At 70.6% G+C, this 55,316-nt stretch carries 55 protein-coding genes and 1 pseudogene (1 of these 56 running past the window's edge); 30 read left to right on the forward strand and 26 right to left on the reverse strand.

From position 1 onward, the window contains the following. The 3 genes from G4D86_RS49135 to G4D86_RS49145 all read left to right on the forward strand — a co-directional run. A partial coding sequence (locus G4D86_RS49135) for a type VI secretion system Vgr family protein (protein ID WP_240360922.1) occupies positions 1-1,106 on the forward strand: 1,106 nt, incomplete at its 5' end. A 44-nt stretch (positions 1,107-1,150) separates the two neighbouring features. After that, positions 1,151-3,406 carry a M23 family metallopeptidase gene (locus tag G4D86_RS49140; protein WP_164002586.1) on the forward strand — a complete coding sequence of 752 codons (2,256 nt, stop codon included), beginning with the start codon at positions 1,151-1,153 and terminating at the stop codon, positions 3,404-3,406. Further along, complete coding sequence (locus tag G4D86_RS49145; RefSeq protein WP_164002587.1) at positions 3,387-3,917, forward strand: hypothetical protein; 531 nt, start codon at positions 3,387-3,389, stop codon at positions 3,915-3,917. Before G4D86_RS49140 ends, G4D86_RS49145 begins: the two co-directional genes overlap by 20 nt. Positions 3,918-3,945: 28 nt before the next feature. Here G4D86_RS49145 and G4D86_RS49150 read toward each other — a convergent pair whose 3' ends face one another. The 4 genes from G4D86_RS49150 to G4D86_RS49165 form a co-directional block, all read right to left on the reverse strand. Continuing rightward, the gene (locus G4D86_RS49150; protein WP_164002589.1) at positions 3,946-5,061 is read right to left on the reverse strand and encodes a glycerate kinase; all 1,116 of its coding nucleotides are present in this window, start codon (positions 5,059-5,061) and stop codon (positions 3,946-3,948) included. Next, positions 5,058-5,396 carry a hypothetical protein gene (locus G4D86_RS49155; RefSeq protein WP_164002591.1) on the reverse strand — a complete coding sequence of 113 codons (339 nt, stop codon included), beginning with the start codon at positions 5,394-5,396 and terminating at the stop codon, positions 5,058-5,060. The genes G4D86_RS49150 and G4D86_RS49155 overlap by 4 nt, the downstream gene beginning before the upstream one ends. Before the next feature lie 163 nt (positions 5,397-5,559). After that, the gene (locus G4D86_RS49160; protein ID WP_164002593.1) at positions 5,560-6,054 is read right to left on the reverse strand and encodes a YkgJ family cysteine cluster protein; all 495 of its coding nucleotides are present in this window, start codon (positions 6,052-6,054) and stop codon (positions 5,560-5,562) included. Between the two features lie 59 nt (positions 6,055-6,113). Next, positions 6,114-7,433 (reverse strand): class I SAM-dependent rRNA methyltransferase, encoded by a 1,320-nt coding sequence (locus G4D86_RS49165; RefSeq protein ID WP_164002595.1) that lies wholly within the window; start codon positions 7,431-7,433, stop codon positions 6,114-6,116. Between the two features lie 29 nt (positions 7,434-7,462). Here G4D86_RS49165 and G4D86_RS49170 point away from each other — a divergent pair, with 29 nt between their 5' ends. Both G4D86_RS49170 and G4D86_RS49175 read left to right on the forward strand, forming a co-directional pair. Beyond that, entirely contained in the window at positions 7,463-7,993 is a 531-nt protein-coding gene (locus G4D86_RS49170) for a hypothetical protein (protein WP_164002597.1), read from the forward strand. A 55-nt stretch (positions 7,994-8,048) separates the two neighbouring features. Further along, positions 8,049-8,582, forward strand: coding sequence for an FxsA family protein (locus G4D86_RS49175; RefSeq protein ID WP_164002599.1), 534 nt, complete (start codon positions 8,049-8,051; stop codon positions 8,580-8,582). Positions 8,583-8,600: 18 nt separating this feature from the next. On the opposite strand, the gene G4D86_RS49180 is transcribed toward G4D86_RS49175, so the two are convergent. Further along, positions 8,601-9,752 (reverse strand): acyltransferase family protein, encoded by a 1,152-nt coding sequence (locus tag G4D86_RS49180; RefSeq protein ID WP_164002601.1) that lies wholly within the window; start codon positions 9,750-9,752, stop codon positions 8,601-8,603. An 80-nt stretch (positions 9,753-9,832) separates the two neighbouring features. Between G4D86_RS49180 and G4D86_RS49185 the strand changes: the two genes are divergently transcribed. The 11 genes from G4D86_RS49185 (at position 9,833) to G4D86_RS49235 (ending at position 21,514) form a co-directional block, all read left to right on the forward strand. Then, positions 9,833-10,648: a YfiM family protein gene (locus tag G4D86_RS49185; RefSeq protein WP_240360923.1), complete on the forward strand. Its 816-nt coding sequence runs from the start codon at positions 9,833-9,835 to the stop codon at positions 10,646-10,648. A 199-nt stretch (positions 10,649-10,847) separates the two neighbouring features. After that, a complete protein-coding gene (locus tag G4D86_RS49190) occupies positions 10,848-11,969 on the forward strand; it encodes a cytochrome-c peroxidase (protein ID WP_164002605.1) in 1,122 nt (373 codons plus the stop codon). Positions 11,970-12,010: 41 nt separating this feature from the next. Then, complete coding sequence (locus G4D86_RS49195) at positions 12,011-12,409, forward strand: hypothetical protein (RefSeq protein ID WP_164002607.1); 399 nt, start codon at positions 12,011-12,013, stop codon at positions 12,407-12,409. Positions 12,410-12,614: 205 nt separating this feature from the next. Next, positions 12,615-13,457 (forward strand): c-type cytochrome, encoded by an 843-nt coding sequence (locus G4D86_RS49200; RefSeq protein ID WP_164002609.1) that lies wholly within the window; start codon positions 12,615-12,617, stop codon positions 13,455-13,457. Positions 13,458-13,482: 25 nt separating this feature from the next. After that, positions 13,483-14,127 (forward strand): respiratory nitrate reductase subunit gamma, encoded by a 645-nt coding sequence (locus G4D86_RS49205; RefSeq protein WP_164002612.1) that lies wholly within the window; start codon positions 13,483-13,485, stop codon positions 14,125-14,127. A gap of 18 nt (positions 14,128-14,145) precedes the next feature. Further along, complete coding sequence (locus G4D86_RS49210; protein WP_164002613.1) at positions 14,146-14,787, forward strand: cytochrome c3 family protein; 642 nt, start codon at positions 14,146-14,148, stop codon at positions 14,785-14,787. Between the two features lie 11 nt (positions 14,788-14,798). Next, positions 14,799-17,774, forward strand: a complete 2,976-nt coding sequence (locus tag G4D86_RS49215; RefSeq protein WP_164002615.1) for a TAT-variant-translocated molybdopterin oxidoreductase — start codon at positions 14,799-14,801, stop codon at positions 17,772-17,774. After that, complete coding sequence (gene nrfD, locus G4D86_RS49220) at positions 17,771-19,237, forward strand: NrfD/PsrC family molybdoenzyme membrane anchor subunit (RefSeq protein ID WP_164002617.1); 1,467 nt, start codon at positions 17,771-17,773, stop codon at positions 19,235-19,237. Before G4D86_RS49215 ends, nrfD begins: the two co-directional genes overlap by 4 nt. Next, entirely contained in the window at positions 19,234-19,755 is a 522-nt protein-coding gene (locus G4D86_RS49225; RefSeq protein WP_164002619.1) for a DUF3341 domain-containing protein, read from the forward strand. Before nrfD ends, G4D86_RS49225 begins: the two co-directional genes overlap by 4 nt. Then, the gene (locus tag G4D86_RS49230) at positions 19,752-20,321 is read left to right on the forward strand and encodes a c-type cytochrome (RefSeq protein ID WP_240360924.1); all 570 of its coding nucleotides are present in this window, start codon (positions 19,752-19,754) and stop codon (positions 20,319-20,321) included. The genes G4D86_RS49225 and G4D86_RS49230 overlap by 4 nt, the downstream gene beginning before the upstream one ends. After that, entirely contained in the window at positions 20,318-21,514 is a 1,197-nt protein-coding gene (locus tag G4D86_RS49235) for a hypothetical protein (protein ID WP_164002621.1), read from the forward strand. Before G4D86_RS49230 ends, G4D86_RS49235 begins: the two co-directional genes overlap by 4 nt. Before the next feature lie 111 nt (positions 21,515-21,625). Here G4D86_RS49235 and G4D86_RS49240 read toward each other — a convergent pair whose 3' ends face one another. Continuing rightward, complete coding sequence (locus G4D86_RS49240) at positions 21,626-23,086, reverse strand: chondroitinase-B domain-containing protein (RefSeq protein ID WP_205520397.1); 1,461 nt, start codon at positions 23,084-23,086, stop codon at positions 21,626-21,628. 59 nt (positions 23,087-23,145) lie between these two features. Between G4D86_RS49240 and G4D86_RS49245 the strand changes: the two genes are divergently transcribed. Next, entirely contained in the window at positions 23,146-24,225 is a 1,080-nt protein-coding gene (locus G4D86_RS49245) for an oxidoreductase (RefSeq protein ID WP_164002623.1), read from the forward strand. A gap of 173 nt (positions 24,226-24,398) precedes the next feature. Then, positions 24,399-25,694, forward strand: coding sequence for a YecA family protein (locus G4D86_RS49250; protein WP_205520398.1), 1,296 nt, complete (start codon positions 24,399-24,401; stop codon positions 25,692-25,694). A gap of 29 nt (positions 25,695-25,723) precedes the next feature. On the opposite strand, the gene G4D86_RS49255 is transcribed toward G4D86_RS49250, so the two are convergent. Both G4D86_RS49255 and G4D86_RS49260 read right to left on the reverse strand, forming a co-directional pair. Beyond that, the gene (locus G4D86_RS49255; RefSeq protein ID WP_164002625.1) at positions 25,724-26,251 is read right to left on the reverse strand and encodes a DUF3592 domain-containing protein; all 528 of its coding nucleotides are present in this window, start codon (positions 26,249-26,251) and stop codon (positions 25,724-25,726) included. Positions 26,252-26,304: 53 nt separating this feature from the next. Next, complete coding sequence (locus G4D86_RS49260) at positions 26,305-26,901, reverse strand: TetR/AcrR family transcriptional regulator (RefSeq protein ID WP_164002628.1); 597 nt, start codon at positions 26,899-26,901, stop codon at positions 26,305-26,307. Between the two features lie 198 nt (positions 26,902-27,099). On the opposite strand from G4D86_RS49260, the gene G4D86_RS49265 reads away from it, so the two are divergent. From G4D86_RS49265 to G4D86_RS49275, 3 genes are all read left to right on the forward strand, one after another. After that, positions 27,100-28,332, forward strand: a complete 1,233-nt coding sequence (locus G4D86_RS49265; RefSeq protein WP_164002630.1) for an acetyl-CoA C-acyltransferase — start codon at positions 27,100-27,102, stop codon at positions 28,330-28,332. Positions 28,333-28,354: 22 nt separating this feature from the next. Then, positions 28,355-28,984 (forward strand): 2-hydroxychromene-2-carboxylate isomerase, encoded by a 630-nt coding sequence (locus G4D86_RS49270; RefSeq protein ID WP_164002632.1) that lies wholly within the window; start codon positions 28,355-28,357, stop codon positions 28,982-28,984. Positions 28,985-29,363: 379 nt separating this feature from the next. Then, the gene (locus G4D86_RS49275) at positions 29,364-29,516 is read left to right on the forward strand and encodes a hypothetical protein (protein ID WP_163991615.1); all 153 of its coding nucleotides are present in this window, start codon (positions 29,364-29,366) and stop codon (positions 29,514-29,516) included. A gap of 20 nt (positions 29,517-29,536) precedes the next feature. Here G4D86_RS49275 and G4D86_RS54465 read toward each other — a convergent pair. Continuing rightward, positions 29,537-29,692, reverse strand: a pseudogene (locus G4D86_RS54465) (helix-turn-helix domain-containing protein); the annotation flags it as partial. Positions 29,693-29,781: 89 nt separating this feature from the next. On the opposite strand from G4D86_RS54465, the gene G4D86_RS49285 reads away from it, so the two are divergent. Further along, positions 29,782-30,021, forward strand: a complete 240-nt coding sequence (locus tag G4D86_RS49285) for a hypothetical protein (protein ID WP_164002634.1) — start codon at positions 29,782-29,784, stop codon at positions 30,019-30,021. Positions 30,022-30,198: 177 nt separating this feature from the next. Here the strand turns inward: G4D86_RS49285 and G4D86_RS49290 are convergent, their stop codons facing one another. The 3 genes from G4D86_RS49290 to G4D86_RS49300 all read right to left on the reverse strand — a co-directional run bounded on the left by G4D86_RS49290 (position 30,199) and on the right by G4D86_RS49300 (position 33,595). Beyond that, positions 30,199-30,819 (reverse strand): TetR/AcrR family transcriptional regulator, encoded by a 621-nt coding sequence (locus G4D86_RS49290; protein WP_164002636.1) that lies wholly within the window; start codon positions 30,817-30,819, stop codon positions 30,199-30,201. Positions 30,820-30,950: 131 nt separating this feature from the next. Beyond that, the gene (locus G4D86_RS49295; RefSeq protein WP_164002639.1) at positions 30,951-32,747 is read right to left on the reverse strand and encodes a DUF885 domain-containing protein; all 1,797 of its coding nucleotides are present in this window, start codon (positions 32,745-32,747) and stop codon (positions 30,951-30,953) included. 140 nt (positions 32,748-32,887) lie between these two features. After that, positions 32,888-33,595 carry a sulfite exporter TauE/SafE family protein gene (locus G4D86_RS49300; protein ID WP_164002640.1) on the reverse strand — a complete coding sequence of 236 codons (708 nt, stop codon included), beginning with the start codon at positions 33,593-33,595 and terminating at the stop codon, positions 32,888-32,890. Positions 33,596-33,643: 48 nt separating this feature from the next. Here G4D86_RS49300 and G4D86_RS49305 point away from each other — a divergent pair, with 48 nt between their 5' ends. From G4D86_RS49305 to ccoG, 6 genes are read left to right on the forward strand one after another with little or no spacing between them, the layout of a single operon-like run. After that, entirely contained in the window at positions 33,644-36,061 is a 2,418-nt protein-coding gene (locus G4D86_RS49305) for a heavy metal translocating P-type ATPase (RefSeq protein ID WP_164002642.1), read from the forward strand. Further along, the gene (locus G4D86_RS49310) at positions 36,058-36,246 is read left to right on the forward strand and encodes a cytochrome oxidase (RefSeq protein WP_164002643.1); all 189 of its coding nucleotides are present in this window, start codon (positions 36,058-36,060) and stop codon (positions 36,244-36,246) included. Before G4D86_RS49305 ends, G4D86_RS49310 begins: the two co-directional genes overlap by 4 nt. Before the next feature lie 4 nt (positions 36,247-36,250). Next, positions 36,251-38,617, forward strand: coding sequence for a cytochrome-c oxidase, cbb3-type subunit I (ccoN, locus tag G4D86_RS49315; RefSeq protein WP_240360925.1), 2,367 nt, complete (start codon positions 36,251-36,253; stop codon positions 38,615-38,617). Next, the gene (locus tag G4D86_RS49320; protein WP_164002645.1) at positions 38,617-38,796 is read left to right on the forward strand and encodes a CcoQ/FixQ family Cbb3-type cytochrome c oxidase assembly chaperone; all 180 of its coding nucleotides are present in this window, start codon (positions 38,617-38,619) and stop codon (positions 38,794-38,796) included. The genes ccoN and G4D86_RS49320 overlap by 1 nt, the downstream gene beginning before the upstream one ends. After that, complete coding sequence (locus tag G4D86_RS49325) at positions 38,789-39,337, forward strand: c-type cytochrome (protein ID WP_164002648.1); 549 nt, start codon at positions 38,789-38,791, stop codon at positions 39,335-39,337. Before G4D86_RS49320 ends, G4D86_RS49325 begins: the two co-directional genes overlap by 8 nt. A gap of 28 nt (positions 39,338-39,365) precedes the next feature. Continuing rightward, positions 39,366-40,778, forward strand: coding sequence for a cytochrome c oxidase accessory protein CcoG (gene ccoG, locus G4D86_RS49330; RefSeq protein ID WP_164002650.1), 1,413 nt, complete (start codon positions 39,366-39,368; stop codon positions 40,776-40,778). 99 nt (positions 40,779-40,877) lie between these two features. On the opposite strand, the gene G4D86_RS49335 is transcribed toward ccoG, so the two are convergent. Further along, on the reverse strand, positions 40,878-41,297 hold the full coding sequence (locus G4D86_RS49335; protein WP_164002652.1) for a hypothetical protein: 420 nt from the start codon (positions 41,295-41,297) through the stop codon (positions 40,878-40,880). 335 nt (positions 41,298-41,632) lie between these two features. Between G4D86_RS49335 and G4D86_RS49340 the strand changes: the two genes are divergently transcribed. Continuing rightward, entirely contained in the window at positions 41,633-43,111 is a 1,479-nt protein-coding gene (locus tag G4D86_RS49340; RefSeq protein WP_205520399.1) for a thrombospondin type 3 repeat-containing protein, read from the forward strand. A 123-nt stretch (positions 43,112-43,234) separates the two neighbouring features. Here G4D86_RS49340 and G4D86_RS49345 read toward each other — a convergent pair whose 3' ends face one another. Then, complete coding sequence (locus G4D86_RS49345; protein WP_164002656.1) at positions 43,235-43,624, reverse strand: hypothetical protein; 390 nt, start codon at positions 43,622-43,624, stop codon at positions 43,235-43,237. Positions 43,625-43,937: 313 nt separating this feature from the next. On the opposite strand from G4D86_RS49345, the gene G4D86_RS49350 reads away from it, so the two are divergent. After that, entirely contained in the window at positions 43,938-44,531 is a 594-nt protein-coding gene (locus G4D86_RS49350) for a tetratricopeptide repeat protein (protein WP_164002658.1), read from the forward strand. A gap of 33 nt (positions 44,532-44,564) precedes the next feature. Here the strand turns inward: G4D86_RS49350 and G4D86_RS49355 are convergent, their stop codons facing one another. The 12 genes in view from G4D86_RS49355 to G4D86_RS49410 are tightly spaced (at most 58 nt apart) and all read right to left on the reverse strand, a layout consistent with a single transcriptional unit that may run on beyond the window. Beyond that, positions 44,565-45,323 (reverse strand): hypothetical protein, encoded by a 759-nt coding sequence (locus G4D86_RS49355; protein ID WP_164002660.1) that lies wholly within the window; start codon positions 45,321-45,323, stop codon positions 44,565-44,567. Between the two features lie 13 nt (positions 45,324-45,336). Then, positions 45,337-47,022, reverse strand: coding sequence for a hypothetical protein (locus G4D86_RS49360; protein ID WP_164002661.1), 1,686 nt, complete (start codon positions 47,020-47,022; stop codon positions 45,337-45,339). 3 nt (positions 47,023-47,025) lie between these two features. Then, positions 47,026-47,232, reverse strand: a complete 207-nt coding sequence (locus tag G4D86_RS49365; RefSeq protein WP_164002663.1) for a hypothetical protein — start codon at positions 47,230-47,232, stop codon at positions 47,026-47,028. Continuing rightward, a complete protein-coding gene (locus G4D86_RS49370; protein WP_164002665.1) occupies positions 47,229-48,956 on the reverse strand; it encodes a tail fiber domain-containing protein in 1,728 nt (575 codons plus the stop codon). Before G4D86_RS49370 ends, G4D86_RS49365 begins: the two co-directional genes overlap by 4 nt. Continuing rightward, positions 48,953-50,341, reverse strand: coding sequence for a hypothetical protein (locus G4D86_RS49375; protein ID WP_164002666.1), 1,389 nt, complete (start codon positions 50,339-50,341; stop codon positions 48,953-48,955). Before G4D86_RS49375 ends, G4D86_RS49370 begins: the two co-directional genes overlap by 4 nt. Beyond that, on the reverse strand, positions 50,338-51,858 hold the full coding sequence (locus G4D86_RS49380; protein ID WP_164002667.1) for a baseplate J/gp47 family protein: 1,521 nt from the start codon (positions 51,856-51,858) through the stop codon (positions 50,338-50,340). Before G4D86_RS49380 ends, G4D86_RS49375 begins: the two co-directional genes overlap by 4 nt. Then, entirely contained in the window at positions 51,855-52,337 is a 483-nt protein-coding gene (locus G4D86_RS49385; protein WP_164002668.1) for a hypothetical protein, read from the reverse strand. Before G4D86_RS49385 ends, G4D86_RS49380 begins: the two co-directional genes overlap by 4 nt. Positions 52,338-52,395: 58 nt before the next feature. Continuing rightward, positions 52,396-52,809 (reverse strand): contractile injection system sheath initiator, encoded by a 414-nt coding sequence (locus tag G4D86_RS49390; RefSeq protein WP_164002669.1) that lies wholly within the window; start codon positions 52,807-52,809, stop codon positions 52,396-52,398. After that, positions 52,809-53,459 (reverse strand): hypothetical protein, encoded by a 651-nt coding sequence (locus G4D86_RS49395; RefSeq protein WP_164002670.1) that lies wholly within the window; start codon positions 53,457-53,459, stop codon positions 52,809-52,811. The genes G4D86_RS49390 and G4D86_RS49395 overlap by 1 nt, the downstream gene beginning before the upstream one ends. 3 nt (positions 53,460-53,462) lie before the next feature. Next, positions 53,463-54,098 (reverse strand): phage baseplate assembly protein V, encoded by a 636-nt coding sequence (locus tag G4D86_RS49400; RefSeq protein WP_164002671.1) that lies wholly within the window; start codon positions 54,096-54,098, stop codon positions 53,463-53,465. Continuing rightward, positions 54,095-54,616: a hypothetical protein gene (locus tag G4D86_RS49405; protein WP_164002672.1), complete on the reverse strand. Its 522-nt coding sequence runs from the start codon at positions 54,614-54,616 to the stop codon at positions 54,095-54,097. The genes G4D86_RS49400 and G4D86_RS49405 overlap by 4 nt, the downstream gene beginning before the upstream one ends. Continuing rightward, positions 54,616-55,316, reverse strand: the 3' portion of a protein-coding gene (locus tag G4D86_RS49410; protein WP_164002673.1) for a hypothetical protein. Its footprint extends 181 nt past the window's final position; only the last 701 of its 882 coding nucleotides appear in the window; the start codon falls outside the window, past its right edge — the gene reads right to left on this strand; it ends in the stop codon at positions 54,616-54,618. Before G4D86_RS49410 ends, G4D86_RS49405 begins: the two co-directional genes overlap by 1 nt.

The following is a 55,316-nucleotide window of genomic DNA, read 5'->3' on the forward strand; positions in this document are numbered from 1 at the left end:
AGCCGTGGGGCGGGCCGGCGTGGGGCGACGTGTGGCTGCCGCGCATCGGCCAGGAGGTGATTGTCCGCTTCCTGGAGGGAGACCCGGACCGGCCGCTGGTGGCGGGGGCCGTCTACAACGGCACCAACACGGTGCCGTACGCACTGCCGGACGAGAAGACGAAGTCGACGCGCAAGAGCGCCTCCAGCCTGGGCAGCGACGGCTTCAACGAGGTCCGCATCGAGGACGCGGAGGGGGAAGAGGAGGTCTTCGCCCACGCGCAGAAGGATGAGGACCTGCTCACCGAGGACAACAAGAAGCAGCGGGTGGTCGGCTACGAAGACCTCCTGGTGAAGAAGGACCGCAAGCGCACGGTGGAAGGCAACCAGAAGCTGCACGTCGAGAAGGACGACGTGGGCGTGGTGGAGGGCAACCAGACGCTGCTCGTCCAGAAGAACCGCGACACCCGGACGGTGGGCAGCCACGACGAGGCGGTGGAGGGCAACCAGGCGATGACGGTGGGCAAGAACCTGACGGCCACCATCACCCAGGGGGCGATGGAGAACGTGGGGGCGGCGAAGGCCACCACCATCGGCGGCGGCTACAGCGTGAATGTCGCGCTGGTCTACAACGAGGCCACCGGCGGGCTGAAGTCGATGCAGGTGGGCGCGGCCCACACGGAGCTCGTGATGGGCTCCCGGCAGGAAACGGTCGCCAAGGACAAGCAGTCGAAGATGCTCGGCACCTTCCAGCTCGAGGTGAAGGGCATGATGTCGCTCACGACCGCCAAGGATGTGAAGGAGACGGTCAACGCGAAGTCCTACCTCCAGGTAGAGCTGCCCGTGGCCTTGCTGGCGAAGTCCTTCGAGCTCAAGGCCGACACGTTCTCCCTCATCGTCGGCGACAAGCTCTACCTCAGCGTCGAGAAGTCCGGGGACGTGAAGCTCTACGCGAGCAAGCTCACCCTGGACGGCTCGGAGATCAAGTTCAAGGGAGGGAAGATCAAGAAGCTTGGGGCGGGCTCTGTTCCCGGGAAGAGCGTCCCCAAACAGGATGTGGAGAAGCTGGAAGACTCGGAGCCTTCCGAGAGCGCTCCGAAGAAGGCCATCTACCGGGTCGGCATCTGAGGTCTCGAGCCGTTCCCTTCGGTTGTCATTGAAACCAGGCACCCATGATCATCAGTCCTCCCTTCCTCCCGGCGCGCGCGGCCGACCAGTCCGACAACGATTGGATCGACGTGGCCATGGCAGGTGGCCAACCCGGTGATGGCGCCTACCCGGTGAGCCACAACCTTGCCTGGCATGGCGGCATGCATCTCACCGCGCCCATGAATGCCACCGAGACCGCGCCACTGCCCGTTCGGGCCATCGCCAATGGCACGGTGGTCTATCTGCGGCAGCCCACGGCTCCCAGCAGCGACCCGGACCATGCCCTGAACTACGGTGGCGGCTGGACCAGTGACGGTGTGGTGGTACTCCGGCACGAGACGGAGATTGGTGAAGGCGCGACCGCGCAGGTCACCTTCTTCTCCGTCTACATGCACCTGTCGAGCGTCCACGCGGGAGTCACTCTCAACCGGCCGCTCTACCGCAAGGCGGAGATTGGCGCCGCCGGGCAGATCTACGGCAGCACCGAGCACAAGATTCATCTCGAAATCATCTGCGACGACACCCACCTGGCGCGGCTGGTGGGGCGTGCCTCGGGAGAGCTCGACACCACGGCCAATGGCCGCACCAATGCCCTCTTCGGCGAGGTCTACGTCAAGGTGCCCTCGGGCGCGAGCATCTACGCCACGCGGCCCGCCGCCAATATTACGCAACCGACCGCGGCCGCCGCCCATACCACCACCGAGGACCTCTTCATCGGCATCCGCTATGCGGGCGGTGTGGGCATCGCCGGCAACCGCGCCGACGCCTACGTCACCACGTACCGCGCGAACGGCACCAATGTCGGCAATACCCTCGAGGAGGATGCGGCCGAGTACCGCCTGTACACGGACTCCAGAGACATCAGTAACGCCCACCCCGTCACCGGCCGTCCGGCCATGAGCGCGGTCTATGAGTTGCTGCGGTTTGGCCGCACCATCTACACGACCACCACCCTTACCCCCGCCACGACACCGCACTGGCGGCGGGTCAACTACCCGGGCGGCGCGGGCTGGGTGAACCTCAACGCCACCGGAACGACGAAGTTCAGCGATGCGGACTTTCCACACTGGCGCGGCTGGGCGCTGGTGGATGACTCCACGGACCAGGACGGCCGTTGTGACTCGGCGACCATCCGCGGCTGGCTGGATACGGATGGCAACGGCGAGATTCCGCCCGCCGAGGCGACCGCCCGGCTCACCGACCAGGCCATTGCCGCGAAGATGGCCAGGACCATCTGCAAGTTCCCGACGGAGTGGGATGTCGGCACCTTCGATGCTCGCTGGGGCTGGCTGAAGACGCAGACGCCGGAGAACCCCACCGCGATGAGCGACGAGGACTTCGAGCTGCTGAGGGCACACTTCACCGCCCTGAGCTTCTGGCAGCTGGCCAACCTGCGCACGGGAAGCGATGCCAACGCGGCGGCCCTCCCCGCCACTCACTGGCGGTTCAGTCCGCGCGAGTTCGTGAAGTGGTTCAGGCATTGTGGATGGCTGAGCTCCCGGGAGCTCGCGCATTGCATTCCCAGGACGAGCCTGGGGAACGCGGGCACGAACAACGTCAACCTGACCTGGGCCCAGGCGCTGCAACGCGCCGGAAACCGTGCGGCGACCGTCAACATGCTCTTCATGAAGTACCTGGGGCCGGGCCGGCAGCGGCAGACGCATGCCCTGGCGCAGATCTACATCGAGACCGGCCTGCTCGGGGTGATGACCGAGGGTGGGCAGGGGCAGACGTATGCCTATGGGGCCTTCTACGGCCGCGGCTTGATGCAGCTCACCTGGCCGTTCAACTACGCGGGCTACGGGAGCTACCGGAAGCTTCCCGATCAGACGGGCACCGCCACGTACGTGGATTCACGTATCACCGCCACCTCCACCCATCTGTGGGAGAGCGGAGGCACCAACCAGCAATGGGGGCCCCGGTACGACCCTCACGTTGTGGGCACCCAGGTGCAACACTCCGCGGAGAGTGGCGGCTACTTCTGGGTCAGCAAGACCTTCCGGAGCACCCGCAACATCAACCGCGCCTGTGACCTGGGGCTTGGCGTCAACCACGTCGGCTTCATCTCATGGCTGGTCAACGGTGGAGGCAATGGCTACCGCCAGCGCCACCAGTACGCGCGATATGTCGCGAACATCTTGCTGGATGAGGTGCCCCGGACCGGAACCGAGGAATGGGCCTACCCGCCGCTGGTCCCGGCCCTGACAGCAACCTTTCCGCCGGGCTCTCCGGCCAATACGCAGACGGTGACGGTGAACTATGCGCCCCAGGTTCCTTGAGACTTCGTTCGCGGCGCTGTGCCTGGGGCTCCTCCTCGCCACGGCGGCCCGGGGGGATACCGGGAGCCCCTGGGAGGCCCACCCGCAGATGGGGCGGTGCTTCGCGGATGCCCCGGCGTTCATCCGGGCGGCCTTCGGTGAGGCGGGGCTGGAGGATGAGAACATCCGCTCCCGTCCGGCGAAGCCGTTGAAGGACGGCAGTGTCTGGGTCATCGACTACACGCCAGGCACGAACTATCAGTGGCACCTCCTGCAGCCCGGCGAGGGAGGACAGGTGTGCCTGACGCTGTTCGTCCCCGCGGCGGCGCAGGTGGAGCTCAGCCAGAAGGGACGGGAGTGGACCGCGAAGGCGAAGACCCAGGCCTCGCCCGGGCTCCCCGCGAAGCAGGTCGAGTTCAAGCGCCCGGCGGGGCAGGGGCGGTTCAGTGCCGTGGCCTGCCAGGAGATTGACTACACGAAGAGCCAGGCGGGCTCGCGACGCAAGGTCGACTGCGCCACCGTGTTCGACTGATCCTTCCCCGCCGCGTGCGTGGGGGCTTTCAGCGCCCCTTGAGCCGCGCCGCGCACCAGCGCGCCGCGGCCTCGCAGAGCGCCTTCGAGGCGGAGTCCTCCGGGCGGGCCTGGGCCGACAGGTCCACCACCTCGTGGAAGAGGTCCAACTCCAGCCCGTCCTTGCGGTCCACGCAGCCGGCGAAGAGCACCACCGGGGTGCCGTGCTCGCGGGCCAGCCGCGCCAGTCCGCCCGGGCCCTTGCCCAGCGACGTCTGCCGGTCGAAGCGGCCCTCGCCGGTGAGCACCACGTCCGCCATCAGCACGCGCCGCTCCAGGCCCAGCGCGCGCGACACCAGCTCGTAGCCGGGCACCAGCCGCGCGCCCGCCAGCGCCACCAGCCCGAAGCCAAAGCCTCCCGCCGCGCCCGTGCCGGGCCAGCCCGCGGACGTGTCGCCCACCACCGAGGTGAGGTGCGCCAGCGCAGCCTCCAGCTCCTCCACCGCCGCCGCGTCCGCGCCCTTCTGCGGCCCGAAGAGGTGCGCGGCCCCGTCCGGCCCCAGGAGGGGAGACGTCACGTCCGTGGCGCCCAGCACCTCCACCGTCCCCAGCCGCGGGTGCCGTCCGCTCGCGTCCACCTTCACGAGCCGCGAGAGCGCCGCGCCACCGGGCGGCAGCGGCTGTCCCTGGGCATCCAGGAAGCGGTAGCCCAGCGCGGTCAGCGCGCCAGTGCCTCCGTCGGTGGTGGCGCTGCCACCCAGCCCGACGATGAGGCGCTCGCAGCCGGAGTCCAGCGCCGCGCGCAGCAGCTCCCCGGTGCCGTACGTGGAGGCGTTGCGCGCGTCCAGCGCCTCGGGGGCCAGCCGCGACAGGCCGGAGGCCGCCGCCATCTCCACCACCGCGGTGCGCCCGTCATCCAGCAGCGCCCAGTGCGCCTCCACGGGTGCGCCCAGCGGCCCCCGCACCACCTGCGTGCGGCGCTCGCCGCGCGTGCCCGCCAGCAGCGCGTCCACCGTGCCCGGGCCGCCGTCGGCCAGCGGCGCGACGTCCAGCACCACCTCCGGCGAGGACTCGCGAATGCCCTTCGCCATCGCCTCCGCGGCCTGGGCGGAGGTGAGCGTGCCCTTGAACTCCTGCGGTGCGACGAGCCAGCGGGGAGAAATCACGGGGAGGGCACCGGGTCCTTCCTGGGAGCATCCGAGGGCGTGGCGGGAGGCGGAGCGGGGCGCACGTCCAGGCCGCCTTCGGGCAGGGCCAGCGACTCGCACCGCTCCTCGAGTCCGAGCTCCACGCAGCGCTCGTCCGAGCGGCACCGTCCGCGACAGGGCAGGGGCAGGCAGTAGCCCGTTGCCTCGTCACACGTGGTGCCCACGGGGCAGGTGGCGTAGCAGCCCCCCGCGGCGCGCTGCGCGGCGGCGCTGCCCATGGCGATGCTGGTGTTGATGAGCGCGTTGACGACGGCCCCGTTCGCGCCCCGGCAGCCGGCAAGAACGACCAGCACGATGAGCCACCGACGCTTCCCTGCCGTCCTCATCCTGCGTCGCTCTCCCGCCATGACCTGGATACCGGTGTATCACTCCGCCGGCCTTCCGGATCCGCGGTTCGGCACGCACGTGACACAGGTATTCTGGAGTTGCGGCATTGCCCTGAATCCAGACATGGAGTCATGGCTCCTCCGTGTCCGCGGTGACCCGTGCCTCCGCGTGCCAGTCCAGCAGGGGACGGGGCGCTTTGAGGGACGGCGCCACGCGCTGGGAGATGCGCTCCAGCCGCTCCAGCAGTGCGCCCACCGTCTCGGCCGGCTGTCTCGCCGGGCCGCGGATGCGCTCGCAGAAGAAGGTGCGGCAGCCGAAGGGCCGGTCCGCGTACACGGTGCAGCGCAGGCCCGCGGCGTCCAGGTAGGGACAGCCTCCGTCCTCGCGTGGGGGCGGCAGCGGGCGGCCCTTCGCCAGCAGGTCCCACTCCGGCTGCCACAGCCAGGGCTGGCGGCCGGTGCGAGACAGCTGGCAGCACTCCCCACTGGCCGGGCAGGAGAAGGGAGCGTACGCCGCGTCTGCCTGGCGGTAGACGGTGCGCACCTCCTTGAGTGCGCGCTCCCGCTCCCGGGTGCCCCCCGCTGGCGAGTCGTCGTCCTGCTCGTCCCAGTCCCGCGTCCGCATGGCACCGCTGTTCTCGCACGTCACCCGGACCGGGGTCGACGTGCCGGGGTTGGAGTTCCTCAGAGCACGCGCAGCACGAAGCACTTGAGGTAGCGCGTCTCGCGCAGGTTCAGCAGCACGGGGTGGTCCCTCCCCGCGCCGCGCCGCTCGATAATCTGTACGCGCCGCTTCGCATCCGCTGCGGCCGAGGCCAGCATGTCCTCGAAGGCCTGCTCGTCCACGTGGTACGTGCAGCTCGCGCTGATGAGGATGCCGCCGGGCTGCAGCAGCTGCATGGCGCGGAGGTTGATTTCCTTGTACCCGCGCAGCGCGGCGGCGATGGCGTCCTTGTTCTTCGCGAAGGACGGCGGGTCCAGGACGATGGTGTCGAAGTGCTTGCCGTCGTCCACCGCGTCGCGGAGGAAGTCGAAGGCGTTGGCCACCACCACGTCCAGGTTGGACAGCTTGTTGGCGGCGGCATTCTCGCGGAGCTGCGCGGCCGCGGAGTCGGAGATTTCAATCGCCGTCACCGTCTTCGCCCGCGTGGCGAGCTGCAGCGCGAAGCCGCCCACGTACGCGAAGCAGTCCAGCGCCTCGCCGTGGGCGTAGTGCGCCGCCATGACGTGGTTCTCCCGCTGGTCCAGGAAGGCGCCCGTCTTCTGGCCCTCGAGCAGGTCCGCGCGCATGCGCACCAGGCCCTCGTCGAAGGACACGGGGCCGGGCAGCTCGCCGCGCAGCAGGCCCTTCTCCGGGGTGAGCCCCTCCAGGTTGCGCACGCCCACGTCCGAGCGGTTGATGATGCCGCGCGGGTGGAACTGCGCCTCCAGCAGGTCCACGAAGAGCGCCTTGCGCTGCTCCGTCGCCGGCACGAGGAACTGGACGCTGAGGTAGTCGCCGTAGCGGTCCACCACGAGGCCCGGAATCCCGTCCGCCTCGCCGTGGACGAGGCGGTAGGTCTTCTCGCCCGGCAGCGCGCGGCGGCGCAGTTCGTCCGCGGCCAGGAGGCGCTGGCGGAAGAAGTCCTCGTCCACCGCGACGTCCTCGAAGGTGAGCCAGCGCAGCGAAATCTTGGACTGCTTCGAATAGAAGGCCTTGCCGAGGAACCAGCCGCGGCTGTCCGTTACGCGCACCACCTCGCCGCCGGCGAGGCCCGGGTCGCCGTTGAGGTCCGCGCGGTAGATCCACGGGTGGCCGGCCTGCCAGCGCTCGACGCCGCGGCGCACCAGGGAGACCTGGGGCAGGCCGTCGGGGGCGATGTCCGGCGTGGTGCGGTCCGGGGCGGGCTTCTCCGGGCGGCCGTGGGGCCGGTTGCGGCCCTGCTGCGGGGAGTTGCGGCCCTGCTGCGGAGAGGAGGGCCTCCCACCGCGGTGGGGATTCGGGGGCTTGGGGGAGGTGGGCATGGCGTTCGCGGCGTATACTCGCAACCCGCGTGAGATACGAGTTGCTCCTCCAGACGATGACGCCGGGCGTACCCTACGAGCCGGCGAAGGTGGATGCCCTCCTGGCCGAGCGGCGGGTAGTCGCCCGCCCGGACGGGCTGCGCGTGTGGCAGCTGCGCGGCGGCGACGTGGAGGTGGGCGAGCTGCGCGAGGGCGGCCAGGTGGTGGCCACCGAGCTGCGCGTGCCGCTGTCGGACCGGCCGGACCTGGTGCGGGAGGTGGTGACGGAGGCCGCGTCCCTGGCCGCCGAGGCCGGGGCCCGGCTGGTGGACCCGCAGCTCGGCCGCTCGCTGTCCGCCAACGACGACGGCGTGGTGGTGGAGCAGTACATGCGCACCGCCTGGTACGCGGGCCACGTGGCCGGCGTCTCCGCGGCGATGAGCGCGGGAAGCCTCTCGGAGGCCGCGCGCGAGTCGCGGAGCTTCATGCCGTCGGGGCGCTTCTTCCTCATCGCCATCGGCGTGTTGTTCGCCCTGTACCTCGTGGTGGACTCGCTCATGTCGAACCTCGGCGGGCGGTAGGCGCCGCAGGGCCGGTTGTCCGGCGCGAGGGCGCCCGGCGCGTTAGGTTGGGGGCGTGTTCAAGTACCTCCTGCTGGCCTTCACCGTGGTGCCCTTCATCGAGCTGTACCTGCTGCTGGCCATTGGCCGGGAGGTGGGCTTCCTGCCCACGCTCGCCATGGTGCTGGTGACGGGCCTGGTGGGTGCGTGGCTGGCCCGGCGGGAGGGCGGCCGCGTGCTGCGGAGCTGGCGCGAGTCCATGGCCCGGGGACAGGTGCCCGAGGAGGGCATCGTCAGCGGGGCGCTGGTGCTGGTGGGCGGCGCGCTGCTCGTGGCGCCGGGCGTGTTCACCGACGTGGTGGGGTTGCTGCTGCTGTTGCCGCCCACGCGCCGCTTCGTGGCCGCGCGGCTGCGCAAGTCCCTGGAGCGCAAGGTTCGCGACGGCTCCGTGCGCGTCACCACCGTGGGGATGGGTGGCTTCGGCGGGTTCGGTGGGGCTCAGGGGCCGTTCGCCGGAGGCACCTTCGACGAGGTGCCTCCCCGCTCACGACAGGGTGGCACCGGGGCCGAGGTGGACGCGGAGTTCACCGACGACAAGCCGCGGCACTGACGAGGGGACGCGCGAAGCTCAGCTGCGCGTGCCGACGCGCGTGCCGCCGAGGCTGGTTTCCAGCGTGGTGGAGCCCGCCCTCCAGGGACGTGCCTGCTCACGCACCCAGCGTCCGGCGCGGGCCACCAGCGTGCAGCCCACCAGCAGCGCCAGGCCCACACCCATCGCGGCGGGGACGCCCAGCGTGGGCCCGATGTGTCCCGCCAGGCCGGTGATGTCCGCCCAGCCGTAGACCACCGGCAGGTGCAGCACGTAGACCCACAGCGACAGGCGGCCGAACGGAGCCAGCAGCCCACTGAGCCGCCGCGGCGCCAGATTCACGGCGCCCAGCACCATGAGCCCCTGGCCCACCCGGTACATCACCATCCACGGGCTCACGGCGTTCCAGTCCGCCGGCAGCACCTGCGTCAGCGCGAGCAGCCCGGCACCCAGCGCCAGCAGCGCGAGGCCCTGCGGCCAGCCCGGGCGCAGCAGGTGCAACGCGTGCGCGGCCAGCGCGCCCGCGAAGAAGAAGCCCGCCCAGGGGAAGAAGGGGAAGCGGCTGCCCTCGGCGCTGCCGATGAACTGCTGCACCGGCCCGGGCAGCCCGGCGCCCAGGCGCCACATGGCCGCGCTCACCAGGGGGATGCCCACCGCCAGCACGAGCAGCACCCCCGCCCGGCCCCAGCGGGGCGGCGCCAGCGCGAGCAACGTGGAGCCCAGCAGCAGCGCGAAGCCGATGCACTGGAGCGCGTCGAAGGTGAAGACGTGCGTGAGCATCTGCTCCGTCCACCCCAGGTCTCTCACCGCGCCCCAGCCCGGCCAGTGCAGGAGGTAGCCCAGGAACAGCAGCAGCAACGCCCGGCGCACGCGGCGCCCGTAGATGTCGCGCGCCGCCGTGGGCTTCGTCCCCAGCGCCGCCACGACCGCCCAGCCGCTCACCAGCAGGAACAGCGGCGCGGTGACGCCTCGGAAGGCCCAGTAGTGCTGCACCCAGGGAAGCGCGCGCGCCGCGGGTGTCAGCAGCGCGTCCAGCGTGTGCCCCATCACCATTGCAAAGACAGCCAATCCCCGCGCCCCATCGAGTCCGGGGTGGCGGGTGGGCTGCTTCTCGAAAGTGAATGAGGGGCCGAGTCTCTTCACGCAACCTGGAGCATAGGCCGATGTGCGGGCCGCGTCTCGAAAACGCACAAATCGAGGGAACGTCCCTTCACTCCGAGGACAAGCTCCCGGACAGGTCGTGTGGTGCTACATGTCTGGGCATGCAACCGATGCGACGCTCCCTCCTCTCCCTGCTGCTCGTCCTGCCTGGCACGTCCGCCCTGGGCGCGGCCGGTGACGAATGGCTCGGCGCGGACAAGGCGAAGCACTTCGCCGTGTGCACCGTCCTCGCGGGCGCGGGCTATGGCGGGGGCGCGCTCCTCTTCGAAGCTCCCTCGGCGCGGTGGCTCACCGGCGCGGGGCTCGCGATGGGGGCCGGGCTGGGCAAGGAGCTGTACGACACCCGGAGCGGAGGCACGGGCTTCTCCGTGAAGGACCTCGCGTGGGACGCCGTCGGCACGGCCACGGGGCTCGGCGTGGCGTACCTGGTGGACCGGTTCGTCTTCGGACATGAGGCGCCGGCGTCCCCACCCGTGAGCCTACGGACCGTTGCCCCGTTCATCTTCGACGGGCGCGGCACCGCGCTCATCCTCCACGGGCGCGGCGGCGGTACCTCGCGCCTTGCGCTCGACGAGCTGCACCAGCTTCTCGCGCTGAAGGCGCGGGTCCACCGTCAACATGGCGCCGCCCCGGCCGTCGCCGCTGGTGACGAGCACGGTGACCTGCCCGCGCGGGCACTGGTTCATGCAGCCGGTGGGCAGGACGCGGACCTGCTCGGACAGGCCGCGCTCGGCGAACGCGCCCTGGAGCCAGCGCGGCAGGTCCAGGCCTCCGCCGCGCGCGCCACCGCGCATGAGGCACTTGCGGCAGACGAGGACTTCCACCTCGCGCGCCGCGTCCACCGGTCCGTCCCTACCGTCGTCCTGCATCCATCCTCCTCCGCAAGGGAGTCTCGAGCGCCCGATGCCCCGCTGCGCGGCCGCTGAAGGCCCCGGGCGCCGCCTGGAGGATTGGAGTTAGCCGCGCGCCCGCCTCCCCGCAGCCATGGCCCGCCCGAGCGTGCGCCGGACGGGCAGGGGGGCGCTCCAGGCCCCGGGTGTGCTGATGGATACGGAAAGCCGGGATGACGGTGCGACACTGCGTCACGAAACGCTTCGCGCGCACCTGCTGCTAGCGTCCCGCCCCATGCTTCGACACCGCCTGCTCTCGCTCCTCACGTTGTCCGCCCTGGGCGCCACCACGCTCCCCGCGTGCGAGCGCAGCCCGGAGCCCGCGCCGACGCCCGCGCCCGCCGCCGTGGCGGCTCCCGCCGTCGCGAAGCCGCGCGCGCCGAAGCCGCTGACGCCCGAGCAGCTCGGCCACTTCTTCCTCCCGCTGCCGCCGGCGAAGGACGCGAAGCCCGCGCCGAAGGACACCGAGGCCCAGGTGGCGCTGGGGCGCATGCTCTACTTCGAGCCGCGCCTGTCGAAGAACCACGACGTGTCCTGCAACACCTGCCACGGCCTGACGACGTTCGGCGTGGACAACAAGGCGCTGTCGGACGGGCACAAGGGGCAGAAGGGCTCGCGCAACTCGCCCACCGTGTACAACGCCGCCGGCCACATCGCGCAGTTCTGGGACGGGCGCGCGGACACGCTCGAGGCACAGGCGCAGGGCCCCATCCTCAATCCGGTGGAGATGGCCATGCCGGACGAGAAGCGCGTGGTGGCCACGCTGGCCTCCATCCCCGAGTACACCACCCGCTTCCGCGAGGCCTTCCCCGGCGAGAAGAAGCCGGTGTCGCTGGGCAACGCCGCGCGCGCCATCGCCGCCTTCGAGCGCCGGCTCACCACGCCCTCGCGCTTCAACCAGTACCTCTCCGGCCGGCACGACGCGCTCTCCGAGCAGGAGCAGCGCGGCCTCCAGCTCTTCGCCGCCACCGGCTGCACCACGTGCCACAACGGCCCGGCGGTGGGCGGCACGTCCTTCCAGAAGCTGGGCCTGGTGGAGGACTACCCGGGCCTCACGGACGCCGGCCGCTTCGACGCGACGAAGAACGAGGACGACCGGGGCAAGTTCCGCGTGCCCACGCTGCTCAACGTGGACAAGACGGGCCCGTACCTCCATGACGGCAGCGTGAAGGACCTGCCCACCATGGTGCGCCTGATGGCGAAGCACCAATTGGCGCGGACGCTCACGGACGCCGAGGTGGACGACCTGGTCGCCTTCCTCAAGAGCCTCACCGGCGAGCTGCCCTCTCCGGAGCTCATCTCCGAGCCGCCCCTGCCGGCCAGCACGAAGAAGACGCCCAAGCCGGACCCGTCGTGAAACGTGCGTGGCGCCTCGCGCGTTGCTAAGCAGCGAGGCCCATGGACCGAATGTTCTTCTACGCCCACTCCGGGCTGCGCTACCTGGTGCTGCTCGCCGGGGTGCTGGCCCTCGCCTATTTCGCCTTCGGGCTCGCCACGAAGCGGCCCTTCGACAAGGGCGGGCGCATCCTCGGCGCCTCCTTCGCGGGCCTGCTGCACACCCAGGTGTTGCTCGGCATCCTCGTGCTGGTGACGCGCATCTACTACCCCGCGCTCATCGGCCACATCGTGCTGATGGTGTTCGCGGCCGCCACGGCCCAGGTGGCGATGTCCGTCAACCGGCGCCGTCCCCAGCCGGGCTTCGTGCTGCCCCTGATGGGTGTGGTGCTGGCCCTCGTCTTCATCGTCGGCGGCATCATGGCCATCGGCCGCGGCGTGTTCACCACCACCGCGATGTGAAGCGGGCGTAGCGCGAGCGCACCGTCCCCGTTGGGGAAAATGCTGCGCTCGCGCGGGGCTCGCGGCGCAAAAGCTGCGCTGGCCTCGCGGCCCTGTCCGGATGTCTGCCCGCATGTTGGCGAGCGGGCATCCTGGCCCCCTCATTGCAGTCGTGCTCCTCCGTGCCGGGCAATGAGCCCGGCCTTCCTTGGAGGGGCACGCGGCGATGCGGACACAAGCCCTGGGTGGACGAAGGCCCGCGCGCGGGCTCGCCCCCGTCATTCAGCTCCTCGTCATGCTGGTGGCGCCCGCCGCGCTGGCGCAGGGCACCTCGCAGGGCGCGAAGCTGTTCTCGCAGCGCTGCGGGAGCTGCCACTCGGTGGGCGAGGGCGACCGCGTGGGCCCGGACCTGCACGGCGTGCTGGAGCGCCGTGACGAGGCCTGGGTCGCCCGCTTCCTGAAGAGCCCGGGCGCGCTCATCGACTCCGGTGACGCGGTGGCCACCGGGTTGCTGAAGCAGTTCAATGGCGTCCGCATGCCGGACCAGGCGCTCTCCGAGGAGGAGCGCGCCGGCCTCTTCGCCTTCTTCCGCGACTGCACCGCGAAGGGGAAGGGGAGCTGCAAGCCGTCTCCCACCGCGAAGCCGGGGACGGACGCCACGCCGGAGGAAATCGCCCGGGGCCGGCAGCTCTTCGAGGGCACCCAGGCGCTGGCCCACGGCGGCCCCGCGTGCCTGGGCTGCCACGACGTGCGTGGGCTGGGCGTGGCCGGTGGCGGCACGCTGGGCCCCAACCTCACCTTCACCTTCGCGCGCCTCGGAGACCGGGGGCTGACGCCGCTGCTGGCGAAGCTGGACACGCCGCTGATGCGCGAGCTGTACGCGAAGACGCCCCTCACGGAGGAGGAGCAGTACGCCGTGAAGGCGTACCTCGCGGACGTCTCGCGCGACGGCAGCCGGCCGCGCAAGGACAGGGACTTCTTCTTCCTCGGCGTCGTCGGCCTCATCGCCGCGCTGGGGTTCATCGGACTCGTCTGGGGGCCGCGCGGGACGGACCCGCGCGCCCACTGACGGCGCTGCTCGTGCGAGGCCTCCCGTGAGCGACTCCCTTCTCTTCTCCTTCCTTCCCTATGCGGCCGCCGTCGCCGCCGTGGCGGGCACGGTGCACCGCGTGACGGTGCGCGCACCGGCCGCCGTCCGGGCTCCCAGTGAGCCGTGGACGCCCGCGGGCCGCGCGGTGCTGGCCGGCGGCGTCACCGTCGTCCTCAACCACCTGCTGGGGCTGGCCGCGCCCCGGGCGATGCAGGCCTTCGTCGCGTCCCCGGCGCGCCTCTTCACGCTGGAGGCGGTGAGCCTCATCGGCGGCATGTTGCTGGGCTGGGGCCTGCTGAGCCTCACCCTGCGCCGCGCTCGCGATGGGCAGTGGCTGGTGGCCGGCTTCCTCGGGCTGGTGCTGGCGCAGGTGCTCACCGGCCTGCACATCGCCGTGGCGCTGCGCTGGGGCTCCGCCTGGTACCTCCACCTCGCGGTGCCGTACCTGCGCTCGCTGCTGGCCTTCCAGCCGGACGCGACGCTGATGGAGAAGGCGCCGCTCGTCTTCCAGGTCCACACCCTGGCCGGCTTCGTGCTGCTGGCGCTGGCCCCGTTCGCCCGCGCGCGGAAGGTCGCGGCCCTGGCGCTGGTGCCGCCGGCCTCGGAGTCGAACCTGCTCGCCACGCCCCGGGAGGAGACCGCTCGCTGACGCGCGCGGCCCACCGCCATGAACGACGCCTCGACTCGCCTCTCTCGTCCCACCCGTGCCGCCGGCCACGCGGGCGCGCTGCTGGCCCTGGCCCTGGCCGGGTGCAGCGGCCCGGTGAACAACCAGCAGGGCTACATGCCCGAGCAGCCCGTGGCCTTCTCTCACGCCGTGCACGCCGGCCAGTACGAACTGGACTGCCAGTACTGCCACGTGGGCGCGGAGAAGAGCCGCCATGCGGGCGTGCCCGCTTCCAGCGTGTGCATGAACTGCCACACGCAGGTGAAGACGGACTCGCCCGAAATCCAGAAGGTGGCGGCCGCGGTGGCGAAGAATCAGCCCATCGAGTGGGTGCGCATCCACCGCCTGCCGGACCACGCCTTCTTCAACCACGCCAGCCACGTCACCGCGGGGCTGGCGTGCCAGACGTGCCACGGGAAGGTGCAGGAGATGGTGCGCGTGGAGCAGGCCGAGCCCATGACGATGGGCTGGTGCCTGGACTGCCACCGCAAGATGGCGGCGGAGCAGGTGTCCGCGCCGCCGCCTTCCGCGCCGCGCTCCGGCGAGCTGCTCGCCATGTCCATCCAGGCCCCGGCGCCCGCGCCGCTGAAGGCCCCCCGCATCCTGCAGCCCCCCACGGACTGCTCCGGCTGTCACCGCTGAGGACCTCCTCCATGTCCGACCCCCTTCCAAAATACTGGCAGAGCCTGGCCGAGCGCGCCGGTGCGCTGCCCGAGCACACGCGCAACGAGTTCCCGGAGGAGTTGCCGGTGGGCGTGGCCGCCATGCCCCCGGACGCGAGCAGCCGCCGCGACTTCTTCAAGGTGATGGGCCTGAGCGCCGCCGCCGCCATGGTGGCCTGCCAGCGCGCTCCCGTGCAGAAGGTCATCCCCTACGTCTCGCGGCCGGACGAAGTCACCCCGGGCCTGTCGCTCTGGTACGCGTCCACCTGCAACGGGTGCAGCGCCCAGTGCGGCGTGCTGCTGAAGACGCGCGACGGGCGCCCCATCAAGGTGGAGGGCAATGACGAGCACCCCGTCTCGAAGGGCGGCGTGTGCGCGGTGGGACAGGCGTCCGTGCTCTCCCTCTACGACGCCAGCCGCGCCCGCTTCCCCTCGCTGTCCTGCCAGCGCACCGCGTGGGCGGCGCTGGACGAGAAGGTGACGGAAGGGCTGCGGCATGCCGCCGAGTCGGGCATGCCCATCCGCGTGGTGCTGCCCTGGGTGATGGGCCCCACGGCCGAGGCCGCGGTGAAGCGCTTCCTCGCCGCGTACCCCACGGCGCGCACGGTGCGCTACGAGCCGCTCGGAGAGCTCGCCGCCATCGGCGAGGCCCACCGCGTCACGCACGGCGTACGCGTGGTGCCCGACTACCGCTTCGAGAACGCGAAGGTCATCGCCAGCTTCGGCGCGGACTTCCTCGGCACCTGGGTGTCGCCGGTGGCCTTCACCCGCCAGTACACCGCCGCGCGCGACGCGGCCGGCACGCGGGACATGGCGCGCCACTACCAGGTGGAGCCGGTGCTGACGCTCACCGGTGCCGCGGCGGACCGGCGCTTCGTCGTGTCCCCGTCCGACGTGACGCCCGCCCTGGCCGACCTCGTGCGGCGGCTGGCGCGGAAGGCGGAGCGTGACGTGCCGGCGGTGGCGTCGGTGCCCGCACCAGCGCTGGAAGAGGCCGCACTGGAGGAGCTGGCGGCCGCGCTGTGGGCGCAGCGGGGCAGGGCGCTCGTGGTGGCGGGTGGTGACGACGTGGCCGCGCAGGTGCTGGCCAACACGGCCAACGCGCTGCTGGGCAACGAGGGAACCACCGTGTCGGTGGCGGACGGCGTGGCGCTGGACGCGGAGGCGCTGACGTACGGCGAGCTGCTGTCGGAGCTGCGCGCGGGCAGCGTGGGCGCGGTGCTCTTCCTCGGCGTCAACCCCGCCTACGCGGACCCGCGCGGCGACGAGCTGCCGGCGCTGTTGAAGTCCGTGCTCCTCACCGTGGCCACCAACGACAGGCTCGACGAGACGGCCACCCTGGTGCGCTTCCACGCGCCGGACGTCACCGCCCTCGAGTCGTGGGGCGACGCGGAGCCCCGGCGCGGCGTGCTGTCCCTGCGCCAGCCGGCGGTGGCGCCGCTGCACGACACGCGCCCCGTGGTGGAGTCGCTGCTCCTGTGGGCGGGCGCTCCCCGCTCGCACTACGACTTCCTGCGCGAGCGCTGGCAGGCGGAGGTCTTCCCGCGCGCGGGCGTGGCCGGACAGGACTTCGGCGCGTTCTGGGACGATGCCGTGCGCCGGGGCGTGGTGATGCTGCCCGCGACGCCGGTGGCGGTGCCGGCCTTCCGCGAGGACGGGCTGGCGAAGGCGCTGGCCGGTGTGGCCCGCGCGTCCGTGGACTGGGAGCTGGTGCTGTACCCCACGGTGGCGCTGCGCGACGGCGCGCTCGCCAACAACGGCTGGCTGCAGGAGGTGCCGGACCCCATCACCAAGGTGACGTGGGGCAACCCCGCCTGCATCTCCCCGGCGCGCGCGAAGGCGCTGGGCCTGTCCGACGGTGACGTGGTGCGGGTGCGCTCGGGCGCGAGGACGGTGGAGCTGCCGGTGCTCATCCAGGCGGGCACGCACCCGTCCGTCATCGCCGTGCCGGTGGGCTACGGCCGCACCAAGGCGGGCCGCATCGCGGACGGCATTGGCGCCAATGGCTACCCACTGGCCTCGGTGGTGGGCGGCCAGGCGCGGCGCTCGGTACCGGGCGTGACGGTGGAGGCCACCGGCGAGAAGCAGCCGCTGGCCCTCACCCAGACGTACAACCGCCTCGACGGGCGCCCTCACGTGCGCGAGGCGGAGTTGGCAGCGTTCCTCGCCAACCCGCGCGCGGGCAACGAGGAGCATGAGGCGCACGGCGGTCCGGACAAGCACCCGCTCTCCATCTGGTCCGGCCACGAGTACAAGGGCCACCGCTGGGCGCTGGCGGTGGACCTGAGCGCGTGCACGGGCTGCTCGGCGTGCGTCGTCTCCTGCCAGGCGGAGAACAACATCCCCAGCGTCGGGCGTGACGAGGTGCTGCGCTCGCGCGAGATGCACTGGATGCGCATCGACCGGTACTACGCCGGTGACGAGGCCAACCCTCAAGTCGTCCACCAGCCGATGATGTGCCAGCACTGCGAGAACGCGCCGTGCGAGACGGTGTGCCCGGTGCTCGCCACGGTGCACTCCAGCGAGGGGCTCAACCAGCAGGTCTACAACCGCTGCGTGGGCACGCGGTACTGCGCCAACAACTGCCCCACCAAGGTCCGTCGCTTCAACTGGTTCGACTACAAGCACGACGAGCCGCTGGAGCGCATGGTGCTCAACCCGGACGTCGTCGTGCGCAGCCGTGGCGTCATGGAGAAGTGTTCCATGTGCGTGCAGCGCGTGCAGGAGGCGAAGGCCAGCGCGAATCGCGAGGGCCGGCCCCTGCGCGACGGCGACGTCCAGACGGCCTGCCAGCAGAGCTGCCCCGCGAAGGCCATCCACTTCGGGGACGTGAATGACCCCGGCAGCGCCGTGGCGAAGCTCGCGAAGGACGGCCGCGCCTTCCGGCTGCTGGAGGAGCTGAACATCGGGTCGTCCATCACCTACCTCACGAAGATCCGCAACACCGGGTCGGGAAGCGAAACATGAGCCACCAGCACCTGTCGCCGCTGCGCGTGCCGCTCGTCAGCGAGGCGCGCAGCCTGGGCCAGCTCACCGAGGAAATCTGCGCGCCCATGGAGCGCGCCCCCACCTGGCGGTGGTGGGCGGCCTTCGCGGTGGCGGTGTCGATTCTGGGCACCGGCGCCGGCATCGTCGCCTACCAGGTGGGCACGGGCATTGGCGTGTGGGGCCTGAACAAGACGGTGGGCTGGGCCTTCGACATCACCAACTTCGTGTTCTGGGTGGGCATCGGCCACGCGGGCACGCTCATCTCCGCCATCCTCTTCCTCTTCCGGCAGAAGTGGCGCACCAGCATCAACCGCGCGGCCGAGGCGATGACGCTCTTCGCCGTCATGTGCGCGGCGCTCTTCCCCGTCATCCACATGGGCCGCCCGTGGCTGGCCTTCTGGGTGCTGCCGTACCCGAACTCGCGCGGCAGTCTGTGGGTGAACTTCCGCTCGCCGCTGTTGTGGGACGTGTTCGCCATCTCCACCTACTTCACCGTGTCCGCGGTGTTCTGGTACGTGGGCCTCATCCCCGACCTGGCCACCGTGCGCGACAGGGCGAAGGCCGGTCTGCGCAAGGCCGTCTTCAAGGTGCTGTCGCTGGGGTGGACGGGCTCGCACCGGACGTGGAGCCGCTACGAGACGGTGTACCTGCTTCTCGCGGGGCTGGCGACGCCGCTCGTCTTGAGCGTGCACACCATCGTCTCCATGGACTTCGCCACGTCCGTCATCCCCGGCTGGCACACCACCATCTTCCCGCCGTACTTCGTGGCCGGCGCGGTGTTCAGCGGCTTCGCCATGGTGCTGACGCTGATGATCATCACCCGCGTGGTGCTGGGCTACGAGCACCTGATTACGATTCGCCACCTCGAGAACATGACGAAGGTCATCATCGTCACCGGGGGCCTGGTGTCTCTGGCGTACGGGACGGAAGTCTTCGTCGCCTGGTACTCGGGCAACCCCTACGAGCGCTTCGCCTTTCTCAACCGCGCCTTCGGCCCGTACGCGTGGGCCTACTGGACGATGGTGACGTGCAACGTGGTGTCGCCGCACCTGTTCTGGTTCAAGAAGGTGCGCACCTCGCCGGCCGCCATCTTCGCGCTGTCGCTGGTCATCAACGTGGGCATGTGGTTCGAGCGCTTCGTCATCATCGTCACCAGCCTGCACCGCGACTTCCTGCCGTCGAGCTGGTCCATGTACACGCCGACGATGGTGGAGGTGGGCACCTTCATCGGCACGTTCGGCCTGTTCTTCACCCTGTTCCTCCTCTTCGTGCGCGTGCTGCCCATCATCTCCATCGGCGAGGTGAAGAGCGTGCTGGGCTTCGCGCGCGATACGCACGGCGGTGCCGCCGCCCCCGGGCCCCGCAGGCCCGCGCACTCCGCCGCGGAAGTCCTGCCCGCGCCGGCACTGGCCCTCGCCACCCGAAAGGATGTCCCCGTATGAGTGCCCGCGTCCTCGTCGGCTACTTCGACAGCGAGGAGAAGGTCCTCGACGCCACCCGCGCCGTACGCGAGGCCGGCTATGCCCTGCACGACGTGTACACGCCCTATGCGGTGCACGGCCTGGACGAGGCCATGGGCCTGAAGTCCAGCCGCCTCACCTGGGTGTGCTTCGGGGGCGGGCTGCTGGGCGGCTCGCTGGCCCTGGCGCTCGAGCTGTACACCAGCGTGGTGAGCTGGCCGCTCAACGTGGGCGGCAAGCCGTTCAACTCGTTCCCCGCCTTCGTCCCGGTGGCGTTCGAGCTGACGGTGCTCTTCGCCGCCCTCATCACCGTGGGCTCCTTCCTGGCACGCGTGAAGCTGTTCCCGGGCAACCGCCGCGTGGCGCTGCCCCGGGTGACGGATGACCGGTTCGCGATTGCACTGGAGGCACGCGAGGCGCCCTCGGAAGCGTCCATCGCGGAGGAGTTGCTGCGCCGGCACGGCGCGGTGGAGACGGCCCGGATGGAGGTGGCGTCGTGAGGAAGGTCATCCCCGCCGCGGTGGCCCTTGCCCTGGCCGCCGCCGGCTGCGAGCAGGACGAGACTCGGCCCAACTACGAGTACGCGCCGGACATGGTGTCCTCGGTGCCGTACGACAGCTTCGCGCCCAACCCCAACACGCCGGACGGCAAGACGCTGCTGGGGCCGGCGAAGGGCACGGTGCCGCGCGGGCACCAGCCGCTGCACCTCGCCGCCGGCCCGGAGGAGGCGGCGCGGGCCGGGCGCGACTTCAAGAATCCCTATTCCGCCACGCCCGAGGTGCTGGCGCGCGGGCAGACGGCCTTCCAGCGGTATTGCACCCCGTGCCATGGCTCGGGCGGGTTGGGGGACGGCCTGGTGACGGCGCGCTTCCCCATGCCGCCGTCGCTGCTGGCCGAGCACGCGAAGGGGCTCCCCGACGGACAGGTGTTCCACATCATCACCCATGGCCAGGGGCTGATGCCGGCCCATGGCTCGCAGGTGGCGCCGGAGGACCGGTGGAAGATCGTCCACTACCTGCGCACGCTGCAGAACCCCGCGCGGACGGCGCGGAAGGACGTGCCATGAGCGCTCCCGTGCATGACGTACCTCCGGCTTCGAGCGGAGGCTTCGAGGTGGGCCCGGGCGTGCGCCGCGCGGCCCTGGCCGTGGCGGTGGCGGGACTGGGGACGCTGGCCGTGGGCCTGGCTCTGTCCCCGGCCCGCGCGCTCTCCAGCCTGCTGACCAGCGGTTTCTACTTCCTGTGCCTGGGCCTGGGCGGCGCCATGTTCCTGGCGCTGATGTACGTGGCCAACGCGGGCTGGTTCACCGTCTTCAAGCGCATTCCGGAGGCGTTCGCCTCCTACGTGCCGTGGGGCGCGGTGCCGCTGCTGGCGCTGGTTCCCTTCGCGCCGAAGCTCTACCTGTGGGCGCGGCCCGGCATCATGGAGACGGACCACCTGCTGCACAAGAAGGCGGCCTTCCTCAACGTGCCGTTCTTCGGCGTGCGCATGGTGCTGATGCTGGCGCTGTGGACGGGCTTCACGTGGATGCTGCGGCGCAACTCGCTGAGGCAGGACACGGAGCGGACGGAGGCGCAGACGAAGCGCAACGTGGCGGTGTCCGCGGTGTTCCTCGTGCTCTTCGGCCTGACGTTCTGCCTGGCGGCGTTCGACTGGCTGATGAGCCTGGAGCCGCACTGGTTCAGCACCATCTACGCGCTCTACAACGTCGCGGGGCTGCTCAGCTCCAGCGTGTGCGCGATTACCGTGGCCGCGATTCTCCTGCACCGGGCGGGCGCGCTGCCCCAGCTCAACTCCAGCCACCTGCACGATTTGGGCAAGCTGATGTTCGGCTTCGCCACGCTGTGGGCCTACCTCTGGTTCTCGCAGTTCCTGCTCATCTGGTACGCGAACATCCCGGAGGAGACGGTCTACTTCATCGCGCGGATGCACGGCGGGTGGGCGGTGCCGTTCTACCTGAACCTGGTGCTGAACTGGGCGCTGCCCTTCCTCCTGCTGCTGCCGCGTCCGGCGAAGCGCAGCCCGGCGCACCTGCTGCGGGTGGCGGCCGTGCTGCTGGCGGGGCGCTGGTTGGACTTGCACCTGATGGTGGCTCCGGCGAACCAGCCGGAGGGCGCGGGGCTCGGCGTGTACGAGGTGGCGGCCTTCCTGGGCGTGGGCGCGCTCTTCACGCTGGCGGTGACGCGCGCGGTGCGCTCGGCGCCCATGGTTCCGGCGGGGGACCCGTACCTGGTGGAGAGCCTGCACCACCACACGTGACAGCTGACCGTGGGCCGCGGACCGCCAGGCAGCCTCTGCCCGGATGTCTGACCGCGCGGCCCCGGGAGCGGCGCCGCCCGACCTCCTCGGCGGGCGGCGCCGTGTCTTTTTTCAGGGCAGGGGCCTGGTGTCCCGGCGCCGCCGCGCGAGCGGCACCAGCAGCAGCACGAGCAGGGCGGCGAGGCCCGGGGCCGCGCTGCAGCCGCCTCCGGAGTCCGGGTCTTCGTCGATGCGGATGGGGCCCGCGTCCGCTCCTTCCGGGTAGCCGCCGTCGCTCCCCATCGGATGGCCCGCGTCCACGGGAGTCCCCGCATCACCGGGGCCACCCGTGCCGGCATCCGTGGAACCGCCCGTGCCGGCGTCGCTGCAATCACCCAGGGAGTGCTCCAGCGCGCCGAGGCTGTAGGCGGACCCCGAGGGCCGGGGCCGGCCGCAGTAGTCCACCGTCACCGAGGCCCGCGCCGCCGCCGCGCCGATGAGCTGCGAGACATTCCCCTTGATGCGCAGGTCGCCGCTCAGCGGCGCCTCGTACCAGGAGGACCACGTGCCCGTCGCCACGTTCATGAGGTTGGTGCCCGCGGTGAAGCTCCCGGTGTCGCGGCCCCGAACCACCGAGGACATCACGTTGCCGTGGGCCCCGCCGGTGCTGGAGGCGAAGCGGAAGTCCACGCCCGTGGTGGCGATGAGGGTGTTGAACAGCACCTGCGTGTTCGCCGCCTTGTTGAGATAGACGGCCACGTCCGAGCAGTTGATGACGATGTTGTTGACGAGCACGCCATCTGAGTGCTCCGGGTCGCACGGCACGCTCGCGTCGAAGGCCGGCGCGCAGAACTCGTTCCCCGTGCCGCCGCCGCCGAAGGACAGGCCGATGCGCGTGTCCCCCGCCGCCGCGTCCTTGGTACAGATGACGAGGTTGCGCTCGAAGACGCCCCGGCGGCCGCCGCTCTTCATGAAGGCGCCGTAGGAGATGCCGCCCGCCTTGGCGAAGTCGTGCACGTAGTTCTCTCGCACCACCCAGTCGTCGCCGGTGTCGATGTTGAGCTTCGTCACCGGGGTGCCCGTGCTCCGGGCGCGCGTGTCGTAGACCTCGTTGCGCTCGATGAGGCCCCGGTGCGGCACCTCATAGACGCCGCTGGTGTTCTTGCTCGCGTTCACCTTCAGCTGCGCGTTGAAGTTCCGGATGCGGTTGTTGCGCAGGACGAAGTTCTCCGCGTGTCCGGTGACATGGAAGGCGTGCTCGCAGTTGCTGTCCTGTGCGCACACGCCCTCGATGTCCAGCCCGTCGAAGGTCCAGTAGCGGCCGGAGACCTTGAAGCCCTCCGTGGCGTTGAAGCGGACATGTGCCGCATGCCGGTTCGCCGCGCGCACGACGATGGGCTGCGACGCGGTGCCCTCCGCTGAACACCCCAGATTCTGGCTGACGTCATACGTGCCGTCCGCGAGCACAATCTCGTCGCCGGCCTGCGCGGAGGTGAGCGCGGACTGGAGCTGGGAGACGTTGGCGACGTTCTTCACCGCCGCGAGACTGGGGCCGGATAGCAGCAGCAACACGGCCAGGGACAAGGGACGCATGGGGGACTCTTCCTCAAGGGGGGAGCCCGGATGCTATTCACCTGCACGAGGATTGATACATGACAGTGCGTGTCGCGCTCCTGGGCCATGGCTTCGCGGGAAGAACATTCCACGCTCCGCTGATTCAGGCGGTGCAGGGGCTGGAGCTGCGCATCGTCGCGTCCAGCCAGCCTGGACAGGTGCAGGCCCGGTTGCCGGGCGTCACGGTGGTGGCGTCCGCGCGGGAGGCGGCCACGCATCCGGACGTGGACCTCGTCGTCATCGCCACGCCCAACGAGAGCCACGCACCGCTGGCCGAGGCCGCGCTCAGGGCAGGCAAGCACGTCGTCGTCGACAAGCCCTTCACCGTCACGCTGGCGGAGGCGCGCGCGCTGTGCGTGCTCGCTCAGGAGCGGGGACGGTTGCTGTCGGTGTTCCACAACCGGCGGTGGGACAGTGACTTCCTCGCGCTGCGGGCCCTGCTCGCGGACGGAGCATTGGGACGGGTGACGCATGTGGAGTCGCGGTTCGACCGTTTCCGCCCCGAGGTCCGTGCGCGCTGGCGCGAGCAGGCTCGGCCGGGCGCGGGCGTCTGGTTCGACCTGGGCCCCCACCTGGTCGACCAGGCGCTGCAGTTGTTCGGGCTGCCCGACACCGTGGCGGCGGCCCTCGGACGGCATCGCGAGGGGGCGCAGGTGGACGACTGGTGCCAGGTCACCCTCGCGTATCCCCGGCGGCATGTCGTGCTCCAGGCGTCCATGCTCGTCGCGGGAGGCCTGCCCCGGTTCGCGGTGCATGGCACGAAGGGCTCGTGGCTCAAGTACGGGCTGGACACGCAGGAAGACGGGCTGCGCGCGGACGTGACTCCAGGGGCTCCGGGGTGGGGCGAGGACCCTTCACCTGGACGGTTGATGGACGGTGCGACGGGCGCGGTGCGCACCACCGTGGCGCCTCCCGGGGACTACCGCCGCTACTACAGCGGCCTCCGAGACGCGCTGGAGGGCAGGGGGCCCAACCCCGTGACGCCCGCGCAGGCGCTGGCCGTGATGTCCGTCATGGAGGCCGCGAGCCTGGCGGCGGAGCGCGGGTGCGAGCAGCGGCCGGACCTCACGGAGGAGGAGCGGACCGCCTTCTCGGCCGACGCGTCGCCGGTGACGTGAGGATGCGCATGGGAGCGTCGCTGCCGGGGCCCCAGCACGGCTCGAGCAGGCAGTCGACACAGACGGCGTTGCCCGTCGAGCATCTCGTCCCTACATCGGGATTTGCTTCCCGGGGCCACCTGCTACGGTGCCCCCGCATCGCACCTGTCACGTGCAAGCCCCGTGAGGACTGCTTGAGCTCGAAGAAGCCCGGCCGCAATGACCCGTGCCCCTGTGGGAGCGGCCTGAAGTACAAGGTCTGCCATGCCGCCGAGGACCGGGCGAAGGCCGTGCCGCCCCCCGCTCCCGCGCACCCACTCGCCGCGGACCTGAAGACGGCGATGGAGATTCTGGGAGACCCGGACACGACCCGGTTGTCCGGGTGCCTGGTGCGCCTGGGCGCGCTGCTGGGGGAGTGGGGCCCCGCGCCCGGCCTGCGCTTCGACGCGAAGGCATTCGCCGACCACGTGGGCCCGGAGCTGGCGCGGCTGTCCGACAAGGAAGGCCAGGACGCCACCAGCGCCCGGCGCGAGCTGCTCGTCGGGACGGTCCGCGCGCTGGGCACGCCCGCGTTCATGGAGCAGCTCGGCACGGCGCTGCTCGGGCGCGCCTCCGTGCCGGGGCTCCCCGCTGGAGACCGGCAGGTGCTGAGCGTGGGGGTGTTGTTCGCCTCGGCGTCGAAGAAGCTCGGCCGCTCGCGTCCGGAGGACAACCCGCTGCTGGACGTGGTGTTCGACGTGCAGTTCCGCGAGTGGAGCGCGAAGCACGCGGAGCTGGTGAAGAAGTACGAGGCGCTCGCCGGCGGCTTCGCCGAGGAGACGCTGCCACCCGAGGCGCGCGAGGCCCTCCAGCAGGCTCGCGGGGGTGACGTGGACGCGCTGCTGCGCTACGTGCAGTCGGACCCGGGAATCGCCGAGCGCATCGCCCGCGAGGCCCGGGAGCGCGCCGCTCGCGTCGAGGCCCGGATGCGCGAGCCCTCCTCTCCGCCCGTCTTCGCGCCCGAGGAGGAGCTATGGCTCACCTGCGTCCTCTGGGAGCCGATGCAGGCGCTGAAGTCCCTGCCGCAGGACGCGGAGCCGGCGACGCGGCGGGAGGCCGTGACGACGCTGATGCGCGCGGTGAAGGGCGCGCTCGACGAGGACTTCCTGTCGGGGTTGCTGGGGCGCCTGCGGGAGAAGGCGAAGGACGCGTCCGCTGACGAGGCCACCCGTGCGGCCTTCATGGACACCGCCATCGCCTTCGAGGCGGAGCCCGCGCGCATGACGCTCGCCGCGCTGCTCACCTCGCGGCAGGAGGCCGTGGGGCGCTCGGCCGAGGAGATGGTCATGCTCGCGGACCTCAAGGCGCTCACCACGTGGACGCCGGAGACGTTCGAGCCCTACCGGGAGCTGCTGACGACCATGGGCCTGCCGGCCGCCGCCGCGCGCATCCAGCGCTGCCAGGAGTGGCTGCGCGAGCACCCGGTGACGCTGCGGCCCGAGACGGCGTAGGTCGCCGCCGGGCCGCTTGCAGCGTGAGGTCAGAGCCGGCGCAGCTCGGCGTCCGCGCGCCGCACGTGGTCCACGTCGAGCGTGTGCCTGCGCGAGTCCGTGGCGTCGTAGACGACGGTGACTTCCGTGCCGACCTGAAGCTCGTCCAGCGGGCCGCCCGCGAAGAGGGTGGCGTAGACGCCCTCGCGCACCTGGCCCTGGTCGTCCACGAAGCGGTAGGTGAGCCTGCTGCTGCGCTTGCGCTCGTGGTGGATGTGGACGACGCGGCCCACCACCGGCACGCCGTCCCGCAGCAGCAACCCCTGGCGCTTCGACTGCCGGAAGCCATACAGGCTCAGCCCCGCGCCGAAGGAGATGAACACGAGGCTCGCACCCAGCTTTGCCGACGACGGGGCAGGTTGCCGGCCCTGCGCGCGGGCCACGGGCCGCAGCGGCCTCGCGACAGTCGGGTCATCGTTGGCGCTCGGGTCCTGGAGCAGCTCGCCGCCGATGACCACACCCAGCACCAGCAGGACCAGGCCCGTGAGGATGGGCACGCTCGGGTTCTCGCGAATCATCTCGGGCGGGACTGTAGCGCGGGGCTCGAGTCCGCCGCGAACCGGCGCCCGCGTCAGTCGCGGGGTTCCGACGTCTCCGCCAGCAGCACGGAGGCGCGGCGGGCCGCCAGGAGCATCTCGTCGGAGAGGGGTGTCCCCTCCGTCGCCTTCGCGATGCTCAGCGCCCCGATGCAGAGCGCGTAGGCCGCCATCGCGCGCTCCCGGGCGCTCGCGCGGGCGTCTCCGGAGAGATTCTCGGCGATGCCCTGCACCATCAGGTCCGCCTCCCGGGAGAGCGTCTCCTTCAGCGCAGGCTCTCCGCGCGCCACGTCGGACAGCACCGCGGGCAGCGGGCACGCGGGCACCTGGGCGTCACGGTGGGCCCGGGAGAGGTAGCGCCGCACGAGGTGGCTCATCCACTCCACGCCTCGCAGGTCCTCAATCCCCTGGAACCACTCCCCCCTGCGCTTCGACATGATGCGCGAGAGCGACTCGACGAGGAGCGCCTGCTTCGAGCCGAAGTGCGCATAGAAGCCGCCCACCGTCAGCCCGGCGGCGCGCATCACGTTCTCCACGCTCGTCGCGGAGAACCCCTGCCGGCGAAAGAGCCCGCTCGCCGCCTCCAGGATGCGCTCGTGTGTCGCCTGCTTCTGCTCCGGGGGATGCCCCATCCAGGTGTCTCCTCGCTGCTCCGGATTATAGCCATCATCCGGAATCCGGTCTCGAACCCCGGCGCCTCTCCTCTGACGGACTGTCCGCCCATGGACCCGGGGTGCGAATTGGGATTGCGACCATATTATGCTTGAAATATTGTTGTGCCGCGTTGACCGGGGCACGAGGCCTCGCCGCGAGTGGGAAGGGGTTTGCCGATGGATGCCTACATTCTGGATGCGGTCCGGACGCCACGGGCCCGGGCGAAGCCTGGGAAGGGCGCGCTCAGCGGGCTGCACCCGCAGGAGCTGCTGGCGCAGACGCTGCAACAGCTTCCACAGCGCACGAGCGTGGACGTATCGGAAGTCGACGACGTGGTGATTGGCTGCGTGGCCCAGGTGGAGGCCCAGGGCGCCAACATCGCCCGGCAGGCGCTGCTGGCCGCCAACTGGCCCATCACGGTGCCGGCGTTCAGCCTCAACCGCTTCTGCGGCTCGGGCCTGCAGGCGCTGTCGCTGGCCGCCATGGGCGTGGCCTCGGGAGCGCAGCGGCTGGTGGTGGCTGGCGGCGTCGAGCAGATGAGCCGGCTGGGCCTGGGGGCGGACGGCGGCGGGACGGACGGGGGCAACACCCGTCTGCGCGACCGCCTCTTCCAGGTGCCCCAGGGCATCTCCGCCGACCTCATCGCCACGCTGGAGGGATTCTCCCGCTCGGAGCTGGATGCGTTCGGCCTCCGCTCCCAGCAGCTCGCCACGCGAGCGCAGGCGGAGGGGCGCTTCAGCCGGAGCCTCTTCCCCGTGAAGCACCCGGACACCGGCGAGGTGCTGCTGGCCGCCGATGACTCTCCGCGCGCGGACACGTCGCTCGAGAAGCTGGCGGCGCTCTCTGCTTCCTTCACCCAGCTGGGCGCCCAGGTCGCTGGCCCCCATGGCGAGACGCTGGATGCGCTGGCGGTGCGCGCATGGCCCCGCGCCCGCGAGGTGCGGCACCTGCACACGGCCGGCACGTCCAGCGGAATCGTGGACGGCGCGGCGGCCATGCTGGTGGCTTCCGGTGACTACGTGCGGGCCCACGGGCTCAAGCCCCGCGCGAAGGTGCGGGCCGTCTCCGCGGTGGGGAGCGACCCGGTGTTGATGCTGACGGGGCCGGCTCCCGCCGCGCTCAAGGCCCTCAAGGCCGCGGGCATGTCGGCGCGCGACGTGGACCTGTGGGAAATCAACGAGGCCTTCGCGGCCGTCGTCCTCCAGACGGCGCGCGCGCTGGAGGTGGACCTGGAGCGCGTCAACGTCAACGGCGGCGCCATCGCCCTCGGCCATCCGTTGGGCGCCACCGGCAACATGCTCGTGAGCACCGCCATGGACGAGCTGGAGCGGCGCGGTGGCACGGTGGCCCTCGTCGCGTTGTGCACGAGCGGCGGTCAGGCGGTGGCGGCGGTGCTCGAGCGCGTGTAGACCTCGCGGCCAGGAGGTCCGCATGGCCGCACCGCTGGAGTTCTGGTTTGAGTTCGGGAGCACCTATTCGTACGTAGGTGCGCTGCGAATCGAAGAGGAGTGCCGGGCCGCGGGAGTTCCGCTCCTGTGGAAGCCGTTCCTCCTCGGGCCGCTGTTCACCGCGCAGCTCGGCATCAAGGACTCGCCGTTCAACGTGAGTCCGGTTCGCGGCCGGTACATGTGGCGCGACCTGGAGCGGCTGTGCGCGAAGCACGGCCTGCCCTGGCGTCGGCCGAGCGTCTTCCCTCGAGGCACCGTCCTCGCATCCCGGGTGGCCTGCGCGGGCGAGGGCGAGCCCTGGCTCGGGGACTACATCCGCGCCGTCTTCCGCGCCAACTTCGCCGAGGACCGCGACATCGCGCAGCCGGCCGTCGTCGCGGAGATATTGCGCGGGCTCGGCGTCGACTCCGAGCGGGTGCTCGCCGCGGCCGTCACTGAGGAGAACAAGGCCCGGCTCCGCGAGAACACCGCCCAGGCCGAGGCGTTGGGCATCTTCGGCGCGCCCAACTGCGTCACCCGTGGCGAGCTGTTCTTCGGACAGGACCGCATCGGCGACGCCATCGAGTGGGCCCTGTCCGGGAACGACGGCCCGACACATGCCCGTGGTGCCTGAGTTGGTCGCTCGCGCCTCCTGTGGCGCGAGGCCCATGGGCGCCGCGAGACCTGCGGGTGTGGCGGCTTGGGGCTGCACCGCACCAGGAGGAGGAGAGCCTGCTCCGCGAGGCTTGTCAGGGTCTTCCGCCTTCGCCAGCGCGCGCCAGAGCGTCTGGGCGGAGGCGTGGACGTCGTCCTCGGACACCGGCTCATGTCGCTCGGCCCACCCACGCACCACTTCGGTCAGCGTCCCCCAGACGAGCACCTCGCCCGCTCGGGCGCAGCCCGGCACCAGCGCACCTTCCTGCTCCCCCTGAAGGAGGACTTCGCGCACCAGGGCCCGGGCCGCACTGCCGGGCTGCTGCCGCCCGGACGTCTCCGGGTAGCGGTGCAGGAAGGTGAAGCAGAAGGGGCCCGGCAGCGCGAACGCCCAGTTCACCAGGCTGTACCAGAAGGTGAAGAACGCCTCGCGGAAGTCTATCTCCGCGGCCGCACGCAGCTCCGCGGAGGGAGTCCATTCCGCCGAGCGGCAGAAGTCGTCCTCGCTGTAGGCCTGCGCCGCCTGGGCGAAGGCCTCCTTGCTGCCGTAGCGCCGGTACAACGAGCCCACCGACATGCGCGCCACCCGGGCCAGTTCCTCCGCCGGCACGTGGTCATAGCCGCGCAGCCCCAGAACCTCCGCCACGTCGAACATCATCCCGCCGTGGTGCAGCTCCAGCAGCCCCATCCCCCGTCCCCTTCCCCCACCCCGCCGGGCGGACCCTCACGCGGAAGGAACGTTCCTTCCGCCAATACCTTCTACCGGAGGGGGCTGACATGGGTCGGGTAGGGCGGGACTACCTCTCCGGTGGGCCGCTCCGGTGCCCGACACCGGGGCCGCTGCGCCCCGTGGGCTTCGGGCTCGTGGCGCAGAGTTCCGGTGGGCCGCTCCGGTGCCCGACACCGAGGCTGCTGCGCCCCGTGGGCTTCGGGCTCGTGGCGCAGAGCTCCGGTGGGCCGCTCCGGTGCCCGACACCGGGGCTGCCGCGCCCCGTGGGCTTCGGGCTCGTGGCGTAGAGCTCCGGTGGGCAGTCGCCCAGGTCAGCCCCGGTGCGCGACACCGGGGCTATTGCGCCTCGTGGACTTCAGGGTCGGGTCGTATCGAGGGCGGCCCACCAGTCCAGGCTCCGCATCACCGCGGGATGGCGGCGATGACGAAAACCGCCGGCGTGCCCGGTTTGCTACCCCCGCGAATCATGGCGTCTTGCGGGGCGGCGCTTCCGGTCGCAGACATCTCCATGCCGCGTCCGCGAACACCTTCTCGATTCCGGGCTTCAGCTCGCCCCGGCCGCCGGCCCAGTAGCGGAGCAGTTCCTGCGCGGGCCCGAGCAGCAGCGGCATGTACGCGGTGGAAGGCAGGTGGAGCAACTGGCCTTCCTTCGCGAAGGCCTTCAGCCGGGTATAGCCCTCACGCAGGAAGTCGCCCGTCGCGGATTGAATCTCCGGCTCGGCGGCGGCCACCGCTTCTTCGCGGCGCATGCGGATGAGGTAGCGCGCCGCGTCCGGATTCGCCCGCGACCAGGTGATGTGGTGCATGACGACGGCGCGCACGAAGCCTTCCGCGTCGTGCTCGCGCTCCAGTCGGGCGCGCAGCACCTCCTGATGCTGGCGCAGGCAGTCGATGTAGAGGGCGACCGCGATGCCCTCCTTCGCGCCGAAGTGGTGGTAGACGCTGCCCACGCTGGCGCCGCTGGACTTGCGGATGTCCTCGATGGTCGCCGCCGCCCACCCCAGCCGGGTGAAGCACTCGAGCGCGGCATCCAGGATGGCGCGACGACTCCGCTCTCCAACGGCGCTTCTGCGTTCCTTCTCCATGGCTAGAACGGGATTCTAGCGCGCCCCGGAAGCCCTGTCGTCCGGCGCACTTCCGAGAGGTTGTTCCAGTGAAATGCCGGAGTGGGGCGAGGACACGGCGACCACGTACCTCAACGGGAAGAAGCTCGTGCTCAGCGGGACGCGGAGGGCGCTGTGTCCTCGCCGAGCAGCAGCCGGCGGACGATGGGCACGGGTGGGTAGCCGTAGGAGACCACCTCGTCGTGGAAGCGCTGGAGGGTGAAGTCCTTGCCCCACTTCACCTTTGCGTCCTCGCGCAGCTCCATCAGCATCTTCTTGCCTAGCGCGTAGACCAGGTACGTCGGGTCCGACGTGCCACGGCGCGCCTCGCGCTCCGCGTTGATGCGCGTCATGTACGCCTCTTCTTCAAAGAGGCGCACCGCCTGCTCGTACGTCATGCCGCGCGTGTGCAGCGACAGGCCCGCCACGTAGCGCGCCAGCCGCTGGAGGTAGAGCGCGAGCTGGTTCAGCCGCAGCCGGTCCGCCTGCGCGCCCGTGCCGCCGTAGCCCTCGTCGAGCATCATCTGCTCCGTGTACAGGCCCCAGCCCTCGCTGAACGAGCCCGAGCCGAACAGCCGGCGCACCTTCGACTGGATGCGGTTCGTCCAGAGGAACTGCACGTAGTGACCCGGGTACGCCTCGTGGATGGAGACGAGCGGCAGCGCGTAGCGGTTGTAGAAGCTCATGTGCTGCAGCGTCTGCTCCGCGTTCCACGCCGGGTCCGGCGGCGTCACGTAGTAGTACGCCTCCGTCGCCTTCGTCTCGAACGGGCCCGGCGTGCTCATGCTCGCGAAGGACAGCGCCCGGTTGAAGGCCGGAGTCTCCGCCACCCGCGCCCGGACTTCGCTGGGCACGGTGATGATGCGGTGGTCGATGAGGAACTGGCGGATGTCCTCCAGCGTCGCCGTCGTCGTGGACACCAGCTCCGCGGGCGCGGGGTGGTCCTTGCCCAACTCACGGTACACGTCCATGGGCGCCTTGCCCGGCGCGAGCCGTCCCGCCACCTCGCGGAACTGCTCCTGCGTGCGCTTCATCTCCGAGCGGCCCCAGGCCAGCAGCGAGTCGATGCTCTCGGTGACGCCCTCCTCGTACTGGAGCTTCTGGCGGTACGTCTCCTCGCCGATGGCGAAGGCCCCGCTCGAGCGCGGCAGCAGGTCCTCCTTCAGGAAGCGGATGTACCCGTCGATGGCCTCCAGGCAGCGGGCCTGCTCCTGCTTGAAGGCGTCCTGGAGCGCGGCGTCCTTCACCGGTGCGAAGGCCAGGGGCAGCGTCTGCGCATAGAGCGCGCGGGTGCCCTTCACCTGCTCGAGGGCAATCTCCGTCCACAGCTTCGGCGGATTCTTGAGGTTGGCCCGCGCGGCCGCGAAGACTTCCGGCACCACCGCCATGCGCTTCACCGCCGAGCGCATCCGGTCCTCCAACGGCGCGAAGTCGCGGTTGATGAGCTGGAACACGGAGCTCGAGGCGAAGCCCAGGTACGTGTTCGGGTTGCGCTCCCACGAGCGCACCGCCTCCAGGTCCAGGATTTTCGCCCGGAAGTGGTTCTCCAGCATGTCGTAGTCGGCCCGGTCCTCGGGCGGCAGCGCGGCGCGGTCCACCGCCTTCGGCAGCGCCGCGAGCCGGTCCTTCAGGTACGCCAGGTTCGAGGCCCTCTCCTCGGGCCGGAAGCCGCGCAGCTCTCCGTCGTAGGTGTGCACGCCCGCGGACGTGGCCGACATCGGCGAGCGGCGGAAGTGCTCCTCGAAGTGCGCGTCCACGAAGGTGCGCAGCGCCACCTGGGCGGGGGCCAGCGCGGGCGTGGCGGCGTGGGCGGCCGGGGATTCCACCTGCGCGGGCGGACGCGAGGTGGTGCAGCCAGGGGAGAGCAGCAGCAGCGCGGCGAGGACGCTCGTGGGGCGCAGTGCGTTCATGGAGCCTCGGGGAAGGGGACGCGGAAGGAGCGCCGGGAGCGTCGCCGAAGGGCCCGGGGGCGACAAGCGTCAGGCGGCTTCCGGGGTAGGGAGGGGCGATGCGGGTGTTTGATTACATTGCCGCAGCCGTCTGGCCGGTATCAGTGGCAGCGTGCCGGGGCCACCGCGCGGTAGACGAGCACCGCCGCCGCCAGCAGCGGCACCGCCCGCTGGAGGACGAAGGCCGCGGCGCGGGGCCGGTGCCTCCACAGCCCTGCCTGGAGCTGCGCGCCGAGCAGCGCGGGCAGCCCGCCCAGCGCGAAGGCCCCCAGCACCAGCGCGCCGCCGCCGAAGGAGCCGCTCGCCAGCGCCGCCGCGAAGACGCCGTACAGCAGGCCACAGGGCAGCAGTGGCGTCACCGCACCCATTGCACCCGCGCGGCCCGTCCACGAAAACTTTGCGCCCCAGCGCGAGACGTACCGCACGACGTGCGACAGGCCCGGCAGCGGGCGCAGTCGCTTGCCTACCTCCAGCGCGGAGGCCACCAGCGCGGCCGCCATCAGCCAGGGCAGCCAGGGCCGCGTGGACACGGCCAGCGCCCGTGTCACCCCGCCACCGAGTACGCCCAGCGCCCCGCCCACCAGTGTGTACGCAGCCACGCGCGCTCCTTGGTACGCGAGCACCGCGCGGCGCCGCTCGGGGCCCGGCACCGCGGGCAGCCCCGCGCAGGCCAGCGGCCCGCACATGAGGAAGCAGTGCACGCTCCCGGTGAGCCCCACCGTCAGCGCACCGAGTGCGCCCACCGCCACCGCCGATGAAGGCGAGAGCGCGGGGAGCAGCGAGGAAAAGGCGGTCATTTCGAGCGGCATGCCCCCCTGCTTCGCAACGGGCATGCCGTTCGCAAGGTGACACCGTGAATGCCTGCCTCCTCGCATGCCGCACCCGCTTCGGATGCCTGCCTCCACTGCGGCAGTCCCGTCCCCGTGGGCACGGCGTCGCGCGACTTCTGCTGCGCGGGGTGCGAGGCCGTATATGGCCTGCTGCGAGAGCAGGGCCTCACCCGCTACTACCAGCTCACGCAGGGCAAGGCGGCGCCCGCGCCGGAGCCTCGCGGGGACCGCGGCTTCGCGTGGCTGGAGCCGCTGGTGACGCGCGCGGAGGCCATCCCCGGCCCCGTGTGCGCGTTGGAGTTGGACGTGCAGGGCATCCACTGCGCCGCGTGCGTGTGGCTGATGAACGAGCTGTTCCGCCGGCAGCAGGGCGGGGCGGGGCTCACGGTGGACCCGGCGCTCGGCAAGGTGCGCATGCAGTGGCGGCGCGGCGCCTTCGACGTCGGCGGTTTCCTGCGCGCGGTGGAGGGCTTCGGCTACCTCTTCGGCCCCAGCCGCAAGCACCCGGAGGCCGCCAGTCTGGATTTGCCCATCCGCCTGGGCCTCTGCGCCGCGCTGGCGATGAACGTGATGCTGTTCTCGGTGAGCTTCTATGTCGGGCTCACGCCTGAGGACGGCGACGTCTTCGCCCTCTTCACGCGGCTGAGCCTGGCGCTGTCCACGGGCGTCGTCCTGGTGGGCGGGTGGCCCTTCTTCCGCTCCGCCGTGCAGGGGCTGCGGCGCGGCGTGCTGCACCTGGACCTGCCGATTGCGCTGGGCATCCTCCTCGTGTTCGGCACCTCGCTGGTGCAGGCGCGGGGTGGCCGTGGCGACCTGGCCTACTTCGACACGCTCAACACCTTCGTCACGCTGATGCTGGTGGGCCGCTGGCTCCAGCAGCGCGTGCTGGAGCGCAACCGCCGCTTCCTCCTGGAGGATGACGGCGCGGAGGGGCTGTTCGTCCGCAGGCAGGAGGGCGAGCGGCTCGCCACCGTGCGCGCCGCCGAGGTGGGCGAGGGCGACGTGCTCGTGATTGCGCCGGGCGACCTGGTGCCCGTGGACGCGGTGCTGCTGGACGCGGACGCGCGCGTGTCCACCGACTGGATTACGGGTGAGCCCGGGGAGCGCGCCGTGGCCCGGGGGGACTCGCTTCCGGCGGGGGCCTTCAACGCGGGTCGCGAGGCGGTGCGCGTGCGAGCGGCGCAGTCCTTCACCGACTCGCCGCTGGTGGCGCTGCTGCGAAGGGCTCCGGCCGGGACGGGGAGCGCCGCGGTCCACACGCGGTTCTGGGACCGGGTGTCGCGCCGGTGGGTCGTCACGGTGTTGGGGGTGTCCGGCCTGGGGCTCGCGCTGTGGTGGCCGGCCGGCCCGGACAAGGCGCTCGAGGTGGCGGTGGCGCTGCTGGTGGTGACGTGCCCGTGCGCCATCGGCATCGCCACGCCGCTCGCGTACGAGCTGGTGCAGGCGCGCCTTCGCCGGGAGGGTTTCTTCGTGCGGAGCCCGGACCTGATGGACCGGCTGCCCCGCGTGCGGCAGGTGCTGTTCGACAAGACGGGGACGCTGACGCTCGGACGGCTGGAGCTGGTGGACCGCGCGTCGGTGGAGGCGCTGGCGCCCGAGGCCCGGGACGTGGCCTTCGATTTGACCTCGCGCAGCAACCACCCGGCGAGCCGCTGCCTCAGCGCGGCGCTGGCTCGCGTGGGGGCGCGGTTCTCCGCCGAGGCCCGGGTGACGGAGCACGCGGGGCAGGGCGTGGAGCTCACCCGCGACAGCGTGTGCTGGCGGCTGGGCCGTGCGCAGTGGGCCGTGGCGGGGCAGGGTGTTGCCGCCGTCTCGGGCCCGGTGCTCACCCGGGACGGCGTGCTCGTGGCCTCCTTCGCCCTGCGCGAGTCGGTCCGCTCGGATGCGCGGCGCGAAGTCCAGGCGCTGCAGGCCGAGGGTCGCGCGGTGTGGCTCATCTCCGGAGACGCACCGGCGCGCGTGCGAGACCTGGCCGAAGCACTGGGCATCCCCATCGCACACGCCCTGGGCGGCCAGCGTCCCGAGGACAAGGCCTCGGCGGTGTCGGCGCTGGACGCGGCGGACACGCTGTACCTGGGCGACGGCGTCAACGACAGCCTCGCCTTCGAGCGCGCTCTCTGCGCGGGCACTCCGGCCATCGACCGGCCGGTGATGCCGGGCAAGAGCGACTTCTTCCTCCTGGGCGAGGGGCTCGCCTCCATCCGCGAGGCCCTCCGCCTGTCGCTGCGGCTGCGCCAGGTGGTGCGCCGGCTGCTAACGCTCGCCGTGGCCTACAACGTCGTGGCCGTCACCGTGTGCCTCGCCGGGTGGATGACGCCGCTGCGCGCCGCGCTGGCCATGCCCGCCACCAGCCTCGCCACCGTCCTCTTCACCGTGTGGAGCCTGTCCGCCGCGCGTGAGCGCCCGGTCTCCACTCCCACGCGGCTGCGGGAGGTTCCCGTATGAATGTCCTCATCCTCCAGGTCTTCGTCAGCCTGATGCTCGTCGCCAGCTCGGTGCTGCTGTTCGCCTACAGCGTGCGCCACCGAGACCACGAGCACGCCGACCGCCTCTCCCTCTTCCCGCTCGAGGACGACAGCGCCCCGTCGCCCGCCGCCCCCGAGCCCAAGCCTTCCGCTTCCCAGGAGTGATTCCGTGCAACAGCAGCGAATCATCTACGACGACACCACGGTCCGGCGCTTCATCATGGCGTCGGTGCTGTTCGGCATCGTGGGCATGGCGGTAGGGGCGCTGGTGGCCAGCCAGCTCGCGTGGTGGCAGGCCAACCTGGGCATCCCCTACACGACGTACTCGCGCCTGCGCCCGCTGCACACCAACGCGGTCATCTTCGCCTTCGTCGGCAACATGATGTTCGCCGGCATCTACTACTCGTCCCAGCGCCTGCTGAAGACACGCATGGCGTCGGACGTGCTCTCCAAAATCCACTTCTGGGGCTGGCAGCTCATCATCGTCGCGGCGGCGGTGACGCTCCCGCTGGGCATCACCACCTCCAAGGAGTACGCGGAGCTGGAGTGGCCCATCGACCTGGCGATTGCCGTCATCTGGGTGGTCTTCGCCATCAACTTCTTCTGGACGCTGAAGAAGCGGAACGAGAAGAACCTCTACGTCGCCATCTGGTTCTACATCGCCACCATCGTCACCGTGGCGGTGCTCCACATCGTCAACAGCCTGGCGCTGCCGTTCTCTCCGCTGAAGAGCTACTCCGTCTACGCGGGCGTGCAGGACGCGCTGGTGCAGTGGTGGTACGGCCACAACGCCGTCGCCTTCTTCCTCACCACGCCCATCCTGGGCATCATGTATTACTTCCTGCCCAAGGCGGCGGAGCGGCCTGTCTACTCGTACCGGCTCTCCATCATCCACTTCTGGGCCCTGGTCTTCATCTACATCTGGGCCGGCCCGCACCACCTGCTCTACACCGCGCTGCCCGACTGGGCGCAGTCGCTGGGGATGATTTTCAGCGTCATGCTCTGGGCCCCGTCGTGGGGCGGCATGCTCAACGGCCTGCTCACGCTCAAGGGCGCGTGGCACAAGCTGCGCGAGGACCCCGTCCTCAAGTTCCTCATCGCCGGCGTCACCTTCTACGGCATGGCGACCTTCGAGGGGCCGCTCCTGTCCATCAAGTCGGTGAGCGCGCTGGGCCACTACACGGACTGGATTGTCGGCCACGTGCACAGCGGCGCACTGGGGTGGAACGGCTTCATGGCCGCCGGCATGTTCTACTGGCTGGTGCCCAGGCTGTACGGCACGAAGCTGCACTCCACGAAGGCGGCGGACGCGCACTTCTGGCTCGCGACGGTGGGCATCCTCCTCTACGCGGTGTCGATGTGGATCAGCGGCATCACCCAGGGGTTGATGTGGCGCGCCACCAACGCCGACGGGACGCTGCTCTACCCGAACTTCGTGGAGACGCTGCTGGCCATCCGGCCCATGTACATCGTCCGCTTCACGGGCGGCTCCATGTACCTGGTGGGCTTCATCATGATGGCGTGGAACCTGTGGAAGACGGCCCGCGCCGGCCAGCCCGTCAACGGCGAAGCCACCGTCGTCGTGGAGACGCCGGCCCCCGCGCCCGTGCCCGCCGCCACGCCCGCGCCCGGCTGGGTTCAGGTCGTCACGGGCCGGCCGCTCATCTTCGCCATCGCCATCCTCACGGTGACGATGTTCCTCGGCTGGGCGAGGCCGGTGCGCGCGCTGGTGCTGATGGGCGCCATCATCGCCCTGGGCGAGTTCGCCTGGATTGTCACCCGGCGCGAGCGCGAGGCGGGCAGGCCGTCCTGGTTCGGCCTCATCGAGGGCCGGCCGCTCGCCTTCACGGTGCTGACGCTGGTGGCCATCCTCATCGGTGGCGTCGCGGAATTGCTGCCCACCATCATGCTCAAGCAGGCGGTGCCCGCGCACGGTGAGGCGCAGCAGCCGTACTCGCCGCTGGAGCTGCAGGGGCGTGACCTCTACGTCCGCGAGGGCTGCTACACGTGCCACTCGCAGATGATTCGCCCCTTCGTCGCGGAGACGCAGCGCTACGGCGATGTGTCCCGCGCGGAGGAGTTCATCTACGACCACCCCTTCCAGTGGGGCAGCAAGCGCACCGGCCCGGACCTGCACCGGCTGGGCGGCAAGTACCCGAACCTCTGGCACTACACGCACATGCTGGACCCTCGCGCGACGAGCCCTGGCTCCAACATGCCGCCGTACCCGTGGCTGGCGAAGAATCAGCTCAACACCAAGGACGCGCCGAAGAAGCTGACGCTGATGCAGAAGCTGGGCGTGCCGTACACCAACGCGGACATCGACACCGCGGAGGCCCGGCAGAAGTCGCAGGCGGAAGGCATCACCGCGGACCTGGCCACGCAGGGTGTGCACTTGAAGTGGGACTCGGAGCTGGTGGCGCTCATCGCCTACCTGCAGCGACTGGGGCGCGGGCCGCAGGACGTGCCCGTGCAGCAGCAACCCGGCGGTCCGCCCACCGCCTCCGCCGTCGACAGCCAGGGAGGGACGCGCTGATGTACAAGCAATTCTACGAGGGGATGTCGCTGACGGAGCTTCCGCTCTTCGCGCTCTGGCTGTTCATCGCGGTGTTCCTTGGCGTCTGTGTCTGGGTCTTCGGCGCCCGGCGCAGCCAGGACTTCGACGCGCTCGCGCAGATGCCGCTCTCCGAGCGGGGAGAACAGGGCCATGAGTGACAAGGCGCCGCTGCACTACATCTACGACGGCATCGAGGAGCACGACAACCGGCTGCCCAACTGGTGGTTGCTCATCCTCTGGACCTCGCTCGTCTTCAGCGCGGGCTACTGGTTCTGGTACCACATCGCGGAGCTGTCGCCGGGGCAGCTCGGCGAGTACTCCGGCGAGGCCGCGGAGGTGGCCAAGCGCAACGCGGACCACAAGCCCGTGTCCGACGAGACGCTGCTCGCGCTGGTGCAGGACCCGACGACGGTGGGCAACGGCAAGGCGGTGTTCCAGGCGAACTGCGCCTCCTGCCACGGCGCGCAGGGCCAGGGCCTCATCGGACCCAACCTGACGGACGGCTTCTGGCTGCACGGCGCGAAGCCGGTGGCCATCCACAAGGTGGTGGCCGAGGGCGTGGTGGCCAAAGGCATGCCCGCGTGGGAGCGCACGCTGGGCGCGGAGCGTGTGCGCGCTGTCGCCGCGTACGTGCTGACGCTCAAGGGGACGAATGCGCCCGGCGGCAAGGCGCCGCAGGGCGAGCCCGAGCAGCCGTAGCGCAAGGCCACGGAGAGGACGCGTCGTCATGGCAGCCGCACCGCAGCAGGACAGCCCGCGCATCGACCAGCTCAGCTCCATCCGGGCGGATGGCTCACGTCTGGCCATCCACCCCTCGGACATCCATGGCCGCTTCATCACCCGGCGGCGGGTGCTGTTCGCGGTGCTGATGGCCTTCTACGTGGCGCTGCCGCTGGTGGAGGTGGGCGGCCACCCGGCCGTGCACCTGGACGTGGCGGCGCGCCGCTTCTACCTCTTCGGGGGCACCTACAACGCGCAGGACTTCTGGCGCGTCCTCTTCCTCGTCACGTCCGTGGGCTTCGGCCTGCTGTTCGTCACCGCGTGGCTGGGCCGCGTCTGGTGCGGCTGGGCGTGTCCGCAGACGGTGTTCCTGGAGGGCGTGTACCGGCCGCTCGAGCGCTTCTTCGACGGGCCTCGCGAGCGGAGGCTGAAGCTGGCGGGCTCGCCGTGGACGCCGGCCCGGGTGGTGCGGGCGGGGCTGAAGCATGGCGCGTACCTGGGCGTGTCGCTGCTCATCTCCCACGCGGCGCTGAGCCTCTTCGTGTCCGCGGGCGGGCTGGTGTCCATGGTGGCCGAGGGCCCTGCCGTGTCTCCGGTGGCCTTCGGGTGGGCCATGGCCGTCACCGGCGCGCTGTACTTCAACTTCGCGTGGTTTCGCGAGCAGCTCTGCGTGGTGGTGTGTCCCTATGGCCGGCTCCAGTCGGCGATGCAGGACCGGGACTCGCTCATCATCGGCTACGACGTGAAGCGCGGAGAGCCTCGCGGGCGGATGCTGAAGGCGAAGCCGGGCGAGGTGGCTCCGCCGCGCGGGGACTGCGTGGATTGCCGCCGGTGCGTCATGGCGTGCCCCACCGGCATCGACATCCGCAATGGCCTGCAGATGGACTGCCTGGCCTGCGCGCAGTGCGTGGATGCGTGCGACGACGTCATGGACAAGGTGGGCCGGCCGCGCGGGCTCATCCGGTATGACTCGCTCAACGGATTGGACGGCCAGCCCCGCCGCGTGCTGCGGCCCCGGCTGGTGCTGTATGGCGCGCTGATGGTGGCGGCCTTCACCGGCCTCACGCTGAGCCTCGTGCAGCGCGTTCCATTCGAGGCCAACCTGCTGCGCTTCCAGGGCACGCCGTACCTCATCGAAGAGGGCACGGTGCGCAACCAGTTCGAGCTGCACCTGGTGAACAAGAACCCCGGTGAGACGACCTTCACGATTCGCGTGGACAGTCCCGTGCCCGCGCAGGTGGTGGTGCCCCAGGCGGAGGTGAAGCTGGCCTCGCTGGAGAGCTTCCGTGTGCCGTTGTTCATCACGGTGCAGCGGGAGCGCGTCAGCGGGCCCTTCGTCTTCACGGTGGAGGTGAAGGACTCGGCGTCCGGCGAGGTGAAGCGGATGGAAGCGCGGTTCCTGGGGCCGGCGGGCGGGTGAGCGCTCGCGGAGGGATGGCGAAAGAAAACCCCGGGGCACCTTGCTGGCGCCACGGGGTTTTCTCTTCTCAGGTTCTTCTACATGAGAGAGCGCCGGGGCTCACTTGGGGACGCAGGACTGGAACTCGCAGGTCTCCTTGGCGCCGCAGATGACGGGGCCGCTTCCTCCGGCGCCGGTGCCCTCCTTGCAGCACACCGAGCCCGGCTCCACGCAGCCGTCAGCGCCGGGACCGCAGTGGATGCACATCAAGCCAGGCTGGCAGATGACGGGGGCGCTTCCTCCGGCGCCGGTGCCCTCCTTGCAGCACACCGTGCCCTTGGGCTGACAGGAGAGCTCCGAACCACAACTCAGGCACTCCTCACCTTCCTGACATTGAATTTCGCCGCAGTGCGCATTGCCGGTGTCTGGGATCTGGCCGGGGCCGGTCCCGGTCCCCGTGCACGTGCCGAAACAACCCGGGAGCGAGAGCACCACCGCTCCCAACGCCATCATCAGGTACCGTCGCATCCGCGTCTTCATGGTTCCCCCTCATTGGATAGGGCAACGGTCGCCGTTCGCCCGGAGCCACCATGGCTCCCTGTCGATGTAACGAGGGGGGCTGAAGATCTTCCCGCGGCTGCGTGCCGGGTGGATTCGCATCGCCGTGATACATGCAGACGTAGTGGTTTATACGTAAGTAATTGCCGCAGTCCTTTCAATGCGACGCCCCGTTCGCGAAGGAACAAATGCATCTGCGTTGGTCTCCAACGGCAGGGTTCGGCAGTGCTGCCCGGCCAGTGAGTCGTGCTCTAGCGCGACGCATCGGCTGACATTCAGATGGGAGAAACGCAATGACACGGAGCGGTATTCTCTTGATGGGAAGTCTGGTTCTGTTCGCGGCGAGCCCGGCGGAAGCTGTCTGCAAGCTGGTCATCAACGTCGACAGGACCGGGTCGATGATGTCGACGCGCGCGGACGGGCAGACCAAGTGCCAGGTCTCGCAGAACTCGGTGTTGTTGATCCTCGAGGGCTACTGGCAGGGCCTCGACTTCAACATCTCGAACCCGGGCCTCGGGTTCACGACGCGCGTGGAGTACGACACCAACTGCCCCGCGGGCCCCAACTACCAGGCCACGGCGAGCACGCGGCTCGTGCAGGTGCGCGAGTTCCAGGGCGACGTCATGCAGCCGCTGTGGGTAGGCTTCAAGCCGGTCAACGAGGCCATCCAGTTCATGGTGAACTCCTCGGGTTGGTACAACACCAGCACCGGCGTCAGCCTGAACAGCTGCCCCGGCGCGGCGACGCCGATGGCGCAGGCAATGTGTCGCGCGGCGCGCCAGTTCTCGCTGACCCCGCCGGCCGGTGAGTCCCGCATCATCAAGATGACCACCGACGGCCAGGAGAACCACTCGGACATCGTGCCCATCGATGCCGGCGAGACGCGCTGCCGCAACCCCGGCGACACCGAGCTGACGTGGCGCACCCGGGTGTCGGACGAGTACACGTCGCGCAACATCGTCTCGGACGCGGACCTCTGGAGCGTCATCAGCGACTTCTCGCTGCGCGGCCCGGCGCCGGAGGAGCGCGAGCGCGTCGCCGAGGCGCGAGGCGACGTCGTGGGCAACGTGGCGCCGCTCACCAGCCTGAGCCCGTCACCGGACTATGACTTCTTCTCGTCCCTGGCAGTGTCGACGGGCGGCCGGTTCACCTACGTCGAGTCCTCGAAGGCCATCTCCTCCGCGGCGACGCAGGCCGACAGCGACAACGACGGCATTCCGGACTACCGCGACCAGTGTGTCGGAGCCTGCGCGGCCGATGGGGACCAGGACGGCATTCCCGACGCCAACGACGTGTGCCCGTTCCTCGACGAGGACGGCCACGCCCCGGCCCGCACGGACGGCTGCCCGGACACCGACTTCGACGGCTTCCGCAACGGCCTCGACCAGTGCCCGACGATTGCCGAGGACCTGCTGGCGCCGTACCCGAACGATGGCTGCGCGGCGTCGTCCTGGAGCGCGTCGGGCACGCCGAACCTGAAGACGGTCGACAACGGCAGCGCCTGCACCAGCCTCAGCGTCACCTCGACGACTGGCGCGGCCTCGGTCGCCAAGCTCAACATCTCCGGCACCCACGCGTACCGCTCGGTGCTGCGCGGCACGCTGGCCCACAACGGCACCACCGTGGAGGCCTTCCCGATCAACACGTTCGCCGGTGGGTCGGGCACGTTCAGCTTCACCAACCGCCCCATCGCGATGCCCGCGGGCGCGGCGGCGGGGACGTGGACGCTGTGCATCTACGACACCGACGCCTTCGGTGACACCGGCGTGCTGAACACCTGGTCCATCCATAACTGACGCCTGACGAGCGTCCGGCGCGGACCGCCACTGCGGTCCGCGCCGTCTTCACCCGGCTCATGGGCAGGGGTGCCATGACGTGAGGGTGCGCGTGTAGGGCGCAGGCCCGAACCGTGAAGGGCGTCAGCGGCGCGGGCGAATCCATCTGACGGCGAGCCAGGTGGCCCCCACTCCCAGCGGAATGAAGAGCACCGAGAACAGCGCCGCGGTCTCCAGCGCCCTGGCGACCGACTCGCCAAGAAAGACACTCAAGAAGACGATGCCCGTGAGGACGTAGATGAGGACCATCGCGAGCTGTGCCCGCCACACCGCGCCGGGATGGTACGCGCCGGTGAGCACGGCCGCGGCTCCCACCAGCGCACCCGCGGGCACCGCGCACGCTGCGACCATGGGGAGCAAGAAGCCCACCGCGTCGAGGTGCTGGAATTGGAACAACGCGAATAGCGGCCCGGCGATGGCCGTATACAGAATCCCGAGTGCCGCGCCCTTGGCTGCCCCCAACCCGATGAACATGCATCCTCCCGTGTGAGCGGAAGGATGGACATGGATGCGTTCGCAGTGAGGCTCGCGACGCTGAACGGCTCGTTCCCGCGGGTGAGCGGTCGTCTGGGTTGGCACGGCGCGCCTGCACCGGGTGGGGGCCTCCGGCTACGATTCGGGCGCCATGTCTCCTCGATGGACCCGTCTCGCGCTGTCGTGCGCGTTGCTCCTGGCCGGCTGCGCACGCAGTCCCCCGGTCCTGGCCTGTCCCAGGGACGACTACGCAGCGCTGTGCGCCCGGTCGCTCGCTGAAGGAAACCTGCAAAAAGCGGAGGTCCATTGCGCCATGGCGCAGGAGTTCTCGCCCGAGCGCGCGGACGCGGACACGTGGGCCAACTGGGGCCTCGTCGCGCTCCTGCAGGGAGACACCGTGAAGGCGAAGCAGCGCCTCCTGCGTGCGCTGCGGTACAACGCGGACCACCTCGAGGCGCAGCGGAACCTGGGCATGACCTACCTGGAGGAGGGCGCCTACGCGCAGGCGCTGGAGAGCTTCAAGCGGGCCCTGCGGGTGAATCCGGACGACCTCCATGCGCGCTACCACCTGGGAGTGACTCTCTTGAAGCTGGACAAGGCGGCGGAGGCCCGGAAGGAATTCAACGCGGTGCTGGCCGTCGACCCCGACGTGGCCAGTGCCCACCAGGAGCTGGCCGTCCTGGACCACGCGGAGCGGAACCTGGAGGGCGCCTTCCAGCACTTCTCCCGGGCCACGCAGCTCACGCCGGATGCGTTTGACGCCTGGCGGGACCTGGGTACGGTGCTGCTGGACCTGCGCCGCTTCAGCGAGGCGGAAGCGGCCTTTGGCAACTGCGTGCGTCTGCAGGAGACGGACATCGGCTGCCGCGACGGCCTGGAGAAGGCCCGGAGCGCGGCAGCTCCGTGAGCGTCGCGAGACTCCGGGCCGGCCGTCGAGCAGCTACGCCCGCCGCACCTCGCGGATGATGCCCGTGGGCTCGGGCTCTCCCACCGCGACGAGCTGCTCGAGCTCCCCACGGATGAGGAACTCGGCCTGGGCGCGGAAGAATTGCTTCTCGTGGAGCAGCTCGGCGCCGCGCGCGAGCCCGACGAGCACCATGCTCGGCCGCAGCAGCCGGATGCGGACCCCGGACCCGTTCGAGGCCGGGCCGTCGAGGTTGCCCATGCCCGTGGAGGCAATCAGCGCCGCGCTCAGCGCGCTCGACAGCAGCGTGTCCGCGGCCCCGGGTTCCTGACTCCAGGCACGGATGATGAGCGGGATGTCACAGGGCGCGCGTTCGAGGAACCCGGGCGCGCGCTCTCCTCGCAGGAGCGCCACCACGGCGACATCCGCCTGGGCGGGAGGGCGGTAGAAGCGCACGGTGCGGTCCTCCACCAGGTACTCATCGCCCCGGCGCAGCGGCTGGCCGGGCGGTGACTCGACCTCCACCACCTGTCCCACGGCGCCTTCCGGCAGGACGAAGTCCACCTGCTTCCCGTTGGCGCGCCAGCGGTGCACCCCGAAGTGGAAGGCGGGCTCGCGGCGGGCCGTCAGGTCCTCTCCCTCGGGCAGCGCCAGCTTCAGGCTCGCCGCGGTCACCTCGACCAGCTGGGTGACGTCGGCCGCGGGACCCAGGGAAGGGCCAGTGGCCACGTCGACATCGCCCGGCAGCGCGGAGAGGAGCGCGTCATGGAAGAAGGTTTCGACGGAGACCAGCATGGCGGGCGCAACCTCAGGACGGCTGGAAGAGCGGGTAGGTGTCGCTCCGGGGGCTCGTCACGCGAAGCTCGGAGAGGGTGAGCTCCCCGGCGGTCCGGGAGCGGACGACGACCTCGAGCGCGGGCGCGGGGCCCGTCGCGGGGGCACCGGGAGGGGGCAGGTCCGCGAGCACGCGCTCGTCCAGGCTGACGCGCCCTTCGGCGTCGGGCTTCACGGCGAGCTGGCGCGAGCCCCAGCGCAGCAACACCTGCGGCGGTGAAGGCGGCTCGGTGGCCGAGGCGAGCAGTCGCGGGCGGCTGTAGGCCCAGGGGACACTGCTCGTGCCTCCCGTCGCGGGCACCTCACGCTCCAGCCAGGGGCCGGTGTCCTCGGCGCGGTAGAGCGCGGCGCGCGGCGCCAGTCCTCCATTCGCGGGAACGGTCGCCGCGTCCCCAAGGCTCCAGAGCACGCTCCCCTGCGTGACGGTGAGCACCGCCCACCAATTCGTCTTCTCGTCGAGCACAACGGGCCTGGGCAGCTCGAAGGAGACCCAGCGCGGGGCCCAGGGCGCGTTGCCCTGCTCCTCGAGCGCGAGCTCCACGGCGACGCCCAGGGGCACCTTGCCCGGCCGGCTAAACTCATCCGGGAAGAGGGTCAGCGTGCCCTGGACGGAGCGGGTGAGGGGACGCAGGTGGAGGTCGAGGCCGGCGAGCGCGCCGCCCCCCTCGGGAGGGGAGAACGCCTGCGCCGCGGCCCAACCCTCGCCACACCGGTGCGCCTGCGCGGGTTGGGCGGGTGGTTGGGGCGCGAGGGGGATGCTCTCACCGCGCGGCTGGTAGCGCGTGAGGAACCGGACCTCTCGCAGGGGCCTGTCCGGTGGCACCTCGATGCGGCCCACGCCCTCTCCATCCGTGGAGAGCGGCAGGGTGAGCGAGTCACCGCCGGGACTCCACTTCCGGGTGAGCACGGCGGTGTCCAGGGTGAGGGCGAGCCTCCGGAGCCGCGAGGGCGCGGAGGAGCGGAGCGTGAGGGTGACAGGGCCGCCGCGCAGGCTGGCGGGCCAGGCCCGCTGGAGCGCGGCGCGCAGCTCGTCCCGCAGCGTCAGCTCCTGGAGGGGCAGGAGCGGCATCGCGTGGTGGAAGAAGAGCTGCTCCGGCTCGATGAGGGCCGTCAGGTCCGGAGGCCGGGCGGAGGCCTTCACTACCAGCTCCGACACCACGGTGGCGGTGGTCTTCTTGGTGGGGTCCGGAGGCATGGGATTGGCCGGAGCCACGAAGAACTCCACCATCAGCCGGCTGGCCATGATTCCGGGCAGGGCCTGCCCGGTGCCCCCCAGCGTGGCGGTGCTGCCGGGAGTGGGCGGGAACCACGGGCCTCCCTCGGCGACACTGACGCGTCCCTCCTTGCCCGTCTCGGAGGTCTTGACCTGCAGGAACGTCAACGGGCGGCGTGCGCCCCAGTCGAGGCTGATCCAATTGATGGCTGTGTTGGCGGGCGCGGGCCCAGGCCCCAGGCTGGTGGCGACGGTGGCCGTCGGCGGGAGGTCCACCAGCACGTCATCCCCCGGGGCCTGGAGGGTGAGCGAGGCGCGCAAGAGCTCCACGTCGGCGGGCACGTCGAGCGCCACGGAGAGGCCGGAGGGGTCCACCGGCGCGGTGGGGCCCGCGGGCACCGCCTTGCCGCCATACTTCAACGTGGCTCCGACGCGCGCGTCGCCCATGGTTCAGCGGACCGCCTTCGGCAGGTCCGTCACGTTGTCCGCGGGCTGCTCGTGCGCCAGCAGCTCCTGGATGACCTGCATGGCGCCCTCGATGCGCAGCAGCGTGGTGGTGAGCTGGTTCCGCTTCGCATCCAGCTCCGCGAGCATCTTCTGTCCGGACTCGTACTCGGACTTGAGGGCATTGAGGCGCTGCTCGAGGGCGTTCTTCATGTGGGGTTCTCCTGCGTGGCGGCTCGCAGCGCGGCACGCAATTCGTCGAGTTGCTGCTGCTGGGACTTGATGGCCTCGACGAGCGGGGCGACGAGTCGAGCGTAGTTGATGCCCTTCATCCCGTCCGGCCCGTCGTCGATGACCTCGGGGAAGACTTCCTCCACCTCCTGGGCGATGAGGCCGATTTGCGGGGACTCGTCCCTGGGCGCCACCATCTTGAAGCGTGTCGCGCGCAGCTTCAGGACCTTCTCCAGCGCGCCTTCCAGCGGGGTGATGTCTCGCTTGAGGCGGAGATCCGAGCCTTCGTATCCACCACTCGAATAGGTCTTGCCGATGACTTCCAGGCGGTCCCAGAGCTTGACGATGCGGCCGGTGGGGGTCGTGCGGCCCAGGATCATCAGGGCACCGTAGTTGGCGGCGTTCTCGATGGCCGCGTAACCCTGGGTGTTGCCGATGCCGCTGTGGTCGTGGTCCGTCTTGTTGAAATACAAGCCCGAGTTGGCGGCGTAGAGGTCGCCCTGGACCTGGAGGTTCCTGGTGGCGAACACCGTGCCACCCGTATCGATGTGCAGCGGGGTCATCACCCAGCCTCTCGCGTCCGAGAGCAGGCGGATCGCGAAGCCACCTCCTCCTTGCGCGGCGAGGTTCCAATTCCTCTGATTCGCCACGCCGTACGTGCTGTAGAGGTCGAGCTCGGCCCAGCCTCCCGAGCCGCCCGCCTCGATGCGGGCCAGGAGGCTGGTCGTCGAGGCGATGTGGAGCGCAGCCTGGGGCGTGGTCGTCCCGATGCCGACGCCACCGCCGCGCTTCAGCACGATGCCGTTCGCCCAGTCCCAGTTCCCATCCGCCTTGTCGGCGGTGATGTGCAGGAAGTCGCCGGTCCCACTCCGGGAGTGGAGGATGAACCGCTTGTTGGTCGCGTTGCTCCCGAGCAGCAGGTCCTGTTCCGTATGGATGTTGCCCGTGGTCTTGAGCGTTCCCTTGGGAAGCTGCGCCCACTCTCCGACGGACAGCCCGCCCTCGCCAATGGCCACCATGCCGTAGAGGGCGATGGACTTGTACTCGATGCTGCTGTTGACGCGCAGCCAGTCGTCGGTGGCATTCGTCTCGAGGATGCGTCTGCCGGTGGCGCTCAACAGCGAGGGCCCACCAATCTTGAGGTCGCCTCGGACGGTGACCTTGCCATTGCCCCGGGCCTTCAGGCCCAGGTCCTGGTCCGCGTTGGAGCCCGTGGCGTAGAGGGTGTTGTGGGCAATCCCGATTCCCTGCGTCCCGTTGGTGTGCCGGAACTCGACGCCATCCGACTCGGAGCTGAAGTCACCCGTGACGTACAGCCCCCTCACCGTGGTGGGGTGTGCTCCCGTGCGGGCCGCCTCCTGGATGTCCAGCTTCGCCCTCGGTGACGTCGCCCCGATGCCCACGTTGCCGGTCACCGTCAGCGCGCCGGAGACAGCACCTCCCGTGACGGCGAGCTTCTCGGTTCCCAGGCCCGTGAGCCTGTCGAACACGTTGAGGCCCCTCACCGTCAGCAGGGTCGTGGCGTCGACCTGCTTCACCGAGAGCGTGGTCTCGGGGTCGATGCCGCCGCCGCCCAGCTTCTTGCCGTCATCCCCTCCCAGGTGGGTGTGCGTGCGGAGCGCTTCAATCATCCGCACCTGCACGGTGTTCCAGTGCTCGGAGAGGATGGGGTCTCCGGGATTGGCCTTGATGTACGGGTCGGTCATTTCTTGAACCTCGAGGTTTCGAAGCGGGTGCCGTCGAAGACACCGGACCAGGAGAGCCGGTCATCGGGCTCGGGGAGCTGCTCCTCGAACTTGATGGCCTGCCCGAAAGACGTCAGCGCGTCCTTGACGCTGGGAGGCTCCGCGAAGGTGGTGGTGAGCGCCATGCGGTGCGGGCTCTCGTCCACGGAGACCTCTTCGGGTGGCAGCGTCAGCATGAACTCGATGCGCGCGCGGACTCCCGAGGCCCGGCCGTAGTTCAGCGTGGCCGTCAGCTCCCGGACCAGGTCGGGCAGGCCCCTGGCCTGGGGGGGGACGTAGTCCACCGGGATGCGCAGGACGAAGGTGGCGGGGGTGACCTCCGTCCACCGGAACTGGATGTCGATGCGCGGTGACTGCTTGGGCTCCAGCGCCAGCTCCAGGGCCTTCTGCCGGGCCTGCTCCAGCTCCGGATTCCGCCCGGCCGGCAGATAGTTCTGCAGCTCCTTCTTGCTCAGCGTGCCGTGGCTCCAGTGGTTCTCACCGGGTGCGAGCTCCGGCAGCCCCTGGTCCTGGTTGAACACCGAGAAGCGCGCCGCGTCCGTGTCGAAGCGGAACGGCTGGTTCTCGTCGTCGAAGCGCGTGGGATGCGCGAGGAGCACCGGCTCCTTCGCCGGGCTGCCGTCAATCAGGGGGACGCGTTGGTGACGCAGCGTGAGCGTCTTGCCCCGGGGCACCCTCCCCAGGAAGAGCACGTCCAGCCCGGACTCGTGGTGGTGCAGGATGGGAATGGAGATGTCCGCATCCCCGGGCGCGGTCAGGGAGACCTCCGGGCGGGCCGGGTCCAGGCCCTGGTTGACGGTGAGGAGCCGCTGGTCGGCGGGCATGCCCTGGAAGCGCGCCAACGCGGGGGTTGGCGGGTTGTCGTCGAGCTCGACGTGGAGCCTCCGCGTGCCCGGAGTGCCATCCGCGTTGGCGGGCCCGGGGACGGTGAAGAGGCCCACGGCCGTGTCTCCCTTCCAGGAGAGCTCCGGCGGTTGCTCGGCCCTGTACACCATCGACACCAGCCGCAGGAGGGCCGGGGCGGTGTTCATCCCCGTGCGGTGCAGCTCCACGAGCGAGGCGAGCCGCTGGCGGAAGTAGACGTCGTCCTCGTCCGGGCCGGGCTGGAGCCCGTAGAGCGCGCCCAGCTGGCCCAGCTCGGAGCCCGCCTTCGTGGCGAGCGAGTCGTCCGCCCGGAAGCCCTGGGCGAGCGTGTACCAGCGCGAGCGCATGAGGCGGGTGATGCCGCCCTCCATCACGCCCAGCTCCTGGGCGATGACGTCGAAGAGGAGGGTGATCTTCCCGCCGCTCTGGAGGAGCGGGGGGAGGTACCCCACCATGCGGCGTGCGCGCTGGACCGGGTTCATCCGAGCCCCACCAGTTCCACGTTACCGAGCGCCAGCTGCACGCCGAGGGGCACGGGGCGGGTGGACAGGGTGCCGGTCTTCTCCAGGGAGAGGGAGAGCCCGCTGTCCGTGGTGAGCGTCGCGGACAGCAACTCCTGGACGCCGGACTCCTTGCTCAGCGTCGCGCGGAGCGCATCCCAGAGGACCTCCGCCTGGGGCTTCTTCGTCGCCTGCGCATCCGCGGTGATGCGTGCCGAGTACACCTCCACCGCGCCGCGGAGCGACTGGCGCACCTGCTCGGGCGTGCGCCGGTCCGAGTTCGGGAGCGACACGACCAGCTCCAGGCGGTAGACGAGCGCTCGCGAGCGGGAGATGTCGGGCGGCATCTTCACGAGGTCGAGCGTCGGCTTCTCGTCGGGCTTGAACTTCCAGTCGGGCCCGAGCTCCCGGCGCGGCCCATCCACGAGCACCTTGCGCTGGGCGTCCCAGACGTAGGTGCGCACGGTGATGTCGCTGACGTGGCGCACGGCCGGGTTGGAGAAGAGGACGGCCTCGAGCTTGCGGCGGCTCAGCAGCTCCCCCGCGGGCACGCTCTCGACGAAGGTGGACAGGGCCTGCTGGAGCTCGCGGCGGAGCCGGTCGAACGCGGCCTCGTCGAGGTCCGGGTCCACGGGCTCCACCTTGAAGCCGGGCCGCAGATAGAGGGTGCGCGCGTAGCTGAGCCGGACGCGGATGCCGGCGGCCTTGGAGTCGCGGATGGCCTGCTCCACCTGCTGCACGGCGTCCGGCTGATGCTCGAAGTCCGGGTCTCCCACCAGCACCTCGATGACCCCCGGAGGCGCGTCCGGGGGCTCGCGCACGGTGACTTGCTGAACGCCCTGCTGGCGCACGGCGGCGGCGATGGCCTCGAGCGTGCCCATCTCCCCATCCCGCAGGGCGGTGCGGGCCCGGGCGCGCAGGCTCGCGTCCGTCTCCTCCTGGCCGGTGCGGCGGATGGGGGCCCGGTTGGTGACGGCCTCGATGCCGAGCACGGGGCGGGGCATCACGTTGAGCTTGCCGGGGTCGATGGTGGGGGGCGCCTTCTTGGAGGCGTCCGAGTCGTCCTGCACCTCCTGCATGGGGACGACGACCCGGGTCTCCCCCCGGCGGAGCACCGCGTCCTCCATCGTCTCGAAGAGGGGCAGAGGCTCGTTCTCCGCGAGCACGCCCGTCACCTGTCGACCCGCGGGGATGCCGATGTCCTCCGGGGCGGGCGAGTTGCGGCTGAACTCCACGTCGCCGGTGAGCCGGCCCGCCCGGGCGCGCGAGATGCCCAGCACGGCCACCACGTTGTCCAGCGCCGCGCCCTCGGCCGTGTCGAGGTAGCCCGAGCGGTGCGCCAGCTCGAGCATGGCGTAGAAGGTGGCCATCTCCCGGCCGTAGGACTCCGCCAGCGTGCGGGCCATGCTGCCCGCGTTCTTGTCGATGCCCGGCCCGAGGTTCCCGAGCAGCCGGTCGACAATGGCGCTGAAGGAGGTGTCGAGCGGCGTGAGGCTCAAAAGGAGATCTCCCAGCTCAGCGTCATGACCATGTTCGCTCCCCGGTTGACCGGGGGGAACTGCACGCGGTTGAAGAGGATCTTCTCGGTGCCCACGGTGATCTGGATGCCCGCCTCGGTCAGCGGCTGCACGGTGCCCGCCGGGGGCGCGGCGAGGGTGGCCGACACCGTGCCCTGGACGACCGTGACGTTCGCGCGCGAGACGAGCGCCACGTCGGGGTCGCGGTCCTCCGCCTGCTCGGCGATGGGCGCCTTCAGCGCGGTGTCCGCCACGTTGGCGGGCTCCGTACCGGTGCCCACCACGATGGCCCAGCTCGTGGGCAGGGCGTTCTTCTTCCCCAGCAGCAGGTCCGCCAGCAGCTGCTTGCCGCGGGTGGTGATGAGGTTGTGGTGCTGGTACCGCTCCACGAGCGCTCCGCTCATGTCGCGGAGCTCGATGGTCAGCACCCCTTTCAAGCCCGGCTTCTCACTGAGGTCCATGGTGCTCTCCCGAAATCGTGTCGTGTGCTGCGAACCCGCTCATTGACCGCCGCGCGTCTCACCCCAGGTCGAGAGCCAGCCCGAGCTCCACCTCGTCTCCCGTGGTGGCGAGGATGCTGGCCCGGACATCCACCGCGCCGGGCAGGTCGGGACGGGCGCTGACCGTCAGGCTCGTCACGTCCTCGACGCGGGGGTCTTCCTTGAGGGCCTGACGCACGTAGCGGCGCAGCAGGTCCAGGTTCTGGCGGTCCAACGGCTCGCCGATGAGCTCCGCCACCTTGCTGCCGTAGCGCACATGGCCGAGCTGCTCCAGGTGCCCCCGGTAGATCATCAGCCGCAGCGTGAGGGCCTGGATGAGGTTGTCCTTGCCACTCACCGTTTTGGCGCCGCCCGCGTCGGTGGACCAGTCGAGGTCCACCTCGCCGGTGTCCTTGAAGGCGAGCCGGAGGTCCGTCTTCAGCTCGTCGGCCATTACATCAACCTCCCGGGCCCGGCGGTGGCCCCGGGCGAGGAGGGAATGCCCGGGGTGACCTTGAGCCGCGACATCATCTGGGTGAGCGCGTTGGAGAGCGTCTCGGCCATGGCGCCGGCCAGGTCCGGGATGTTCTCTCCGCGCAAGCCCTCGGCCTGGAGGAAGCCCAGGACGAGGGGTTGGAGCATGGGCTTGGCGGGAGCTGCTCCCACCAGTGAGCCGGGGGAGGACGTGGCGAAGCCCGCGATGGCCATGCCCGGCGCGACCTGTACCTGGAGGCAGAAGAGCGTGAGGGCCTGCGCGATGGACTGGGCGATGGCCTTGGCCAGCGCGGGCTTCTGCTCGCCGTTGAGCTTGTTGGAGGACAGCGCCCCCAGGGCGATGGGCTCCAGCTGCGAGGCACCCGGGCCACCGGCCGGTGGGGGCAGCAGCATGCCCGGTCCCGCCGTGCTTCCCGAGCCGGGAGGAGGAGGCGCCGCCGCGGGGATTCCGGGGGCCACCATGGCCATGGACACGAAGAGGGTGAAGGCCTGTCCGCAGACCTGCCCCAGGGCCTTGGCGAGGTCGGGCGCATTCTCCCCCCGCAGGCCCGACGACTGGAGGGCGCTGCTGGCGAGGTTCTCGATTTCGGATGCGCTCGGAGCCGGCATGGGTCAACCCTTGGCCTTCACCTTCTGCGAGCCCTTGAGCGGAGCCCCGGTGAAGTAGCACTTGTGGCTTCCCTCGGTGATGACTCCGGTGCCTCCCGTGCCCAGGTCGATGTTGCCCGAGGCGTCCACCGTGGCGTCCTTGCACTTGAGCTGCACGTTGCCGTCGACCTCGATGCTCAGGTCCTTCTTGCCGACGATGGAGATGGTGTCGTCCTGCTTCACCGTCACCACCGTCTCGCCGGCGGTGATGACCACCGACTGGTCCTTGTCGATGGCGATGGACGTCTTCCCGCCGGGAGGGGAGACGACGCGCCACTCGTCCTCGGCGTGCTCGGGCGGGTTGGTTTCATCCGAGTAGAGCCGTCCCACCACGATGGGGCGGTTGGAGTCGCCCCCGACGTAGGAGATGAGGACCAGGTCGCCCACGCGCGGCGCGCTCACCATGCCCACGTGCGGGGTGGTGATGGGCACGCGCCGCAGCTCCAGTCCCCCCTCGCGCAGCTTCACGTTGCACTCGTGGTTGTGCGCGTCTCCCTCGGCATGGGGGAAGGTGCTCGTCACCACGCCGATGTCGCCCAGGCGCAGCGAGGCGAGCTCGTCGCGGATGATGGCCCGCATCACGGCCATGAGGTCGCTCATGAGGTTGCTCCCGCCAGGACGGGCTTGGGCGCGGGCTTCGCCACGAGGCGCTGCTCGTACGACTTCAGCGTGGCCGCGAAGTCCACGACGGACTGTCGCAACCCGGCCAGCGCCTCTGGCGGCAGCAGCCCCTTCAAGATGGCCTCCGCGCCCTTGCGGACCTTGTTCATGACCTCGAGCATGGACCGGGCCGCCTTGGTCAGAGGGGCGAGTGCATCGAGGCCGGCCTGCCGCAGGTCGTCCTCGGAGGTCGTCGCAAGGCCCTGGACCTGTTCCAGCGTGGGGTCCAACGACTCCAGCAGCTTCGGGATGGCCGCCACCTTCTCCAGCTTGGCGATCCACTCGACGAGCTTGCCCAGCACCGTGCCGAGTGCCTGCAGGCCCACCTTCACCGGCCCGCCAATGCCGAGCTGCCGTACCAGGTCCACCAGGGCCTCGACGGTCTGGGTCTTGAACAGCTCGTCCAGCGCTTGGATGAGCCGGGAGATGGCGTTGACGATGTCGCTCGCGTTGCTCATCACTTCACCCCGAGGTCCTGAAAGGGGGCCATCACGTCGAAGTCCTGGATCTGCATCCCCAGTGCCTGTGCCTCGTCCACCACGCGCTTCAGCTTGGCGAGGAAATCGCTCGCCCCGGCGATGCCCTTCACGATGCTGAGCGCCGCGCCCAGGTCGATTCCGGTCAGCGACTCGAGCACGTTGATGCCCTCGGTAGCGAGCTTCTCGATGAACGACCCCAGGTTGCCGCCGTTCTGCAGGGTCTCGAGGAAGTCGCCGATGATTTGCGGATTCACCTTGCCCAGCGCGCCGAGCAGGGAGCCGAAGCTCTTGCCGCTCAGCGTGCCCTGGCTCTTGGCGACGACGGAGCCGAGCTCGCCCGCGCTCAGGTGTCCGAGCAGTCCGGGGTTCTTGTCGACGGCGGACATCAACGAGTCGGGGTTCTGCAGCACTCCGGCGGCATCCACGGCGCCCGCGGCCCACGCCCCGGCATCGTCGGCCACGGCATCGTTCACGGCGGCGACGCCCGCGTCGGCGGGCTGGGGCGGCTCCTGATGCTCGCGGACCTTCAGGTAGAAGCTGAACCGGTTCTGGTGACCGGCGAGCTGCTTCACCTGGAAGTCGGCGATGATGACCTCGGTGAGGTCGGCCCCGGCGATGGCGTCCGCGGCGAACGACATCGGCTGGGCCTTCATCTGCGCCTGGCGCAGCTCCTCGAGGG

Origin of the sequence: Pyxidicoccus caerfyrddinensis (assembly GCF_010894405.1) — a bacterium.
GTDB classification, from domain to species: domain Bacteria; phylum Myxococcota; class Myxococcia; order Myxococcales; family Myxococcaceae; genus Myxococcus; species Myxococcus caerfyrddinensis.

Excerpts from the sequence above, each read along its gene's own strand:
- G4D86_RS49140 (WP_164002586.1), top strand. The coding sequence starts at position 1,151 with ATGATCATCAGTCCTCCCTTCCTCCCGGCGCGCGCGGCCGACCAGTCC.
- G4D86_RS49145 (WP_164002587.1), top strand. The coding sequence starts at position 3,387 with ATGCGCCCCAGGTTCCTTGAGACTTCGTTCGCGGCGCTGTGCCTGGGG.
- G4D86_RS49160 (WP_164002593.1), bottom strand. The coding sequence starts at position 6,054 with ATGCGGACGCGGGACTGGGACGAGCAGGACGACGACTCGCCAGCGGGG.
- G4D86_RS49165 (WP_164002595.1), bottom strand. The coding sequence starts at position 7,433 with ATGCCCACCTCCCCCAAGCCCCCGAATCCCCACCGCGGTGGGAGGCCC.
- G4D86_RS49185 (WP_240360923.1), top strand. The coding sequence starts at position 9,833 with ATGCGACGCTCCCTCCTCTCCCTGCTGCTCGTCCTGCCTGGCACGTCC.
- G4D86_RS49190 (WP_164002605.1), top strand. The coding sequence starts at position 10,848 with ATGCTTCGACACCGCCTGCTCTCGCTCCTCACGTTGTCCGCCCTGGGC.
- G4D86_RS49195 (WP_164002607.1), top strand. The coding sequence starts at position 12,011 with ATGGACCGAATGTTCTTCTACGCCCACTCCGGGCTGCGCTACCTGGTG.
- G4D86_RS49200 (WP_164002609.1), top strand. The coding sequence starts at position 12,615 with ATGCGGACACAAGCCCTGGGTGGACGAAGGCCCGCGCGCGGGCTCGCC.
- G4D86_RS49210 (WP_164002613.1), top strand. The coding sequence starts at position 14,146 with ATGAACGACGCCTCGACTCGCCTCTCTCGTCCCACCCGTGCCGCCGGC.
- G4D86_RS49215 (WP_164002615.1), top strand. The coding sequence starts at position 14,799 with ATGTCCGACCCCCTTCCAAAATACTGGCAGAGCCTGGCCGAGCGCGCC.
- nrfD (WP_164002617.1), top strand. The coding sequence starts at position 17,771 with ATGAGCCACCAGCACCTGTCGCCGCTGCGCGTGCCGCTCGTCAGCGAG.
- G4D86_RS49225 (WP_164002619.1), top strand. The coding sequence starts at position 19,234 with ATGAGTGCCCGCGTCCTCGTCGGCTACTTCGACAGCGAGGAGAAGGTC.
- G4D86_RS49235 (WP_164002621.1), top strand. The coding sequence starts at position 20,318 with ATGAGCGCTCCCGTGCATGACGTACCTCCGGCTTCGAGCGGAGGCTTC.
- G4D86_RS49240 (WP_205520397.1), bottom strand. The coding sequence starts at position 23,086 with ATGCGTCCCTTGTCCCTGGCCGTGTTGCTGCTGCTATCCGGCCCCAGT.
- G4D86_RS49245 (WP_164002623.1), top strand. The coding sequence starts at position 23,146 with ATGACAGTGCGTGTCGCGCTCCTGGGCCATGGCTTCGCGGGAAGAACA.
- G4D86_RS49255 (WP_164002625.1), bottom strand. The coding sequence starts at position 26,251 with ATGATTCGCGAGAACCCGAGCGTGCCCATCCTCACGGGCCTGGTCCTG.
- G4D86_RS49260 (WP_164002628.1), bottom strand. The coding sequence starts at position 26,901 with ATGGGGCATCCCCCGGAGCAGAAGCAGGCGACACACGAGCGCATCCTG.
- G4D86_RS49265 (WP_164002630.1), top strand. The coding sequence starts at position 27,100 with ATGGATGCCTACATTCTGGATGCGGTCCGGACGCCACGGGCCCGGGCG.
- G4D86_RS49270 (WP_164002632.1), top strand. The coding sequence starts at position 28,355 with ATGGCCGCACCGCTGGAGTTCTGGTTTGAGTTCGGGAGCACCTATTCG.
- G4D86_RS49285 (WP_164002634.1), top strand. The coding sequence starts at position 29,782 with ATGGGTCGGGTAGGGCGGGACTACCTCTCCGGTGGGCCGCTCCGGTGC.
- G4D86_RS49290 (WP_164002636.1), bottom strand. The coding sequence starts at position 30,819 with ATGGAGAAGGAACGCAGAAGCGCCGTTGGAGAGCGGAGTCGTCGCGCC.
- G4D86_RS49295 (WP_164002639.1), bottom strand. The coding sequence starts at position 32,747 with ATGAACGCACTGCGCCCCACGAGCGTCCTCGCCGCGCTGCTGCTGCTC.
- G4D86_RS49300 (WP_164002640.1), bottom strand. The coding sequence starts at position 33,595 with ATGCCGCTCGAAATGACCGCCTTTTCCTCGCTGCTCCCCGCGCTCTCG.
- G4D86_RS49305 (WP_164002642.1), top strand. The coding sequence starts at position 33,644 with ATGCCTGCCTCCTCGCATGCCGCACCCGCTTCGGATGCCTGCCTCCAC.
- G4D86_RS49310 (WP_164002643.1), top strand. The coding sequence starts at position 36,058 with ATGAATGTCCTCATCCTCCAGGTCTTCGTCAGCCTGATGCTCGTCGCC.
- G4D86_RS49320 (WP_164002645.1), top strand. The coding sequence starts at position 38,617 with ATGTACAAGCAATTCTACGAGGGGATGTCGCTGACGGAGCTTCCGCTC.
- G4D86_RS49325 (WP_164002648.1), top strand. The coding sequence starts at position 38,789 with ATGAGTGACAAGGCGCCGCTGCACTACATCTACGACGGCATCGAGGAG.
- ccoG (WP_164002650.1), top strand. The coding sequence starts at position 39,366 with ATGGCAGCCGCACCGCAGCAGGACAGCCCGCGCATCGACCAGCTCAGC.
- G4D86_RS49335 (WP_164002652.1), bottom strand. The coding sequence starts at position 41,297 with ATGAAGACGCGGATGCGACGGTACCTGATGATGGCGTTGGGAGCGGTG.
- G4D86_RS49340 (WP_205520399.1), top strand. The coding sequence starts at position 41,633 with ATGGGAAGTCTGGTTCTGTTCGCGGCGAGCCCGGCGGAAGCTGTCTGC.
- G4D86_RS49345 (WP_164002656.1), bottom strand. The coding sequence starts at position 43,624 with ATGTTCATCGGGTTGGGGGCAGCCAAGGGCGCGGCACTCGGGATTCTG.
- G4D86_RS49350 (WP_164002658.1), top strand. The coding sequence starts at position 43,938 with ATGGCGCAGGAGTTCTCGCCCGAGCGCGCGGACGCGGACACGTGGGCC.
- G4D86_RS49355 (WP_164002660.1), bottom strand. The coding sequence starts at position 45,323 with ATGCTGGTCTCCGTCGAAACCTTCTTCCATGACGCGCTCCTCTCCGCG.
- G4D86_RS49360 (WP_164002661.1), bottom strand. The coding sequence starts at position 47,022 with ATGGGCGACGCGCGCGTCGGAGCCACGTTGAAGTATGGCGGCAAGGCG.
- G4D86_RS49365 (WP_164002663.1), bottom strand. The coding sequence starts at position 47,232 with ATGAAGAACGCCCTCGAGCAGCGCCTCAATGCCCTCAAGTCCGAGTAC.
- G4D86_RS49370 (WP_164002665.1), bottom strand. The coding sequence starts at position 48,956 with ATGACCGACCCGTACATCAAGGCCAATCCCGGAGACCCCATCCTCTCC.
- G4D86_RS49375 (WP_164002666.1), bottom strand. The coding sequence starts at position 50,341 with ATGAACCCGGTCCAGCGCGCACGCCGCATGGTGGGGTACCTCCCCCCG.
- G4D86_RS49385 (WP_164002668.1), bottom strand. The coding sequence starts at position 52,337 with ATGGACCTCAGTGAGAAGCCGGGCTTGAAAGGGGTGCTGACCATCGAG.
- G4D86_RS49390 (WP_164002669.1), bottom strand. The coding sequence starts at position 52,809 with ATGGCCGACGAGCTGAAGACGGACCTCCGGCTCGCCTTCAAGGACACC.
- G4D86_RS49395 (WP_164002670.1), bottom strand. The coding sequence starts at position 53,459 with ATGCCGGCTCCGAGCGCATCCGAAATCGAGAACCTCGCCAGCAGCGCC.
- G4D86_RS49400 (WP_164002671.1), bottom strand. The coding sequence starts at position 54,098 with ATGAGCGACCTCATGGCCGTGATGCGGGCCATCATCCGCGACGAGCTC.
- G4D86_RS49405 (WP_164002672.1), bottom strand. The coding sequence starts at position 54,616 with ATGAGCAACGCGAGCGACATCGTCAACGCCATCTCCCGGCTCATCCAA.